The sequence below is a fragment of the Sphingomonas sp. genome (genome assembly GCF_035317925.1).
Taxonomy (GTDB): Bacteria; Pseudomonadota; Alphaproteobacteria; order Sphingomonadales; family Sphingomonadaceae; genus Sphingomonas_I.
Genome location: NZ_DATHFV010000088.1, coordinates 1 through 47,928 on the forward strand (window position 1 = coordinate 1; position 47,928 = coordinate 47,928).

The 47,928-nt window shown below is 65.3% G+C and carries 44 protein-coding genes and 1 tRNA gene; 20 read left to right on the plus strand and 25 right to left on the minus strand.

Annotated elements, in window-relative coordinates; genetic code table 11:
* Positions 1–498 (minus strand): VacJ family lipoprotein (locus VK533_RS06660; RefSeq protein ID WP_324376083.1); only part of this gene is annotated, 498 nt, incomplete at its 3' end.
* 96 nt (positions 499–594) lie between these two features.
* Here VK533_RS06660 and VK533_RS06665 point away from each other — a divergent pair.
* Both VK533_RS06665 and VK533_RS06670 read left to right on the plus strand, forming a co-directional pair.
* Positions 595–1,551, plus strand: coding sequence for a metalloregulator ArsR/SmtB family transcription factor (locus VK533_RS06665; RefSeq protein WP_324376084.1), 957 nt, complete (start codon positions 595–597; stop codon positions 1,549–1,551).
* Positions 1,551–3,566 (plus strand): protein-disulfide reductase DsbD family protein, encoded by a 2,016-nt coding sequence (locus tag VK533_RS06670; protein WP_324376085.1) that lies wholly within the window; start codon positions 1,551–1,553, stop codon positions 3,564–3,566. Before VK533_RS06665 ends, VK533_RS06670 begins: the two co-directional genes overlap by 1 nt.
* Before the next feature lie 3 nt (positions 3,567–3,569).
* Here the strand turns inward: VK533_RS06670 and VK533_RS06675 are convergent, their stop codons facing one another.
* From VK533_RS06675 to VK533_RS06685, 3 genes are all read right to left on the minus strand, one after another.
* Positions 3,570–4,319 (minus strand): glucose 1-dehydrogenase, encoded by a 750-nt coding sequence (locus tag VK533_RS06675; RefSeq protein ID WP_324376086.1) that lies wholly within the window; start codon positions 4,317–4,319, stop codon positions 3,570–3,572.
* A gap of 121 nt (positions 4,320–4,440) precedes the next feature.
* Positions 4,441–6,129, minus strand: coding sequence for an amidohydrolase (locus VK533_RS06680; RefSeq protein ID WP_324376087.1), 1,689 nt, complete (start codon positions 6,127–6,129; stop codon positions 4,441–4,443).
* The gene (locus VK533_RS06685; RefSeq protein ID WP_324376088.1) at positions 6,126–6,992 is read right to left on the minus strand and encodes an NAD(P)-dependent oxidoreductase; all 867 of its coding nucleotides are present in this window, start codon (positions 6,990–6,992) and stop codon (positions 6,126–6,128) included. The genes VK533_RS06680 and VK533_RS06685 overlap by 4 nt, the downstream gene beginning before the upstream one ends.
* Positions 6,993–7,077: 85 nt before the next feature.
* On the opposite strand from VK533_RS06685, the gene VK533_RS06690 reads away from it, so the two are divergent.
* The 5 genes from VK533_RS06690 (at position 7,078) to VK533_RS06710 (ending at position 13,020) form a co-directional block, all read left to right on the plus strand.
* A complete protein-coding gene (locus VK533_RS06690; RefSeq protein ID WP_324376089.1) occupies positions 7,078–8,322 on the plus strand; it encodes a threonine ammonia-lyase in 1,245 nt (414 codons plus the stop codon).
* Positions 8,323–8,454: 132 nt separating this feature from the next.
* On the plus strand, positions 8,455–9,246 hold the full coding sequence (locus VK533_RS06695; protein WP_324376090.1) for an arginyltransferase: 792 nt from the start codon (positions 8,455–8,457) through the stop codon (positions 9,244–9,246).
* 97 nt (positions 9,247–9,343) lie between these two features.
* Positions 9,344–10,585: an NF038122 family metalloprotease gene (locus VK533_RS06700; RefSeq protein WP_324376091.1), complete on the plus strand. Its 1,242-nt coding sequence runs from the start codon at positions 9,344–9,346 to the stop codon at positions 10,583–10,585.
* A 93-nt stretch (positions 10,586–10,678) separates the two neighbouring features.
* The gene (locus VK533_RS06705) at positions 10,679–12,280 is read left to right on the plus strand and encodes a sodium:solute symporter family transporter (RefSeq protein WP_324376092.1); all 1,602 of its coding nucleotides are present in this window, start codon (positions 10,679–10,681) and stop codon (positions 12,278–12,280) included.
* A 74-nt stretch (positions 12,281–12,354) separates the two neighbouring features.
* A complete protein-coding gene (locus tag VK533_RS06710) occupies positions 12,355–13,020 on the plus strand; it encodes a FadR/GntR family transcriptional regulator (protein ID WP_324376125.1) in 666 nt (221 codons plus the stop codon).
* Between the two features lie 3 nt (positions 13,021–13,023).
* On the opposite strand, the gene VK533_RS06715 is transcribed toward VK533_RS06710, so the two are convergent.
* Together VK533_RS06715 and VK533_RS06720 are read right to left on the minus strand one after the other, a co-directional pair.
* Positions 13,024–14,157 carry a cellulase family glycosylhydrolase gene (locus VK533_RS06715; protein WP_324376093.1) on the minus strand — a complete coding sequence of 378 codons (1,134 nt, stop codon included), beginning with the start codon at positions 14,155–14,157 and terminating at the stop codon, positions 13,024–13,026.
* Between the two features lie 8 nt (positions 14,158–14,165).
* Positions 14,166–15,281, minus strand: a complete 1,116-nt coding sequence (locus VK533_RS06720) for an aldose epimerase family protein (RefSeq protein WP_324376094.1) — start codon at positions 15,279–15,281, stop codon at positions 14,166–14,168.
* A gap of 105 nt (positions 15,282–15,386) precedes the next feature.
* Between VK533_RS06720 and VK533_RS06725 the strand changes: the two genes are divergently transcribed.
* The 3 genes from VK533_RS06725 to VK533_RS06735 all read left to right on the plus strand — a co-directional run bounded on the left by VK533_RS06725 (position 15,387) and on the right by VK533_RS06735 (position 18,123).
* Complete coding sequence (locus tag VK533_RS06725) at positions 15,387–16,028, plus strand: 2-dehydro-3-deoxy-6-phosphogalactonate aldolase (protein WP_324376095.1); 642 nt, start codon at positions 15,387–15,389, stop codon at positions 16,026–16,028.
* Positions 16,021–16,947 (plus strand): Gfo/Idh/MocA family oxidoreductase, encoded by a 927-nt coding sequence (locus VK533_RS06730; protein WP_324376096.1) that lies wholly within the window; start codon positions 16,021–16,023, stop codon positions 16,945–16,947. Before VK533_RS06725 ends, VK533_RS06730 begins: the two co-directional genes overlap by 8 nt.
* Positions 16,948–17,064: 117 nt before the next feature.
* Positions 17,065–18,123, plus strand: a complete 1,059-nt coding sequence (locus tag VK533_RS06735) for a sensor histidine kinase (RefSeq protein ID WP_324376097.1) — start codon at positions 17,065–17,067, stop codon at positions 18,121–18,123.
* A gap of 121 nt (positions 18,124–18,244) precedes the next feature.
* Here the strand turns inward: VK533_RS06735 and VK533_RS06740 are convergent.
* The 4 genes from VK533_RS06740 to VK533_RS06755 all read right to left on the minus strand — a co-directional run bounded on the left by VK533_RS06740 (position 18,245) and on the right by VK533_RS06755 (position 22,396).
* Positions 18,245–18,320: transfer RNA gene (locus tag VK533_RS06740), tRNA-Glu, on the minus strand.
* Between the two features lie 52 nt (positions 18,321–18,372).
* Positions 18,373–20,136 (minus strand): single-stranded-DNA-specific exonuclease RecJ, encoded by a 1,764-nt coding sequence (gene recJ, locus VK533_RS06745; RefSeq protein WP_324376098.1) that lies wholly within the window; start codon positions 20,134–20,136, stop codon positions 18,373–18,375.
* A 138-nt stretch (positions 20,137–20,274) separates the two neighbouring features.
* Positions 20,275–21,273, minus strand: a complete 999-nt coding sequence (locus tag VK533_RS06750) for an inorganic phosphate transporter (protein WP_324376099.1) — start codon at positions 21,271–21,273, stop codon at positions 20,275–20,277.
* A 10-nt stretch (positions 21,274–21,283) separates the two neighbouring features.
* The gene (locus tag VK533_RS06755; RefSeq protein ID WP_324376126.1) at positions 21,284–22,396 is read right to left on the minus strand and encodes a DUF47 family protein; all 1,113 of its coding nucleotides are present in this window, start codon (positions 22,394–22,396) and stop codon (positions 21,284–21,286) included.
* Between the two features lie 87 nt (positions 22,397–22,483).
* Here VK533_RS06755 and VK533_RS06760 point away from each other — a divergent pair, with 87 nt between their 5' ends.
* Positions 22,484–22,849 (plus strand): VOC family protein, encoded by a 366-nt coding sequence (locus VK533_RS06760; protein WP_324376100.1) that lies wholly within the window; start codon positions 22,484–22,486, stop codon positions 22,847–22,849.
* Here VK533_RS06760 and argE read toward each other — a convergent pair.
* The 5 genes from argE to VK533_RS06785 all read right to left on the minus strand — a co-directional run bounded on the left by argE (position 22,846) and on the right by VK533_RS06785 (position 28,013).
* A complete protein-coding gene (gene argE, locus VK533_RS06765; RefSeq protein ID WP_324376101.1) occupies positions 22,846–24,030 on the minus strand; it encodes an acetylornithine deacetylase in 1,185 nt (394 codons plus the stop codon). The genes VK533_RS06760 and argE overlap by 4 nt on opposite strands.
* Positions 24,031–24,048: 18 nt before the next feature.
* Complete coding sequence (locus VK533_RS06770) at positions 24,049–25,203, minus strand: glycosyltransferase (RefSeq protein WP_324376102.1); 1,155 nt, start codon at positions 25,201–25,203, stop codon at positions 24,049–24,051.
* Positions 25,204–26,139, minus strand: coding sequence for a hypothetical protein (locus VK533_RS06775; protein WP_324376103.1), 936 nt, complete (start codon positions 26,137–26,139; stop codon positions 25,204–25,206).
* Complete coding sequence (locus VK533_RS06780) at positions 26,136–26,894, minus strand: polysaccharide deacetylase family protein (RefSeq protein ID WP_324376104.1); 759 nt, start codon at positions 26,892–26,894, stop codon at positions 26,136–26,138. The genes VK533_RS06775 and VK533_RS06780 overlap by 4 nt, the downstream gene beginning before the upstream one ends.
* A 360-nt stretch (positions 26,895–27,254) precedes the next feature.
* Entirely contained in the window at positions 27,255–28,013 is a 759-nt protein-coding gene (locus VK533_RS06785) for an SDR family NAD(P)-dependent oxidoreductase (RefSeq protein WP_324376105.1), read from the minus strand.
* A gap of 87 nt (positions 28,014–28,100) precedes the next feature.
* Here VK533_RS06785 and pepN point away from each other — a divergent pair, with 87 nt between their 5' ends.
* Positions 28,101–30,701 carry an aminopeptidase N gene (pepN, locus tag VK533_RS06790; RefSeq protein WP_324376106.1) on the plus strand — a complete coding sequence of 867 codons (2,601 nt, stop codon included), beginning with the start codon at positions 28,101–28,103 and terminating at the stop codon, positions 30,699–30,701.
* Positions 30,702–30,804: 103 nt separating this feature from the next.
* On the opposite strand, the gene VK533_RS06795 is transcribed toward pepN, so the two are convergent.
* From VK533_RS06795 to VK533_RS06810, 4 genes are read right to left on the minus strand one after another with little or no spacing between them, the layout of a single operon-like run.
* Positions 30,805–31,398, minus strand: a complete 594-nt coding sequence (locus VK533_RS06795) for an ABC-type transport auxiliary lipoprotein family protein (RefSeq protein WP_324376107.1) — start codon at positions 31,396–31,398, stop codon at positions 30,805–30,807.
* Complete coding sequence (locus VK533_RS06800) at positions 31,398–32,333, minus strand: MlaD family protein (protein ID WP_324376108.1); 936 nt, start codon at positions 32,331–32,333, stop codon at positions 31,398–31,400. Before VK533_RS06800 ends, VK533_RS06795 begins: the two co-directional genes overlap by 1 nt.
* Positions 32,334–32,340: 7 nt before the next feature.
* On the minus strand, positions 32,341–33,240 hold the full coding sequence (locus VK533_RS06805) for an ABC transporter ATP-binding protein (protein ID WP_324376109.1): 900 nt from the start codon (positions 33,238–33,240) through the stop codon (positions 32,341–32,343).
* Positions 33,237–34,340, minus strand: a complete 1,104-nt coding sequence (locus VK533_RS06810) for an ABC transporter permease (RefSeq protein WP_324376110.1) — start codon at positions 34,338–34,340, stop codon at positions 33,237–33,239. The genes VK533_RS06805 and VK533_RS06810 overlap by 4 nt, the downstream gene beginning before the upstream one ends.
* A 197-nt stretch (positions 34,341–34,537) precedes the next feature.
* On the opposite strand from VK533_RS06810, the gene VK533_RS06815 reads away from it, so the two are divergent.
* Positions 34,538–35,212: an HAD-IB family hydrolase gene (locus VK533_RS06815; RefSeq protein ID WP_324376111.1), complete on the plus strand. Its 675-nt coding sequence runs from the start codon at positions 34,538–34,540 to the stop codon at positions 35,210–35,212.
* Here the strand turns inward: VK533_RS06815 and VK533_RS06820 are convergent.
* Entirely contained in the window at positions 35,209–35,544 is a 336-nt protein-coding gene (locus VK533_RS06820; RefSeq protein ID WP_324376112.1) for a DUF167 domain-containing protein, read from the minus strand. The two genes, VK533_RS06815 and VK533_RS06820, sit on opposite strands and share 4 nt — an antisense overlap.
* 39 nt (positions 35,545–35,583) lie before the next feature.
* A complete protein-coding gene (locus VK533_RS06825) occupies positions 35,584–36,801 on the minus strand; it encodes an argininosuccinate synthase (protein ID WP_324376113.1) in 1,218 nt (405 codons plus the stop codon).
* Positions 36,802–36,920: 119 nt separating this feature from the next.
* Here VK533_RS06825 and VK533_RS06830 point away from each other — a divergent pair, with 119 nt between their 5' ends.
* The gene (locus VK533_RS06830; protein ID WP_324376114.1) at positions 36,921–37,313 is read left to right on the plus strand and encodes an EF-hand domain-containing protein; all 393 of its coding nucleotides are present in this window, start codon (positions 36,921–36,923) and stop codon (positions 37,311–37,313) included.
* Between the two features lie 70 nt (positions 37,314–37,383).
* Complete coding sequence (locus VK533_RS06835; RefSeq protein ID WP_324376115.1) at positions 37,384–37,821, plus strand: GreA/GreB family elongation factor; 438 nt, start codon at positions 37,384–37,386, stop codon at positions 37,819–37,821.
* Between the two features lie 26 nt (positions 37,822–37,847).
* Here the strand turns inward: VK533_RS06835 and VK533_RS06840 are convergent, their stop codons facing one another.
* Both VK533_RS06840 and VK533_RS06845 read right to left on the minus strand, forming a co-directional pair.
* Positions 37,848–38,450 (minus strand): hypothetical protein, encoded by a 603-nt coding sequence (locus tag VK533_RS06840; RefSeq protein WP_324376116.1) that lies wholly within the window; start codon positions 38,448–38,450, stop codon positions 37,848–37,850.
* Positions 38,451–38,541: 91 nt separating this feature from the next.
* Positions 38,542–39,105 (minus strand): DNA-3-methyladenine glycosylase I, encoded by a 564-nt coding sequence (locus tag VK533_RS06845; RefSeq protein WP_324376117.1) that lies wholly within the window; start codon positions 39,103–39,105, stop codon positions 38,542–38,544.
* Between the two features lie 59 nt (positions 39,106–39,164).
* On the opposite strand from VK533_RS06845, the gene VK533_RS06850 reads away from it, so the two are divergent.
* The 4 genes from VK533_RS06850 (at position 39,165) to VK533_RS06865 (ending at position 42,117) form a co-directional block, all read left to right on the plus strand.
* Positions 39,165–40,076 (plus strand): PHB depolymerase family esterase, encoded by a 912-nt coding sequence (locus VK533_RS06850; RefSeq protein WP_324376118.1) that lies wholly within the window; start codon positions 39,165–39,167, stop codon positions 40,074–40,076.
* A gap of 85 nt (positions 40,077–40,161) precedes the next feature.
* Complete coding sequence (locus tag VK533_RS06855; RefSeq protein WP_324376119.1) at positions 40,162–40,380, plus strand: hypothetical protein; 219 nt, start codon at positions 40,162–40,164, stop codon at positions 40,378–40,380.
* 93 nt (positions 40,381–40,473) lie between these two features.
* Positions 40,474–41,427, plus strand: coding sequence for a bifunctional helix-turn-helix transcriptional regulator/GNAT family N-acetyltransferase (locus VK533_RS06860; protein ID WP_324376120.1), 954 nt, complete (start codon positions 40,474–40,476; stop codon positions 41,425–41,427).
* A 120-nt stretch (positions 41,428–41,547) separates the two neighbouring features.
* Positions 41,548–42,117, plus strand: a complete 570-nt coding sequence (locus tag VK533_RS06865) for a hypothetical protein (protein ID WP_324376121.1) — start codon at positions 41,548–41,550, stop codon at positions 42,115–42,117.
* Here VK533_RS06865 and VK533_RS06870 read toward each other — a convergent pair.
* Entirely contained in the window at positions 42,098–43,936 is a 1,839-nt protein-coding gene (locus VK533_RS06870; RefSeq protein WP_324376122.1) for a hypothetical protein, read from the minus strand. The genes VK533_RS06865 and VK533_RS06870 overlap by 20 nt on opposite strands.
* A 139-nt stretch (positions 43,937–44,075) precedes the next feature.
* The gene (locus VK533_RS06875; protein WP_324376123.1) at positions 44,076–44,633 is read right to left on the minus strand and encodes a GNAT family protein; all 558 of its coding nucleotides are present in this window, start codon (positions 44,631–44,633) and stop codon (positions 44,076–44,078) included.
* A gap of 774 nt (positions 44,634–45,407) precedes the next feature.
* On the opposite strand from VK533_RS06875, the gene VK533_RS06880 reads away from it, so the two are divergent.
* The coding region (locus VK533_RS06880; RefSeq protein WP_324376124.1) for an ATP-binding protein at positions 45,408–47,928 on the plus strand (2,521 nt) is incomplete at its 3' end.

Here is a 47,928-nt window from a genome sequence, read left to right on the forward strand (position 1 = left end):
ACCCGATCCGATGCCGTCTCGCAAGGTCGACGGACCGAGCAGAGGCAGAACCAGATAGGGCCCGCCGTTCACGCCCCAGACCGCCATCGTCTGGCCCAGATCCTCGGGCGCGGCGCGGAGGCCCATCTTGCTCGCCGGATCGAGCAGGCCGCCGATACCGAGCGTGCTATTGACCACGAACCGCCCGAAATTGCGCGCCGCGCGGTTGGGCTTGCCCTGCAGCACATTGTTGATGAACGACCAGGGCTCGGTCAGGTTGGCGAAGGCATTGCTCACGCCCTGTCGCACCGGGCGTGGCGCGACCGCGCGATAGACCTGCGTGACCGGCTTGATCACGACCTTGTCGGCTGCCTGGTTGACCCCCCACACGCCGCGATTGACCTTTTCCAGCGGGTCGCGCTCGGCCAGAGCATATTGGCCGGGGGTTGCGCAGGCGCTCAACAGGAGCGCGCCGGCGATGGGGGAGAGCAGCCGTGCTGCGATGCCGCGCGAAATCATGGCTTTCGCCTGCCATAGGGCGGCGTGTATCGCAACCATGCGCATCAAGGGGTTGCGCTTGACGGAGCGCCCGCGCGGCGAAAGGGTGCGCGCAAGATGACCACGCCGCTCGCCATCTTCCGCGCGCTCGCCGATCCGACCCGGCTGCGCATTCTCGCCTTGCTGCGGCGGATGGAATTGTCGGTCGGCGAGCTCGCGCAGGTGCTCGGCCAGAGCCAGCCGCGCGTCTCGCGCCACGTCCGCATTCTCGCCGATGCCGGCCTGTGCGATCGGCGGCGCGAGGGGAGCTGGGTGTTCCTCGGCCTCGGCCCGGCCGCGACCGCGCCCTTGCTCGCGACGATCGACGGCGCGCGCGACGAATCGGCCGAGCGCTGGGAAGTGGCCGACGCAGCCCGGCTCGACGCGGTCCATGCCGATCGTGCCGCCGCCGCCCAGGCGTATTTCGATGCGCATGCCGCCGAATGGGATGCGATCCGTTCGCTTCACGTCGCCGAGGATGAGGTCGAGGCCGCGATCCAGGCGGCCCTGGGCGATGCGCCGATCGGGCGGCTGGTCGATATCGGCACCGGCACCGGACGCATGATCGAATTGCTCGGGCCGGGCACGACCAGCGCAACCGGCATCGACCGCAGTCCGGAGATGCTGCGTTTCGCCCGCGCGCGCATGGGCCGCGCCGGCATCGAGCGCGTCGATCTGCGCCAGGGCGACATGTACGCCTTGCCACTCGACGACGGCGCCGCCGACACGGTCGTGCTCCATCAGGTGCTTCATTATGCGCAGGCCCCGGCGGCGGCGATCGCAGAGGCCGCGCGGCTGATCGGCCCCGACGGGCGATTGCTGATCGCGGATTTCGCCGCGCATGATCGCGAGGATCTGCGCGATCGCGAGGGCCATGCGCGGCTGGGCTTCGACGACGATCAGATGGCGCACTGGTTCGCGGCGGCGGGACTCGAGCCCGCGCGCACGATCGAGCTCGCCGGGGGCGAACTGACGGTCAAATTGTGGTTGGCGCGGCGGAGCGCCGAATCCCTTAGATTGCGGGCGGTACGCTGATGATCCGTTTGTTGTGGGCCGCCTTACTGGCGGTCTTGTTCGCCGCGCCTTTGGCAGCCGTGCCCAACCATATCACGCCGAGTCTGGTCGCTGAGAGCATGACGCCCGCTGCGGGCACCAAGGTCACGCTCGCTTTCGCGATGAAGCCCGCGCCCGAATGGCACGGCTATTGGCAGAATCCGGGCGACGCAGGGCTGGCGACGCGCGTCGCGTGGACCGCGCCCAAAGGGCTCGCGTTCGGGCCGATCCAATATCCGGTGCCGCAGCCGCTGCTGATCGCGGGGCTGATGAACTATGTCTATGAAAAGGATTATGCCGAACTGGTGAGCGTCGATGTGCCCAAGGGCCTCGCGCCCGGCACGGCGTTGCCGATCACCGCCAAGATCGACTGGCTCGCCTGCAATCCGCAGACCTGCGTGCCCGAGACCGCGACCTTGGCGATCACGCTCACCGTCGGTGATGGCGCGGTTGCCCCGGATGCGCGCACGCAGTTCGATCGCTGGCGCGCGGCCTTGCCCAGACCGCTGGGGGCGGACGCCCACTATCAGGTCGTAAACGGCCGTTTCCGGTTGGAATTGCCGCTGCCCGCCGCGATCGACGCGAGCAAAGCCTATTTCTTCTCGGGCACGGATGGTGCGATCGACTATGCCGCGCCGCAGACGGCGGTGCATGACGGCGACCGGCTTGTGATTGAGACCGCGGCCAAGCCGAATGCGCCCGCCAGGGTGGACGGATTGGTCAAGCTCGGTCCCGAAATGGGGCTGAGTTTCGCGGGGTCGCCCGGTACGGTCGCGCCAGCGAAGACCTCGGGCGCCAGCACCGTCAGTCAAAGTGGCGGTTTCTGGGTGGCGTTGGGCGGAGCGATCCTCGGTGGGCTTTTGCTCAACATCATGCCCTGCGTCTTCCCGATCCTCAGCCTGAAAGCGTTGAGTCTGGCACGTTCCGGTGGCGATGAGAAAACGGCACGCGGCGAGGCGCTGGCGTATACTGCGGGCGTGATTCTGGTTTGTGCCGCACTCGGCGCGACCGTGCTTGGCCTGCGCGCGGCCGGCGGGCTCGCAGGTTGGGCCTTCCAGCTTCAGGATCCGCGCGTGATCGCGGGGCTGCTGCTGCTCGTGTTCGCGATCGGGCTCAATCTGGCGGGGCTGTTCGAATTGCCGGTCTTGTCGGGCGGCGACGCGCTGGCGGGTGCTGGCGGCAAGGGCGGCGCTTTCTGGACAGGCGCGCTCGCGGCCTTCGTCGCGACGCCGTGCGCGGGCCCCTTCCTGGGTGTGGCGCTCGGCGCCGCCATTCTCCTGCCCGCCGCTGAGGGAATGGCGATCTTTGTCGGGCTTGGCCTCGGTCTGTCCTTGCCCTTCCTGCTGCTGGGCTTCGTCCCCGCCGTGCGCCGCTGGTTGCCCAGGCCCGGCTCGTGGATGGATCTGTTCCGCCGCATCCTTGCCGTGCCGATGCTCATCACCGCCCTGGGACTGGCCTGGGTTCTTGGTAAGCAGGCAGGCGTGAACGGAATGGCGATCGGATTGGCGGCCGCGTTGCTGATGAGCCTGGGCCTGTGGTGGTCGGGCCTGCGTCAGGCCGCGCTCAAAACGGGAGCCTGGTGGCCGGTGCTGGCGGCCTTGATCGCGGCGGCGGCGCTGATCGCGATCGTGCCGCGCGATGCGGCGGTAGCGGCAACGGTGAGCGCGGGAACCGAGCCGTTCAGCGAAACCAAGCTGGCCGAATTGCGCAGGCAAGGCCGGCCGGTCTTCCTCTATTTCACCGCCGACTGGTGCCTGACCTGCAAGGTCAACGAGAAAGCCGCGATCGAGCGCGGCGAGGTGACGAAGGCCTTCGCCGACAAGCATGTGGTGACGATGGTCGGCGACTGGACGCGGGGCGATCCCGCGATCAGCCGTTTCCTGGCGGTGCATGGCCGTTCGGGCGTCCCCTTCTACCTTTATTATCCGGCGGGCGGGGGCGAACCCCGCGAGCTGCCCCAGATATTGACGCCGGGACTGCTCGCGGGATTGGCTTGATGCTTACAGGAGGGAACCGCCGCTGACCTCGATCGAGCGGCCATCGACCCAGCGCGACTGATCCGAAGCGAGGAACAGCACCGCGTCGGCGATATCGTCGGGTTGGCCGATCCGCTGCAGCGCCTGAACGCTCTTGATGTAGGTACGGCCTTCCTCGGTGCCGAGGAAGTCTTGCGCCATATCAGTATCGATCGCGCCCGGTGCGATCGCGTTGACGCGAATGCCGCGCGGGCCGAGCTCCTTGGCGAAGTTGCGAGTCAGCACCTCGATCGCGCCCTTGGTCGCCGAATAAGCCGACGCGCCGTCGAACGCGGCACGTGCCACGACCGATGAGAGGAAGATCACGCTCGATCCGTCGCCGAGCAAGGGCAGGAGCTGCTGGGTGAGGAAGTAAGGCGCGCGCACATTGATGGCGAAGTGGCGATCGAAATCCTCGATCGTCTGTGCCTCGAGCGGCGCGAACTGGGCGACGCCGGCATTGTTGACGAGAATGTCGAGCTTGCTGATGCCGAGAGCCTTCACGGCTTCGGCCAGCTTGTGCGCGCCGTCGGCTGCGGCGAGGTCGCCGCCGACCGCATCGGCCTGACCACCCTTGGCGCGGATTTCAGACACGAGCGTATCGGCCGCATCCCGGCTGGCGGAATAATGGACGATCACGCGCGCGCCGGCTGCGGCGAGGCGGGCGGCGGTGGCGCGGCCGAGGCCACGCGAGGCGCCGGTGACGAGGGCAATCTTGTTGGTAAGGTCGGTCATTGGAAGTCTCCCTGAAGAAGGAGACAGCCAGATAAGCGCATCCCTGCCGAACCCCAGGCAGATAATCTATACCGATCGTTACAGAATGTTTAGGTGTTCATCATAATCGCGTCATGCCGGCTCATTTCCGCACCCACGCCCGGACGCCGCCGATCCAGGTCTCCAGCACCCTGGTCTCGCGCAGCGCATGACTGTCGACCTGGAACGGGTCGCGGTCGAGCAGGATGAAGTCGGCAAAGTGACCGGGCTCGAGGCTGCCGATCCGGTCTTCCGCCTTGGCGGCAAAGGCCGCGCCGGTGGTGAAGGCGGCGAGGGCTTCGGTCAGCGTGATCTTCTGGTCGGGCAGGAAGCCGCCGGGCGGATCGCCCGCCGCATCCTCGCGCGTGACCGCGTCGGCCATGCCGGGGAAGGGGTTGGGATCCTCGACCGGATAATCCGATCCGAAGGCGAGCGGGACATGATTGTCGAGCATCGTCCGCCAGGCATAGGCGCCCTTGAGCCGCTCGGGCCCGAGCCGCTTGATCGCCATCAGATGATCGGATGTGGCGTGGGTCGGCTGCATTGACGCCACGACATGATAGGTGGCGAAGCGCGGGAGGTCGGCCGGATCGACGATCTGGGCATGCTCGATCCGCCAGCGCCGATCGCCCTCATAGGTCGCCGACAATTCCTCGATCGCATCCAGCACCTGCGCGTTGGCGGCGTCGCCGATCGCGTGGACCGCGACCTGGAAACCGTCCATCGCCGCGCGGCTCATCAGATTCTTGAGCTTGGCGTCATCCATCCGCTGGAGGCCGCGGGTCGATGGCATATCGGTATAAGGCTGCTTGAGCCAGGCGCCGCGCGAGCCGAGCGCGCCGTCGGCGAAGAATTTGACGCCGATCATGCGCAGGCGGCCGCCATAGAGCCATCCGGTAGGCTGCGAGCCCGCGACCGTGAGCGCGGTATCGACGCCCAGTCCATAGCTGGTGATGCGCACGCGCAGACGATCATTGTCCCCCAGCCGGCGCAAGGATTCCCAATCCTCGACGCTGGTGCCCATGTCGCAGGTCGCGGTTACGCCGTCCGCGATCAATATCTCCTGCGCCTTGGCCATCGCGGCGTCGCGTTCGCGCGGCAGCGGGGCGGGCGCCGCCTTCTCGATCAGCCCCCGCGCCGCATCGACGAAGAGGCCGGTGGGATTGCCCTTGGCATCGCGCTCAATCCGTCCGCCGGCGGGGTCGGGCGTCCTCGCAGTGACTCCCGAGGCCTTCAGCGCCGCGCTGTTGGCAAGGACGGCGTGGCCGTCGACGCGCTCGAGCAGGGCCGGCCGATCGCCGGTGAAGGGATCGAGATCGGCGGCGGTCGGGAAGCGGCCGAGCTTCCACTTCTCCTGATTCCAGCCACCGCCGCGAATCCACGGCGTCTCATGGTCTGCCGCGTAACGCTGTAGCTTGTGCTGGGCGTCCTCGATACTGTTCGTGTCGGTGAGGTCGAGGCTCATCGCCTGGAAGCCGAGGCCTGAGACGTGGCCGTGTGCGTCGATCAGGCCCGGCAGCAGGGTGCGGTGCTGCCCGTCGAGCCGATATTCGGGCCGCTCGGGACGGAGGTCGCCCTCGTGCAGCAGCTTGGCGACGCGGCCGTCGCGGCCGATCAAGAGCCCGCTGAAATGTTCGAGCTTGCCCTGCGCGTCGATCGTGTAGCCGTTGACATTGTCGACCAGCCCCTCGGGCGTGATCGGTATTTCCGGCGCCGGCGGCGGTGCCTTGCGCGCGAAACCAGGCGTCGCGATCAGGGCGAGCGCCAGCGCGCCGCCCAGCATCGCTTTCATCGGCCGAGCCTCCGCACGATCGATGACGTGTCCTGTCGGCCACCGCCCATTTGCTGAACCTCGGCATAGAATTGATCGACCAAAGCCGCGACCGGCAAAGTTGCGCCGTTGCTGCGCGCCTCCTCCAGCGCAAGCCCGAGGTCCTTGCGCATCCAGTTCACCGCGAAGCCGAAATCGAACTGATCCTGTGCCATCGTCGCCCAGCGATTCTGCATCTGCCAGCTGCCCGCAGCGCCCGCCGAAATCGCCTCGAACACCTTGGCGGTGTCGAGCCCGGCGGCCTGCGCGAAGCGGAGCGATTCGGCGACACCCTGGATCACGCCCGCGATCGCGATCTGGTTGCACATCTTGGTCGTCTGGCCCGCGCCCGGTTCGCCGACATGGACGATGCGCGCGGCATAGGCCTGCATCAAAGGCTCGGCGCGGTCGAAGGCGGCATGCGTGCCGCCGCACATGATCGCAAGCTTGCCATTCTCGGCGCCAGCCTGGCCGCCCGAGACCGGCGCATCGACCACCAGCAGGCCGCGCTCCTGCCCCTCGTGCGCCAGCCGGCGAGCGATATGCGCGGACACGGTGGTGTGATCGACGAACAGGGCGCCCGGCTTCATCGCCGCGAAGGCGCCGTCCGGCCCGAGCGTGACCTCCTCCAGATCGTGATCCGCGCCGACGCAGGTGAAGACCGCGTCCGCGTCCTCTACCGCGAGCGCGGGCGTGACCGCGCTCTTGCCCTTATGCTTTGCCGCCCAGGCCTCGGCCTTGTCGGTGGTGCGATTATAGACGGTGACGTCGTGCCCGGCGGCGGCGAGGTGCCCCGCGATCGGTGCACCCATCACGCCCAGTCCGATGAAGCTCACTTTTGCCATGGCAGGGCCTTATCGCCACGGCTTTGCGTGCGCTAGCGCCCACGGGGTTCAAAAAGCGTTCGTAGAGGCCTAGGGCGAAACGATCATGGCCACGCTTACCAAGTCCGCCGCAGCCGATGCGCTGCCCATCTCGCTCGACGACGTCCGCGCTGCGCACGCGCGGGTCGCGCCGTTCATCGTGCGGACTCCGACGCTGATCAGCCGCACGCTCGGCCAGCTGACCGGCGCGACCGTCTATCTCAAGTTCGAGAATCTGCAGTTCACCGCCGCCTATAAGGAGCGCGGCGCGCTCAACAAATTGCTCCAGCTCGATGCGGGCGCGCAGGCGCGCGGCGTGATCGCGGCCTCGGCCGGCAATCATGCGCAGGGCGTCGCCTATCATGGTGCGCGGCTCGGCATCCCGGTTACGATCGTGATGCCGCGCAACACCCCCAACGTGAAGGTCAGCCAGACCGAGGGGCATGGCGCGACCGTGATCCTGCATGGCGAGAATGTTGACGAATCGCTCGCTTATGCGCGCCAGCTGGCGGCCGATCGCGGGCTGACGATCGTCCATCCGTTCAACGACGTGCAGGTCATCGCCGGCCAGGGCACGGTCGCGATCGAGATGTTCGAGGACGCGCCCGACATCGATACGCTGATCGTGCCGATCGGCGGCGGCGGTCTGATCTCGGGCTGCGCGACCGTTGCCAAGGCGCGCGAGGGCGTATCCGTGATCGGGGTCGAGGCCGAACTTTATCCGTCGATGTACAATCGCATCAAGGGCACCAGCCTGCCGTGCCATGGCGACACGCTCGCCGAGGGTATCGCGGTCAAGGAGCCCGGATCGATCACGTCGGGCATGATCGAGCATATCGTCGACGACATCATGCTCGTGTCCGAACGTCATCTCGAACAGGCGGTTTCGATGCTGCTCCAGATCGAGAAGACCGTGGTCGAGGGCGCCGGCGCCGCCGGCCTCGCCGCTTTGCTCGAAGAGCCCGGCCGCTTCGCCGGCAAGACCGTCGGCATCGTTTTGTGCGGCGGCAATATCGATCCGCGCCTACTCGCCAACGTGCTGCTGCGCGATCTCGCGCGCTCGGGCCGGCTCGCCCGCCTGCGGATCAAGCTGCAGGACCGGCCGGGCGCGCTCTACAATGTCGCGCGCATCTTCGACCAGGAACAGGTCAACATCATCGAAGTCTATCACCAGCGCGTCTTCTCAACCCTGCCGGCCAAGGGACTCATCACCGATATCGAGTGCGAGACGCGCGATGCGGCCCATCTGGCGCGACTGATGGCGGCGCTGGAAGAAGAGGGTTACGAGGCCAGTCCCGTAGAACTCGCTTAACGCCCGTAACGACTATTCGATGAATGGAGGGAGAGCTTAACCATCAAAGATGGTAAAGCATCTTTTCATCGCATCCCGTCAAAGGCATAGTCGTTGAACCGGGGCCAGTAAGGCGAGGGGCATCAGCCAGTCGTGAGTGCGCAGTTCAAATTTCCGAGGTTCTTCGTGACCTCACCTGCGCCATGCCCCTATTTGCCGGGGCGGACGGAGCGCAAGGTCTTCACCGAGCTTTCGGGAAACCATGCCGCCGAACTGAACGAGGCGCTGGGCCGGATCGGTTTCCGGCGCAGCCAGGGCGTCGCCTATCGGCCGAGCTGCACCGATTGCCAGGCTTGCGTATCGGTCCGCGTCGTGGCCAACGAATTCAAGCCCAACGCCACCCAGCGCAAGCTGATCCGCCGCAATGACGACCTGGTCGTCAATGCGTGCGAGCCGTGGACGACCGAAGAGCAGTTTACATTGTTGCGCCGCTATCTCGCCGCGCGCCACCCCGGTGGCGGCATGGCGGAGATGGACGAGCTCGATTTCGCGGACATGGTCGAACAGACGCCGGTCACGACCTTCATCGTCGAATATCGCGAGCCGTCGACCAACGGCCGGCCCGGCAAGCTGGTCGGCGCCTGCCTGACCGACCAGCAGTCGGACGGTCTGTCGATGGTCTACAGCTTCTTCGATCCGACGGTCGAGGATCGGCCCGGGCTCGGCACCTTCATCATCCTCGATCATATCCAGCGCGCGCGCGCCGCGCGCCTGCCGTTCGTCTATCTGGGCTATTGGGTGAAGGGCTCGTCGCGGATGCAATATAAGGTCCGCTTCCAGCCGATCGAGCGGCTGGGGCCCAATGGCTGGCGCCGCTTCGACGCGGCCGAGACCGAGCCGGGCCTGCCGCCCGCCACCGGTGGGATGAAATTCCCTAAGTTATAACCACTACGGATAAGTAACGGCATGACGGTTTGCGCTATTTCCTGTAATAGCGCGAGTTGCTCGCGGCACATCCGTGCCTGATCTCGAGGATTCGGTCATGTATCAGTTCCGCCGGTTTGTTACCGGCGCTGCTTTTGTCGCGTCGATGTTCGGTGCCCAGGAAGTCAGCGCCCTCACCATCAACCTGATCGACTACAACAATACCGTCACGGGCACCGCGGCAAAGCAGGACCTTGATATCGCGGCCTATTACTGGTCGTCACTGATTACGACCAACGCCACGGTCACTATTCAGGTGGGCTATGGTGCGCTCGGCACCAACGTGATCGCCTCGACGAGTTCTAACTCCACGTCGACGAGCGCTGCCGACGTCTATCTGCATCTTGCGGCGACCGGGAACAGCGCGCTCGACGCGGTCGCGATCACCCATTTGCAGCCGCTCGACGCGAGTGGCGGTCTGTCCTTCATTACCAACAGCAACGCCGGTAACGTCATCAGCAAGACCGCCCAGGTCTATGACAACGACGACAGCGCCAATAACCGGCAGCTCGACGTCAACACGTCGGTGATGAAGGCGCTCGGCTATACCGGCTACAACCAGGCGATCGACGCGCGGATCACCCTCAGCAGCGCCTTCGCCTTCGATCTCAATCCCAGCAACGGGATCGCGGCGGGCCACACAGATTTCATCGCCATTGCGATCCACGAAATGGGCCATGCGCTGGGCTTCACCAGCGGCGTTGATGATTATGATCTGTATGCGGCCGGGACGAAGTCGCCTTATACGGGCCTATCGGTCAACCTCAACGCGTCCGCCGAATTCTCGACGCTGGACCTGTTCCGCTACAGCAACGATCCCGGCAACCTGGCGCCGGGTGCGGGCCCAGCGCTCGATCTGTCGACCGGCGGCACGCCCTATTTCTCGATCGACGGCACGGCCGCGTTCAACGGCGCCTATTTTGCGACCGGCAAATATGCGGGCGATGGGCGCCAGGCTTCCCATTTCAAGGACAGCACCGGCTGCGGCGCGCAGATCGGGATCATGGATCCGACCTTCTGCAAGGGCCAGATGGGGGTCGTCACCGATAACGATATCGCGGCGATCGATGCGCTCGGCTGGAACATCAACGTCGATGCCCTCCAGAATTTTGGCTACAGCGTAAGCACCGCGCAAATCTATGCACAGTTCGTCACGCCGCCGCCATCGGGCATGCTGATGGCTGGGGCGGTGCCGGAACCGGCGAGCTGGGCGATGATGCTGGTTGGCTTCGGCCTGATCGGCGCGGTTGTTCGGCAGGGCCGTCGCGGCAAGCCGCTTTTCCTCGACAGCGGCAAATAATCATATAATTTGCCCTCCGGATCGGGCAACAGCCGGGTCTTGCCGATCGCGATGCCACGCAGCATCGTGATGGCCGCAGGAGGGGACTAGTCCATGCAGATGAGCGCGATCGATATCGCCGTCGTGGTTCTTTACGCGATCGCCATTTTCGGCCTCGCCCAGTGGGTGTCGCGCGACAAGGTTGGCGCCGGCCCCAAGAACACGACCGATTATTTCCTCGCGTCCAAGAATCTGCCCTGGTGGGCGATCGGCGCTTCCTTGATCGCAGCCAATATCTCGGCCGAACAGATCGTCGGCATGGCCGGATCGGGCTATGCGATCGGTCTCGCTATCGCGTCCTATGAATGGATGGCGGCGGCGACCTTGCTGCTCGTCGGCAAATATTTCCTGCCGATCTTCCTGCGCAACGAGATCTACACGATGCCGCAATTCCTCGAGCGGCGATATGGACGCAACATCCGCACGCTGATGGCGATCTTCTGGCTCGCGCTCTACGTGTTCGTGAACCTGACCTCGATCATCTGGCTCGGCTCGATCGCGGTCAGCAAGGTCGCCGGCGTTGACCAGAATATCGCGCTGATCGCGCTCGGCGCGTTCGCGCTTCTCTACCAGATCCGCGGCGGGCTGAAGGCGGTCGCGCTGACCGACATCGTTCAGGTGACCCTGCTCGTGCTCGGCGGTTTGGTGATCGTCGTGCTCACGCTCGGCAAATTGGGCGACGGTGCCGGAATCCTAGCCGGCTGGTACAAGGTCACCGCGACCATCCCCGATCATTTCCACATGATCCTGAAGAAGGGCGATCCCCATTATATGGATCTGCCCGGCCTATCGGTGTTGATTGGCGGGATGTGGATCGCCAACCTGAGCTACTGGGGCTTCAATCAATATATCATCCAGCGCGCGCTCGCGGCGAAGAACATCGCCGAGGCGCAAAAGGGCGTGATGTTCGCGGCGTTCCTCAAATTGCTGATGCCGTTGATCATCGTCGTGCCGGGCATCGCCGCGGTGCTGATCGCACCGGACCTCGCCAAGCCCGACGAAGCCTATCCGACAATGATGCGGCTGCTGCCGACCGGCTTGCTCGGCCTGGTGTTCGCGGCGCTGATCGCGGCGATCATCGCGTCGACCGCGTCCAAAATTAATTCGATCGCGACCATCTTCACGCTCGACGTCTATGCCAAGATGAAGAGCCAGCGCAGCGACGCGGAGGATGGCAGCGAAGCCCATGGCCTGCGCGAGCGCCACCTCGTGCTGGTCGGCCGTATCGCGGCGTCGGTCGCGATCCTGATCGCGATCGTCACGGCGCGGCCCTTGCTCGGCAAGTCGGACCAGGCGTTTCAGTTCATCCAGGAATTCACCGGCTTCTTCACGCCTGGTATCACCGTCATCTTCCTGCTCGGGCTATTCTGGAAGCGCGCCAACGAGGCCGGGGCGATCGCTGCGGCGGTGGCGTCGGTGGTGCTGTCCTGGCTGCTCAAGATCGTGTGGGTGAGCCTGCCCTTCATGGACCGGATGGGTGTGGTGTTCCTGATCGCCGCCGCGCTCGCGATCCTCGTCTCGCTGGCCACGCCGCAGCGGCCCGGCACCGATACGATCGAGACGGGAGACGTCGTCTATGCCACACGCACCAGCTTCAATGTCGGCGCGCTCGCGGTGGTGCTGATCCTGATCGCGCTCTACAGGACCTGGTGGTAGGAAAAAGTGTGGGAAGCGAAACCGGCAAGGCGGCGCGCGGCGCAAAGGCGGGCAGCCGCAACCTGACATTCGGCATGCTCGAGGCGCTCGGCCGCGCGATCGTCACCGGCCGCTATGACGCGGAGCGCTTTCCAACCGAGGATGAACTGACCGCGCGCTACGCCGTCAGCCGTACGGTGACGCGTGAGGCGGTGAAGATGCTCACCGCCAAGGGCCTGCTCAAGGCGAAGCCGCGGGCGGGGACGACCGTCCAGCCGCCTTCGGCGTGGAGCGTGTTCGATCCGGACGTGCTGCGCTGGATGATGGAGCGCAAATTCTCACTCGACCTGCTGCGCCATTTCAACGAACTCCGCGTCGCGATCGAGCCGCAGGCGGCCGCGCTCGCGGCGCTGGCCGCGCCGGGCCCCACACATGACGCGATCGAAGCCGGGCTGCAGCGGATGGAGGCGGCGGAACGCGGTGCGGACGACACGCTCGAGGCCGATATCGCCTTTCACATCGCGGTGCTGGAAGCCTCCGCCAACCCGTTCTTCCTGCAATTCCGCGATACGGTCGCGACCGCCTTGCGCACCTCGATTCGCTTCACCAACCGTTTCAAGGGCCGATCCGCCGACGTGCCCGCGCACCGCGCCGTGTTCACTGCGATTCAGGCGGGCGATGCCGCAGCCGCGCGCGCGGCGATGGCGGCGATCATCGGCGAAGTCATGGATTTCATCACCACCGCAGGCGATCGGCGCTAGGCCTCACCGCAGCGGCCGCGCGCGCAATGCGAGGAAGATGTCCGCTTCCCGCGCGCGATAAGGCGTGCCGTCGGGCTCGACCAGATCGTGGAACCACACCACCGGCGGATGCTGGACATAGGGATGGTCCCAGCTTTCCCACGGAAAGTTGGTCTGGGTCTTGCCGCGCACGAACCCCCAATTGATCATGCCGACATTCTCGCGCCGGCCGATCGGCAATATGGTGTCAACGGTCGATCCCGCGCTGCGCGCCATCCATTCGGTGCAAAGGATCGGCCGGCCATAAAGCTTGAGCTGCGCGACCCGGCCCGCGAAATCCTCGGGCCAGCCATAATTGTGGAAACTGATCACGTCCGATTGATCGAGCTGTATGCGCGGCACCGGATCGAGCTTGGCTTCGTTCGCGGGCGACCAGTCGCCGCCGGTCCACACGCCACTGGTCAAAGGCTGGATCGGATGCGCGGCGCGCGCCCAGGCGAAAACCCGCGGCAACAGTTCGGCCACACGTGCCTTGACGCGCGCATCCTCGCCTGTGTCGTAACTACCGCCGCCCGTATTGTCGGGCTCGTTCCACACGTCCCACGCCAGCAGGCGGGGATCGCGGCCGAAGCTGCCAACCATATCCGCGACATAAGCCTGCAGCCTTTTCTCCTGCGCCGGGTCCATCAGTGCCGCGCGGCCGGGGCTCTGCACCCAGCCCGAATTGTGGATGCCGGGCAGCGGCGCATGCTGGGGGCCGAGCTTCGGGTTCGGATCCCAGCAGCTGTCGAACAGTACGAAGACCGGCTTGATGCCGTGTCGCGCGGCGATCGCGAGGAAGGTGTTCACGCGCCGCCTGAACCCGGACGGATCCTGCTGCCACGCCAGATCGTGCAGGAAGACGCGCATCGTGTTCATGCCAAACCGATCGTGCGCCCAGCCGAGTTCGCGATCGATCTCGGTTGGATTCCAGCTGGCGGACTGCCACATTTCGAGCTGGTTGATCGCGTCGGCGGGGACGAAGTCGGCCCCGGTCAGCCAGGCCTGTTTCGCATACCAGGCCCTGGCCTGGCCCGTGCTCCAGCGCGTCTCCGCCGCCTGCGCGCCGGATGCGAACAAGGTGACGAAAGCGAGCGCGGCGGAGAGGCTGGCTTTCATCGCGGTTCTCAGTGCGCGGAGGTCGAAAAGCGCAGCAGGATCAGATTGTGATAGGTCTGACCGGGATCGAGCCGGGCCGATCCGAAGGCGGGCTGGTTGACCGTGTCGGGAAAACCCTGCGGCTCGAGCACGATCGCGTCGCCCTGGCGATAGAGCCTGCCGCTCTTGCCGATCGTGGTGCCGTCGAGGAAATTGCCCGAATAGAATTGCAGGCCGGGCTGGTTGGACAGCATCTCCATCACGCGGCCGCTGACCGGATCCTCGACGCGCACGAGCAGGCGCGGGCTCGGCGAAAGCGTGAGCGCGATCACCCAATTATGGTCATAGCCCTTGCCGAAGGCGATCTGCGAATCCGCAGCATCGCGCACGCGCGCGCCGATCGCGGTGGGGGTGCGGAAGTCGAACACGCTGCCCGCGACCGCGCGTATTTCCCCGGTCGGGATCAGGCCAGCATCAATCGGCGTGTAATGATCGGCGGGAATGGTCAGCACCTGGCCCATCGCCCCGCGCGGCGATCCCTCGCCCGCCAGGTTCCAGTAAGCATGGTTGGAGATGTTGACGACGGTCGGCCGGTCGGTCGTCGCCTTGTAGTCGATTGTGAACTGATTCTGCTCGTCGAGCGAATAGGTCGCGAGCACAGTCAGCGCGCCGGGATAGCCCATGTCGCCGTCCGGGCTGACGTGGCGCAAGGTGACGCTCGCGGACGGGCCGCTTGCGACCGACACCACCTCCCACACCGCCTTATCGAAGCCCTGGGGCCCGCCGTGGAGCGAATTGGCGCCGTCATTGATCGGCGTCTGATAGGCTTTGCCGTCGAGCGTGAAGCGCCCTTTGGCGATGCGGTTGGCGACGCGGCCGACGGTCGCGCCCATGAATTGCGGCTTGGCGAGATAGGTGTCGATCGTCGCCGGCCCGACGATCACGTCGTCGAAACGCCCGTCGCGATCGGCGACCGTCAGCGACTGCAGCGACGCGCCGTAAGTGATGATGCGCGCCTTCATGCCCGCCGCATTGCCAAGCGTGATCGCCTCCACCGTCTGGCCGTCGGCACTGCCGAACGGCGCGCGCGACACGGTGGCGGCGGGGCTTGCGGCGGCGGCGCCGGCGGCTACCAGAAGCGTCATCAACATTCTCCGGTGAAGCATCGCGCTCTCCCCTTTCGGCCGGCGTCCGGCTCGTATACCGCTTTAGCAACAAGCATTAGTCAGACAATATCGGAGATTGGACCGATGGCCCCGCTCGATCTGTTTCGCGACAAGCTGGCCGATTGCCCGCTGATCGCCATCCTGCGCGGGGTGAAGCCCGACGAGATCGTCGCGATCGGCGATGCGCTGGTCGAGGCCGGCGTCGGCATCATCGAAATCCCGCTCAATTCGCCCGATCCGCTACGCAGCATATCGACGCTGGCGAGGCATCTCGGCGACACCGCTCTGGTCGGCGCGGGCACCGTGCTGACGGTCGGGCAGGTCGGCGACGTCGCGGCGGCGGGCGGGCGCATCATCGTCTCGCCCTCGACCGATTATGACGTGATCGCGGCGACCGCGGCGGAGGGGCTGGTGTCCGCCCCGGGCTATTTCACGCCCAGCGAGGCCTTTCTCGCGCTCAAGGCAGGCGCGCATGCGCTCAAGTTGTTTCCGGCCGAGGCCGCGACGCCGGCCGTGGTCCGCGCGCAGCGCGCGGTGTTGCCGAAGGACGTGCCGCTGCTGATCGTCGGCGGGGTCAAGGCGGATGCCGTGGGAATATGGTTCGATGCGGGCGCCGACGGCTTCGGCCTGGGTTCCGCGCTCTACAGGCCCGGCCAATCGGCAGATCAGATCGGCGCCCAGGCGCGCGATTTCGTGGCGGCGGTGAGGGCGGCGCGGCATGGCTGAGATCCGGATCGGTATCATCGGCTTTGGCAAGATCGCGCAGGACCAGCACGCCCTCGCGCTCGCGGGCGATCCCGATTTCCGGCTGGCGGCGGTCGTCGCTCCCGAAGGCGCGCCCGATTCGGGGGTGCCGACCTTCGCCGACGCCGCAGCAATGCTGCGCAGCATCGAACTGGACGCGGTCGCGATCTGCACGCCGCCGGGGCCGCGCCACGGACTGGCGCGCGACTGTCTGGAGGCAGGGCTGCACGTCCTGCTCGAAAAGCCGCCCTGCGCGACTTTGGGCGAGGTCGCCGATCTCGCCGCGCTGGCCGAGCGCAAGCAGCGCAGCCTGTTCACCGCCTGGCATTCGCAGTTCAACGACACGGTCGCCAAGGCCGCGGGGATCACCCGGCGCGAGGGTATCGCGGGGATGGACATCCAATGGCTTGAAGATGTCGAGAAATGGCATCCCGGCCAGGACTGGATCTGGCAGCGCGGCGGCTTCGGCGTATTCGATCCGGGCATCAACGCGTTGTCGATCGCCTGTCTGCTCTGTCCGGAGCCTTTGCTGGTACGCGCGGCGCAACTGCACATGCACGAAGGTGGTCAGCAACCGGTGGCGGTCGATCTGGCGCTGGAGACGGGCGGCATGTGCGAACGGCTCGGTGCGCGCTTCGACTTCCGCCATACGCACGGCGAGCGCTGGACGATCGACCTTATAACCAATCGGGGAACGAGGATCGCGCTGAGCGAAGGTGGGGCGGTGCTGCGCGTGGACGATGGCGCGGCCGAACGGACGCGGGGCCGCGAATATCCCGACATCTACCGGCGCTTTGCCGCCCTGATCGGGTCGGGCGACAGCGAGGTCGATGCGGAGCCGTTGCGTATCGTCGCGGATGCCTTGCTCTCCGGCGTACGCCTGGACGTAACGCGCGGTTAGGACCAGCAACTAATCTATGATAAGGACGTAACGATCATCGAGCTATCGAACGGCTTGCCGATTCGCCGGGTATGGCTTTCGCTTCGCGAGTCTCCGGTCCCCTGAGAGGGGACAGACATGGACCATACGTCCACCGTTCATCCCGAAGTCGCTGGCAGCCTCATGCTGGCGATGATCGGTTCCTCCCATGCGCCCTTGTTGTTGCTCGACGGCGGCCTGAAGGTCGTCGCCGCAAGCGATTCCTTCTGCCACATCTTTCAGCTCGATCCGGCCGCCATGGCCGGCCAGGCGCTCGACACGCTGGGGTCGGGCGAATGGGGCGAGCCGCAACTCGCGGTTCGACTCCGCGCCACCGCGGCGGGCGGCGCGCCGCTCGTTTCCTACGAGTTCGGTCTGGATCGTCGCGGCGGGAAACCGCGCCAGCTCGTGCTCAACGCGCAAAAGCTCGATTATGCCGACAACGACAATGTCCGGCTGATGCTGGCCGCCGCCGACGTCACCGATGCGCGGCTCAGCGAAAAGCTCAAGGAAGACCTGCTGCGCGACAAGAATATCCTGCTCCAGGAATTGCAGCATCGCGTCGCCAACAGCCTCCAGATCATTGCTAGCGTGCTCATGCAGAGCGCACGCCGCGTCCAGTCCGAGGAAACCAGGGGGCATCTTCACGACGCGCATAATCGCGTGATGTCGATCGCCGCTTTGCAGCAGCAGCTTGCGACCTCGACGCTCGACCAGGTCGAGCTGCGCGCGTATTTCACCGATCTGTGCCGCAGCATCGGCACGTCGATGATCCGCGACCACAACCAGCTTTCGATCGAGGTCAGCACCGACGACGCCAGCGCCGCCGCGGACCTGTCCGTTAGCCTGGGGTTGATCGTGACCGAGCTTGTCATCAACGCGCTCAAACATGCTTTCCCGGAGCAGCGGCCGGGCATCATCAAGGTCGGCTACGCGTCGCAAGGGGACGATTGGTCACTGTCGGTGACGGATGACGGCATCGGCATGCCGGGGGTGGCCGCTCCGCCGTTGACCGGGCTCGGCACGAGCATCATCGAGGCGCTGGCGCGCAAGCTCAGCGCTACCGTCGTGATTTCGGATGCCGATCCGGGCACCAAGGTCACGATCGCCCATCAGGACGATGTCGCGCTGGAGTCCCCCGCGCCGCTGGCGGCCTGATCGCACTCGGAGCCCGATATCGGGCGGGGATGGTGACCCAGAAGGGAATCGAACCATGCCGGGTCGGCCGTTGCCGATCCGGCCAACGAAATGCACGGGTTCGCCGCGCAAGCTTGAGGGATGGTGACCCCTACGGGAATCGAACCCGTGTTTCAGCCGTGAAAGGGCCGCGTCCTAGAGCGCTAGACGAAGGGGCCATCCGGGCGCCCGCTTAGGGGGGCGAACCCAAGAGGTCAACCGCAGGCAGCGTCAATCCGCCCAGGCCGCATCGTCGATGTGGAGTTCGGCCTGCGTCCCGCCATTCCATGTGTCGATCCTGGCCCGGCCGGCGAGCCATAATCTGCGGTGTGGGCCGGCGCCGAGCAGCGCCTGACCCAGGGCGCTGTCGGCCTGACGGAAGGCGATCGTCTTGATCGAACGTCCGTCCTCGCCCGCCACCACCGCGCGGACATGGCCGTTGCCGACCACGTCGACCTTGATGATCCGCACCGGCCCGGCGGCGACACGGGGAGCGGGCCAGCCCGCGCCGTAGGGGCCGCCCGCTTCGAGCGCGTCGACCAAAGCAGGCGCGACGCCGCCTGCGCTCAGCACCGCGTCGAGCAGCAGCGCGCGGTCGTCGCGTGCGCGGGCGACGTCGGCGGCAAGGCGTTCGTCGAGGAATTCGATCAGCGCGTCGATCTTGTCGGCGGCGATCGTCAGGCCGGCCGCCATCGCATGGCCGCCGCCCGCGACCAGCAGCCCCATATCCTTGGCGGCGAGCACCGCCGCGCCGAGATCGACACCGCCGATCGACCGGCCCGAACCCTTGCCGACACCGTCCCCATCGACCGCGATCACGATCGCGGGACGGCCGAGTTTTTCCTTGAGGCGGCTCGCGACGATCCCGATCACGCCGGGATGCCAGCCTTCGCCCGAAATCACCGCGACTGCGCGATTGCCCTGCGCGGCGACCAGCAGCTCGGCAGCCTCGGTCACGAGCGACTCGATCGCACGGCGTTCCTCGTTGAGACGGTTAAGCTCGGCGGCGATCTGGTCCGCTTCGGCCTCGTCCTCGGTGGTGAGCAGACGCACGCCGAGATCGGCCTTGCCGACGCGGCCGCCGGCATTGATGCGCGGCCCAAGCGCGAAGCCGAGATCGGTGCAGGTCACCGCCTTGACCAGCCCAGCGGCGCGGGCGAGCGCGGTCAGGCCGATATTGCGGCCCTGCGCCATCACCTTTAGCCCCTGCGCGACGAAGGCACGGTTGAGCCCCTTGAGCTGAGCCACGTCGGCGACGGTGCCGAGCGCGACCAGGTCGAGCAGGTCGATCAGCTTCGGCTCAGGCCGGTCGGCGAACCAGCCGCGCGCGCGCAGATTGCGCAGCAACGCCGCGCCGAGCAGGAAGGCGACCCCGACCGCCGCGAGATGGCCGTGCGCCGCACCCTCGGTCTCATCGAGCCTATTAGGGTTCACCAAAGCGAACGCCTTGGGCAATTCGGTCGCGCATTTGTGATGATCGACCACGATCACGTCGACATTTTCGGCCGCTGCCATTTCCAGCGCCTCGAACGCCTGCGCGCCGCAATCGACCGTGACGATCAGCGTGGCGCCGCCGCGCGCGATCTTGACCAAGGCCTCGCCCGAGGGGCCATAGCCCTCCATCAGCCGGTCGGGGATATAGGCTTGTGGCGCGAGCCCGAGCCCGCGCAGCAGCCGGATCAGCAAAGCGGCCGAAGTCGCGCCGTCGACGTCGTAATCGCCGAACACGGTCACCGGCTCGCCCGCCAGCACCGCGGCGGCGAGGCGTTCGGCGGCGATATCCATGTCGCGGAAGATCGACGGGTCAGGCATGAAGCCGCGGATCGTGGGGACGCGATGCTGTTCCAGCGCGTCGCGCGATACGCCGCGCGCGAGCAACAATTGCGTGACCAGATCGTCGGGCGCGAAGCCTGCGTCGCGCTGGTCCGTCTCGAGCCCGCGCCAACGCCAGGGCTGGCCGAGGATCGAGCGGGTTACGGATAAAGCGGGGGTCACGCGGCCAGCCTACACCTGAAGTAGGGGGGCGTGAATCCACATAAGCCGTCACCCTGAACTTGTTTCAGGGTCCATCGAGCCCCGCGCGCAGTGGTGCGGATGATAGATGGATGCTGAAACAAGTTCAGCATGACGTCGCTAAAACAGTTTGGTCAGCTCGTAGAAGCCCGCACCGACCGCGGCGGCGGCAGGCAAGGTCACGAACCAGGCAACGACGATCGTCGAGGCCACGCTCCACCGTACCGCCGACATGCGCCGTGCCGCACCGACGCCGACGATCGCGCCGGTGATGGTGTGCGTGGTCGAGACCGGAATGCCGCCGAGCGTTGCGAGGAAGAGCGTGATCGCACCGCCCGTCTCGGCGCAGAAGCCCTGCCTCGGCGTCAGACGCGTGATCTTGGAGCCCATCGTGTGGACGATGCGCCATCCGCCGACCAGCGTACCGATGCCCATCGCCGCCTGGCACGAGAGAACCACCCACAAAGGAATGTGCCATCCGCCCGACAGCAGGCCCTGCGAGTAGAGCAGGACGGTGATGATCCCCATCGTCTTCTGCGCGTCATTGCCGCCGTGACCGAGCGAGTAAGCGGCCGCCGACAGCAATTGCAGCTTGCGGAACAGGCTGTCGGCCATGGCCGGCGTCCTGCGGGCGAACAGCCAGCTGGTGATCAGCACCATCACCAGCGCGAGGATCATTCCCAGCAGGGGCGACAGGAAGATCGCGGCCACCGTCTTGCCGACCCCCGACCAGACGATCGCGCCGATCCCGCCCTTGGCGGTGCCCGCACCGATCAGCCCGCCGATCAGCGCATGGCTCGACGACGACGGAATGCCGAGGCCCCACGTAATCAGATTCCAGCTGATCGCGCCCATCAGCGCGCCGAACACGACCTGTGCGTCGATCACATCCAGGGCGATGGTGCCCTTGCCGATCGTGTAGGCGACGCTGTGGCTGAAGAACAGGAAGGCGATGAAGTTGAAAAAGGCCGCCCAGAACACCGCGACCTGCGGTGAGAGCACGCGGGTCGAGACCACCGTCGCGATCGAATTGGCCGCGTCGTGCAGGCCGTTCAGCAGATCGAACAGCAGGGCGATGCCGATCAGGCCGAACAGCAATGGGAGGGCGAGATGAGTCAATTATTGTCGCTCAGGCGTGATCGAGCACAAGACCCTGGATCTCGTTGGCGACATCCTCGAATCGGTCGACCACGCGCTCCAGATGGCTGTAGATTTCGCGGCCGACGATGAACGCCATCGGGTTCGCATCGCCCGAGGCCGCCTTGTAGAGCGATTTCAGGCCGGCATCGTGGATTTCGTCGGCATGGCCTTCGAGCTGAACCAGTCGCGCGGTCAGTTCCAGAATGCGGGTCGCATTGTCGCCGATCGAGCGCAGTAGGGGCACGACTTCAGATGTGACGCGTGCCGCCTCGACGATGATGCCGCTCATATCGCGCATCTGCGGTTCGAAATCGGTCATTTCGAACAGGGTGATCGCCTTGGCGGTGCCGTTCATCTGGTCGATCGCATCATCCATCGCCGCGATCAGTCCGGTGATGGCGGTACGGTCGAATGGTGTAATCAGGATGCGGCGCACGTCCTGCAGCACGTCGCGGGTGATATCGTCCGCCTTATGCTCCTGATCGTAAATCTCTTGGACGTGCATCGCGATGTCGGGGCCGCCCTGTAGCAGGCGCGCGAGCGCGTCCGCGCCGGCGACCAAAGTCGCTGCGTGATCCTCGAACTGGTCGAAGAAGCGCCCCTGCTTGGGCATGAGCGCTTGGAACCAGCGCAGCATCGGTAAATCCTCCCCTTGTCTGCGCGCCCATGACAATAACCGCTCGCGCCGTCCAGTAGGGCGGGACACGCGGAAGCCGCCGATCAGGCGGCCGAGATCGGGCTCGTCGACCGCGGCGGCGGCTTGGGCGAGATCGAACCACTGGGTCTCGCGCTCGTCCTGCTCGGGCCATTCCTCGGCCTGTTCGGTCACCGCGAGCGGGAACAAGGCGACGGTGGCGTGCTTCAGCTGCCCGTTCCGGCGCTTCTTCCAGTAAACATATTGGCCGAGCGGGGTCGGGCAGGCGATACCGCTGACCCCGGCTTCCTCGAACGCCTCGTGCGCGGCCGCTTCGTGGCTCGCCAGCCCCCGGATCGGATTGCCCTTGGGCAGCACCCAGCGCCGCGTTTCGCGGCTGGTGATGAGCAATATGCTCACCTTGCCGCTGTCATCGGTTCGATAGGGTAAAGCTGCAACTTGGCGGATAGCGGGAGTCTCCTTTCGTTCCGCTATAGCCTATAGTGACAATCGTGTGAATCCCGTCAACGAATCGGCTTCGAAGAGGAAAACAGGATGGCCAACACGATCGCACCCTGGCTGACGATCGCGGATGGGGACGCGGCGCTTCGTTTCTATGGCGAGGCGTTCGGGGCACGCATCGTATACCGCCTTGAGGAGATCAGTCCGGATGTCGTCGCGCGGCTCGCGGTCGGCGACGCCGAATTCTGGGTCAGCAACGGCGAAAGCAGGGGCGCGCTCGGCGGCGGATCGGTGCGGATGATCCTGACCGTTGCCGATCCGGAGCCGTTCTTTGCCCGCGCGCTCGCCGCCGGCGCAACCGAAGTGTTTCCGGTCGGGGAGAGTCATGGCTGGAGATTGGGCCGTCTGACCGATCCGTTCGGCCTCGACTGGGAAATCGGGCACATGCTGGCGAGCTAGCCCGCCAGCATCTCCGCCAGCCGCAGCATGAAGGCTGCGCCGCGTTCCATTTGCGCGCGTTCGACATATTCGTCCGGCTGGTGCGCCTGCTCGATCGACCCGGGGCCGCAGATCACGGTCGAAAAGCCCGCTTCCTGGAATTGGCCGGCTTCGGCGGCATAAGCGACCACGCGCGGCGGGCCGTTGTCGCCCGTCAGGCTGCGCGCGACGCGTTCGGCCTCGCCGTCGGGCTCGGGCGCAAAGGCGGGGGTGAGCGAGCGGCGGACCACCACCACGCCGGTTTCGGGAAAGCGCGCCTTCATCTCGGTATCGAGCTTTTCGGCTTCGGTAAGGAAGGGGGCGAGGATATTCATCGGATCGACCCCGGGCGGGCAGCGCAGGTCGAACACGAACACGCATTCGCGCGCGAGAATGTTGACCGCGGTGCCGCCGTTGATCTGGCCGATCGTAAGCGTGGCGTGTTTGGGCGTGAACGGCGAAGCGGGATCGGCGTCGCGTTCCAGCTGCCCCGCGAGTTCGCTGAGGCGATTCATCAACCGTATCGCCATCATGTTCGCCGACAGGCCGAGATGGGTCAGGCTCGAATGCGCCTCGTGGCCGGTGACGGTGACGAAATAACTGGTGATGCCCTTGTGGCCGTGGACCACCTCCATATTGGTCGGCTCGCCAACGATCACGGCGGACGGCTTGGGCAGGTTGTTCGCGATCTCGGCAATCATCGACGGCGCGCCGAGGCAACCGACCTCCTCATCGTAGGAGAAGGCAAAATGGATCGGGCGCTTCAGCCGCCCGGGCTCGGCGAAGATCGGTGCGGAGGCGAGCGCGAGTGCGATGAAGCCCTTCATGTCGCACGTGCCGCGTCCATAGAGGCGGCCGTCGCGTTCGGTCAGCGTGAACGGATCGCTCGACCATTTCTGGCCGTCGACCGGCACGACATCGGTATGGCCGGACAGCACGATCCCGCCCTCCGTCCCCGGGCCGAGGGTCGCGTAGAGATTGGCCTTGCGCCCATCGGCATTGGGCACCCGCGTCGCGGTGACGCCAAGTCCACTGAGCAGGCCTTCGACATGTTCGATCAGCGCCAGGTTGGAATCGCGCGAGGTCGTGTCGAACGCCACCAGCCGCGCGAGCATCGCGATGGCGTCGGCGGCGAGGGTATCTATCGGGGGGAGGCCGGTCATTGCCTACCCTTACTGCGCTTAGGCGGCGCGCACAGCAGGCGTTTCGAGCCACCGATAAAGCGAGAACAGGTCGTCGAAATGCGCGTCCATCGTACGCACCGGGCCGGGCGGGCGGGCGAGCGGAGCATTGACGAAGCGGCCGATCGCCTGCGCCGCGCTCATGCTCGATCCCGAACGATAGGTCAGGCCGCCGCTCGCCTGCGCCTGATCGAACGCGCCGCCGCGATCGGGCGCGATCAAAGGCAGGCCCGAAGCCAGCGCTTCGGCCGCGACGATGCAGAAAGTCTCCGCCTCGCAGCCATGAATCAGCGCGTCCGCGCTCGCCATGGTGCGCGCCAGTGCCGCGCGCTCGCGGATCGGCGACAGCAATTTGATATGCGGGTTGTCGCCGATCTGGCGCGCGAGCTTGGCGCTGTCGCGGCCTTCGCCGATCAGCAGCAGGCCGACCGGGCGGTCCGCGCCCGCGGTGATCGCGGCATCGACCACCATCGGCCAGCGTTTCTCGGCGGCATGGCGTCCAACGCCGATCAGCAGGGTCGCCGACGGCGGCAGCGCGCAGCGTTCGAGCAGGCGCGCGCGCAATGCTTCGTCGCGCAGATTGGCATCGAAAATGCCGGGATCGACGCCCATCGGATTGGTCACGACATTGGCCAGCCCGCCTTCGCGCAGCCGCGCGGACAGGCTGGGCGATGCGCTCACCACAGCATCGAACGCGCGATCGAGCCGCTGCAGATGGCGCCAGAACCAGCCGAAGCCGCGATCGATCGTCTCACGTTCGGCGACCCGCCCGAACCAGCGATAGGCGTAAGCCGACAAGGGGTCGGCGTGCATCACCAGCGCGCGCGGCGCATCGCCGCGCCACTCCGCGACCATCGACGCGCTGCGCCAGGGCGACGACGCCTCGACCATGTCCGGCCGCAGCCGGTCGAGCGCGGCATGGACCTGCGCCTGGTCGGCGAAATAACCGTAGCGGCGGTCGAGCGGGAAACGCGGGGAGGCGAGCCATTCGATCCGCGCGCCGGGGCCGCGCTCCTCGACCCGGTTCTCGCGGCCGGGCGCGAGCACGATCATCTCGTGCCCCGCCGCCGGTGCCGCCTTCAGTTTGCGCTCGACATAAGTCCGCACCCCGCCGCCCGCGGGCGTGTAGAAAGCGCAGACGTCGACGATCCGCATCTATTCCGCGGCCTGCTGCGGAAAGGCGAATTCGGCGAGCACCAGCGCCGCGCCGACGATCAGGTGGGTGGCGAGGATGAGCGTCGCCATCATCGCCATCAGATCCCCGATCGCGACCGAACGGCCGATCAGCAGGACCGCGACGGCCGCGAATGCGAAATCCTTGTTTGGCAGCAAGGGCAGGCGCGACAGCAGCAGCCGCACCGCCGCGAGCAATATCCACCAGCCGATCGCGACCTGCGGCAAGGCAAGGTGCCACAGCAAAGCGGGCAGTAGCGCGGTCACGACGACGCGGCCCAGTTGCGCGGCGGCGACGAAGGCGAGATCGCGCTCGCCGAGCGTCAGCACGCGACCGCGCGCCAACAGCAGCACCAGCGACGAGCCGAGCGTGATGACGACCGCCGCCACCAAAGTCCTGGGTGCAACCCCGAGATGGAGCACGTGGAGAAACGGATACGCCGCCGCCAGCACCGCGAGCGTGACGACATTGCCCATCACCGCCGACAGGATCGCGACGTCCTTGACCGCGCCGAATGGGGCGGCGACCATCTTCAGCCGGCTGCGCGCCCAGCTGTAGAAATGGACCTCGCCGATATAGCCCATCAATATTTCGTTGCCGACGAACTTGCGCGTAAGCGCGCCCAAGCCGGCGACGAACGGGAGGTGCCACAGCCGGCGGAAGATCAGCAGATCGAACAAGGGCGCGGCGAGATAATAAGCCGCGAACGCCAGCCAGAAGAGCGGCGAGCGCGGCAGCATCGCCGCCACGCCGCCGATCTGGAGACCGCGCAATTGATAAAGGACCGCGCCGAATATCCCGAGCGAAATGACGGGCCCAAGCCAACGCAGCGCGGCATTGCCGGCCTCCAGCAACGGAGGATCGAACGATTTCTCGTCCCAGGTGACCGCGTTGGCGTCGCTTACAAGCTTACTCAAACAACTTCCCCTCGAACGGGTCCGCCGCGTGCGGTCCCATGCAAATCGGCATAATGCGCGGCCTTTCGACCGCTGAAGGCGGCGAAGGTGGCGTCGATGCTCCGGAGCAGGGCCGGAACATGGGCATCCCCCGGATGAACCGCAATCCTGATCGTTCGCAAAGGCTTAAGCGCCGTCCGCGCCAAGGCCGCAAACGCCAGCGAACTGACGGTGCGTCCCCTGCTTCTGCTTGCCCAGGTAATGACCGGCCCACGTGCCAAGACGGCACCGCTGATAGGATCCCACACCCGCATATGATCCTCGGCGAGCGGGAACCGTTCAGCCGCGATCGCCGCGCGCGCGCCCGGCCCGTACAGCCAAGCCGGCGCGATGAAGCCCGCCACCGGCCGACCGATCGCATTCTCCACCACCGCGCGTCCGGCGCGCAGCCGCCGCGTCGCCTCCGCCTGATCGAGGCCGAGAAACTCGCCCTCGCCCGCGGTCATATGCTTCGCCTTCCACGCGGCGGTGCCGTCATGCGCGCTGTCGTCGCGGTGCGACCAGCCATGGAGGAACATCTCGACGCCATTGTCCGCCCAGTGGCGCAGTTTCGCGGCGAAGGCGGGCGCGGCGGAAAGCGGCGCCTCGCCCCAATGGTCAGGCACGACCAGCATCGCGAAACGGCCGGACCCGACATGCGCCTCGAGCCGGCCGGCCAGCCGATCCACCTCGCTTTCGAAGCGGGGACCGACATCATGAATGGACGCGAGCAACATCGGCTCAGCCGCCTCTTCGTCCGATCTTCACGTCACGCATCACGCAGTCCCCTTTGGCCACCGCACATGAACGTCCAATGTCTCTTTATTATGACCCTTCGGCCAGCCGGCGCCAAATTGTGCTTGCATGAGTCATTTATCGGAGTTCCGAATCGATCGGCGACCAGACTGGCCGAGTCGCGTCACGGGTCTTGACGCGTACGACAAAGGCATGATGCCCCGACAAGGCGCTCGGCTGAAACGAGCAACGGCTTGGCGCGCCGACCCCGTTCCTGACTCGACCATCGGCCTGCCAAGCCTAGGATGGCGGGTGCGGACGCCGGCCATCGCAGACTCCCTGGCCGGCGTCCGCTTCCTTTATCAGACGAGCGCGGCCAGCCCTTCGCGATAGGAAGGGTAAAGCGGCCGCCAGCCGAGCAGCCGCTTCGCCTTCTCGTTCGCGACCCGCCGATTCTCGCTGTAGAAAGCCCGCGCCTGCGGCGAGAGGTCGAGCTGGTCGAGCGTGCGCAATGGCGGCACGGCCAGACCAAGCAGGCCGCAGCCATATTCCACCAGGTCATTCTGCGGCGCAGGCCTATCGTCGGCGAGATTATACACGCCCGCCGGGCCGCGTTCGATCGCCGCGCGCACGCCGCCGATTATGTCGTCGACATGGATACGGCAAAAGACCTGGCCAGGCAGGTCGATGCGATGCGCCTGGCCCGCCTTCAGCCGTTCGAGCATCGCCCGGCCCGGCCCGTAGATTCCCGGCAGGCGGAAGACGCGCGCGCCGATCGCAGCCCAGGCTTGATCGGCGGCGATGCGCCCGTCGCGGCGGCCGCCCAGCGCGGCGCTTTCGTCGACCCACGCGCCTTTCGTGTCGCCATAGACGCCGGTCGAGGACAGATAGCCGATCCACGGCGCTTTGCGGAGCGCATCACCGTAAGCGGGAAGGATCGGATCGCCGTTGTCGCCGGGGGGCACGGTCGAGAGGACGTGCGTCGCCTGCCCGAGCGCGGCGCGTGCAATATCGTTGGGTGTGTGGCGGCTGATTGCATCCACTTGCCATCCGTCGCGTTGCAGCGACGATGCGAGACGCGATCCCGTATAACCGGGGCCGAACAGGACGAGGCGAGCCATGCCGCGCGCTAAGCCGATTCGCTTGCTTCTGGCCAGTACTGTGGTCGGGCTGGCATCCTGACGCGGACCGCCATAAGGGCAGTTGCCATGGTTGATGCGTTGAATGTTGCGATAGCTCCCCACGCCCCGATCCTGCGGGAGGATTATCGGCCGCCCGACTGGCTGGTGCCGGAGGTCGCGCTCGATTTCCGGCTCGATCCGGCGGAGACGATCGTCACCGCACGGCTGACCGTTCGCCGCAACGGCACGCATGCCCATCCGCTGCGCCTGAACGGCGACGGCCTCCAGCCCTCCCGCGTCGCGGTCGACGGCGAGGAATTGCACGATGCGTGGCGGATGGATGGTTCCGATCTGGTGATCGATCTCCCCGGCAGCGACCATCTGATCGAGACCGATGTCGCGATTTCGCCGTCGGCCAACACCAAATTGATGGGCCTCTACGAATCGGGCGGCCTGCTCTGTACGCAATGCGAAGCGGAAGGCTTTCGCCGCATCACCTTCTTCCCCGACCGGCCCGACGTTCTCAGCCGCTATTCGGTGCGGATGGAGGCCGACAAGGATCGTTTCCCGATCCTGCTCGCCAATGGCGACCCGGTCGACAGCGGCGATTGCAAGGGTGGGCGCCACTATGCGCTGTGGCGCGACCCCTTTCCCAAGCCCTGCTATCTGTTCGCCTTGGTGGCGGGCGATCTCGTCGCCAACCGCGACACGTTCACGACCCGATCGGGCCGCGACATCGATCTCGGCATCTGGGTGCGCGCGGAGGATCTGGCCAAGACCGGGCATGCGATGGACGCGCTCAAGGCGTCGATGGCGTGGGACGAGCGCGTTTATGGTCGCGAATATGATCTCGCGATCTTCAACATCGTCGCGGTCGCCGATTTCAACTTCGGCGCGATGGAGAACAAAGGCCTCAACATCTTCAACTCGCGCTACATCCTCGCGGACGCGGACACCGCGACCGACGCGGATTTCGACGCGATCGCCGGCGTCGTCGCGCACGAATATTTCCACAATTGGTCGGGCAATCGCGTCACCTGCCGCGACTGGTTCCAACTCTCTTTGAAGGAAGGCTTCACCGTCTTCCGCGACCAGCAATTCTCGGCCGATCAGGGTTCGCCCGCGGTCAAGCGGATCGAGGATGTGCGCGCCTTGCGTGCCACCCAATTCCCCGAGGATGCGGGCCCGCTCGCGCACCCGATCCGGCCGGAATCCTATATCGAGATTGCGAACTTCTACACCGCGACCGTCTATAACAAGGGCGCGGAAGTGATCCGGATGCTGCGCAGCATCCTGGGCGAGGAAGGCTTCCGCGCGGGCACCGATCTCTATTTCGAACGCCATGACGGCCACGCCGCGACGTGCGAGGATTTCGTCGTCGCGATGGAGGATGCGACCGGCGCCGACCTCGGCCAATTCCGCCTGTGGTACGCGCAGGCGGGCACGCCGCGGGTCAAGGTCAGCCTCGAATATGACGCGCCCGGTGGCCGTGCGCGCCTCAAGCTCGATCAGACGATGCTGCCCACGCCGGGTCAGCCCGACAAGGAGCCGATGGTGATCCCGTTGCGCGTCGCCTTGCTCGGCGAGCGCAGCGGCAAACCGATGGGCGGCGAGAAACTGATCACGCTCGACGCCGCCAAGTCCGAAATCCTGTTCGACGGTCTGAACGAGAAGCCCGTCCTATCGATCAACCGCGGTTTCTCCGCGCCGATCGTGCTCGAAAGCGACCGCGGCCCGGCCGAGCTCGCTTTCCTGTCGGCGCACGACGGCGATCCGTTCGCGCGCTACGAGGCGATGCAGCAATTGATGCTCGACACGCTGATCGCGGGCGTGACACTCGGCAAGACCGATCATGGCCCGGTGCTGGAGGCGGTGCGCAACACGCTGACCGATCCGGCGCTCGACGCGGCATTCAAGGCGGAAGCGGTGCTGCTGCCGGCCGAGGCTTTGATCGGCGATCAATTGGCCGAGGTCGATCCCGACAAGATCGCGGCGGTGCGCGAGGCGCTGCGTGCCGATATCGGCCGGACGATGGAGGACGGCTGGCGCGACGCTTATGCCGCGCATCATGCCAACCGCTTCGAATATACGCCGACCGCCAAGGGCGCGCGGCGGCTGCGCAACGTAGCGCTCGGCTATATCGCTGCCTCGGGAACGGCAGATGCGGCGCGGCTGGCGTTCGAGCAGTTTTCCGATGCGGACAATATGACCGACCGCCAGGGCGCGCTCGGCGTGCTCTCAAACGGCGACGCGCCCGAGCGTGAGGCCGCCTTGAGCGCCTTTTACAAGCGCTTCCACGACGACGCCCTGGTGCTCGACAAATGGTTCAGCGTGCAGGCTCTGTCGATGCGGGCGGATACGCCGGCGGCGGTGCAGGCGCTCGCTAAACATCGCGATTTCACGATCGCCAATCCCAACCGGATGCGTTCCCTGGCGGGTGCGTTCGCGGTCAATCAGCGCGCGTTTCACGATCTGACCGGCGGCGGCTACCGCTTCCTTTCCGACATGATCCTCGCAGTCGATCCGCTCAACCCGCAGAGCGCGGCGCGGCTCGTGCCGGCACTCGGCCGCTGGCGCCGCTTCGAGCCCAAGCGCGCGGCGGCGATGAGCGAGGAACTGGAGCGGATATTGAAAACGCCCGGTTTGTCCAAGGACGTGACCGAGCAGGTGTCGAAGAGTTTGAGCTAAGCTCCGACGTCACCCCGAACCTGTTTCGGCCTCCACCGCGCAACAGGCGCGGACAGTGCGGAGAATAGGTGGATGCCGGAACAAGTCCGGCATGAGGCGTGGGTTAGCGTCCGATCCAGTCCGCTACTTCGCCCGCGACCTGGTTCGCCGCCTGATTGAGCGCGGCCGCAACCACCTCGGGCTGCTGCGACGACACCGGCAGGCGCGCCGAGAAGCGGCGGCTCTGGATCTGATCGCTGCCGGTATGCGAGAGCGTCGCGTCGAACGTCACCGTCACCGCATTGCCCGGGCCGTCCAGTCCGAACGCGGAGATCTGGCCGGCCAGCCGCGTGTTCGGCTGGATCTGGAGCATGCGCGGATCGGTGACGACGCGGCCGGTCTTGACCGTGATCGTCTCCGACAGCAGCCCACGGAACAGCTCGGTCGGCGTCGCCGCCCACAATCCGCCCTTGAGATAGGCGATCGCGGTCGCGCCGTCGGTCACCAGCACGCGTTGCGTGCCGAGCGCGGGAATCGCGCTCAGCCGCGCGATCGAGATCGCGCTCTTGTCGCCGGCGGTGATCGCGGTCCCGGGCGCGAGCGGCGTCGTCGCCGACAGCGCCATCAGCCGGGGCGGCGGCTTGGGGCTGAAGCTGATGCAGCCGAAAAGTGGCAGCGCGGCGGCTGCGACGAGCAAAGCGAGAGCAGGTTTCTTCATCACTTCCTCGGCTTGTAATCGGGCAATTTCGGTCCGCCGATCAGACCGCCCGCGCCGCCCTGGTTGAGCTTGCCCGAGATGGCCGAGAGCGACGATGCGGTGTCGCCCAGATCGCGGACGAGCTGGTTGATCGCGGGCACGGTCTGGGTCGACAGCGCCTTGAGGCCTGGCTTGGCGTCGTCGACGGCTTCGTCGAGATTGGCCATGCTGTGTTTGGCGGACGCTACCGCGTCGTTGAGATTGGCGAGCAAAGGCTTGATGTTCGCGTTGGTCGTATCGGCGAGCACGCCGAACTTCTGCGCCGCCTCGCCCGCCTGCTGGATCGCGACGTGGGCATCGGCGAGCGTCGCCGCGATATCGCTGCTGCGATTGGCGAGCGCGCCCGAAATCGTATCGAGGTGCGCGAGGATGTTGCTGATCGAACGCTGATTCTGCGGATTGAGCAGATCGCTCAGCCGCTCGGTCAGATTGGTCAGGCGATCGAGCAAAGCCGGCGCATTGTTGAGGATCGCGCCGAGCCCGCCCGCCTTGGGCGGGATCAGGGGCAGGCCGAACGGCCCGGGCTGGTCGATCGCGGGCGCGCCGGTGACGGCGCCGTCGAGGTTGATCTGGCTGACACCGGTGAAGCCGACGCCGGCGATGGTCGCGGTCGTGCCCTGCAGCACCGGCGTGTCCGCCTTGACCGCGATCCGCACGCGGATCAGCTCGGGCTGGTCGGGCATGACGACGACGTCATCGACCTTGCCGACCGGCACGCCCGAGAAAGTCACGGCCGAGCCTTTGGCGAGGCCGTCGACCGAGGTCTTGAACAGGATATCGAATTTCTTTTCGTGAGAGCCACCGAAGCCTGCCAGCCACACGGTGAAGGCAAGCGTGATCGCGATCAGGACCAAGACGACCCCGCCGACCAGCACGTTGTTCGATCGCGTTTCCATCAGTGCGTCACGCCCCCGAATCGCTCACTGCGGAATCGCCGCCTGCGGATTCCATCGCTGCCCGCCGCCGTTTCAAATTCTCGGCGGAATCCTGTTTGTCTTCCCGATCGGCCGCATCCTGCGCCGCGCGGCCGCGCGGACCGTTGAAATATTCCTGAATCCACGGATGGTCCAACGCCAATAGTTCCGGGATCGTTCCGACCGCAACCACGTGCCGATCCGCGAGCACCGCGACACGGTCGCAGATGGCGTGGAGCGTGTCGAGATCGTGCGTGATCAGGAAAACGGTCAGGCCCAAAGTCTCCTTCAGGCTCTTGATCAGATCGTCGAACGCGGCCGCGCTGATCGGATCGAGCCCGGCGGTGGGTTCGTCGAGGAACAGCAATTCGGGATCGAGCGCGAGGCTGCGCGCAAGGCCCGCGCGCTTCTTCATGCCGCCCGACAATTCCGACGGATATTTGGGCCCGGCCTCGGCCGGAAGCCCGGTCATCGTCACCTTGTAGGCGGCGATCTCGTCCATCAATTGCGGCTCGAGATGCGGGAAATATTCGCGCAGCGGCACCTGCACATTCTCGGCCACGGTCAGCGTCGAGAAGAGCGCACCGCCCTGGAACAGCACGCCCCAGCGGCGGCGGATGTTGCGGGCATCGGTATCCGCGCGCCCTTCCATCGATTCGCCGAACACGGTGACATCGCCCGATTCGGGTTCCTGCAGGCCGATGATGGACCGCATCAGCACCGATTTGCCCGTGCCCGATCCGCCGACCACGCCCAATATCTCACCACGATGCACGTCGAGGTCGAGATTCTCGTGCACCAGCTGATCGCCGAAACGGTTGTTCAGTCCGCGCACGCAGATGAGATCGTCGCTGTCGGGCGCGGTGTTGGGTTTGGGCGCGACGCTCATATCCACCCAACCGATGCGAAGAAGACCGCGAAGAAGGCGTCGAGCACGATCACCAGGAAGATCGACTGCACGACCGCTGCGGTGGTGCGCAGGCCGACCGCCTCGGCATTGCCCTCGACCTGCATGCCCTGGAAGCAGCCGGCGATGGCGATGATCAGGCCGAACACCGGCGCCTTGATCAAGCCCTGTAGCAGATCGGTGATCGGCACGACCTCGCGGATGCGCGCGACGAAAGTGACCGGCGGGATATCGAGACTCAACCAGCAGAACAGCCCGCCGCCGAGCAGCCCGACCATGGCCGCGTAAAAGGCGAGCAGCGGCATCATCGCGACGGCCGCGACGATGCGGGGAATGACCAAAGCCTCCATCGGCGCGACGCCGATCGTGCGCATCGCATCGACTTCCTCGGCGAGCTTCATCGACCCGATCTGCGCGGCGAAGGCGGATCCCGATCGGCCCGCGACCATGATCGCGGTCATCAGCACGCCCAGTTCGCGCAGGTCGAGACGGCCGACCAGGTTGATCGTGAACACCTCGGCCCCGAATTGGCGCAGCTGGATCGCGCCCTGCTGGGCAATGACGATGCCGATCAGGAAGCTCATCAGGCCGATGATGCCGAGCGCATCGACGCCGACCACCTCGAACTGGCGGACGACGGCAGTCCAGCGGATGCGGCGCGGATGGCGAACAAGCGTGGCGAGCGTGATCAGGACGGCGCCGAAGAAACCGAGCATCCCGACCAGGTTGGTGCCGGCGCGCACCGTCGCCTCACCCATCTTGCCCAGAACGCGCTGTAGCGAGGATGCGTGATCCGGCCGGATCTTGAGCGGCTGGTCGGCCGCCGCAACCTGTGACAGCAGATGCGCCTGATCCTCACTCGCGCCGACGACCGGAATGTCGTGATCGCGCGCGATGCGGTGGACCAGCCACGCGCCGACCGTGTCCATCCGCTCGACCGGTGCCAAGTCGATCCGGTCGGGCGAGGCTTCGAGTTCGTCGAGTTGCTGTGGCAGCTGGCCGAGTTGCGCGAGCGTCATCGAGCCCGAGAAGCGCAACGTCTTGGCATTGTCCGCCAGTTCGAAATCGGCCGGGGCGCTCATACGGTCAGACTATTGGACGCGCGCGAAAGCGCAATGGCGACGAGCGATCATCGCAACCGAGACGCTTACGGGTGCGTAATGTTCCCTGCGGAACCGCTTGTTCAGAGGCGTCTTTCATGGTCAGCGCGTTTTGAAAGACGCGTGCAACATATGCTTCACAGTCTTTCGCTTCCCAAGGCCCACAAGAGGAAGAGCGTTTGGCCGATCTTGCCATCTACGACATGGACCGCACGATCACGCGGACGGGCACCTACACGCCCTTCCTGATCCATGCCGCGAAGGCGCTCAATCCGTGGCGACTGGCGCTGGCGGCGTTCGTGCCGTTCACGATGGCGGCCTACGGCCTGAAGCTGATCGACCGGCGCCGGCTGAAGGAGTTGAACCAGCGGCTTTTGATCGGCGGCGGCGTGTCGCGCGCGAAGCTCAGGCCCGCAGTCGAGACGTTCGCGGACTTCATCTGCAAGACCAACATCCATCCCGGTGCGTGGCGCCAGATCGCGGAAGATCGCGCGGCGGGGCGGCGGCTGGTGCTGGCGACCGCATCCTACCGTTTCTATGTCGAGGCGATCGCGAAGCGGCTCGATTTCGACGACGTGATCGCGACCGGCAGCATCACCGGGCTCGACGACATCATCCGCGCCAAGATCGACGGCGAGAATAATTACGGGCCGGCCAAATTGCGGCTGATCCAGGCGTGGATGGAGCAGCACAAGATCGCGCGCGACGTGGTGAAGGTTCGTTTCTATTCGGACCATGTATCGGACGAACCGGTCCTGGCGTGGGCCGACACCGCGATCGCGGTCAACCCGAGCCGGGGTCTGCGGGCACTGGCCGCGAAGCGCGGCTGGGAGATCGTCGACTGGGGTTTCTAGACGCCGACCAAGGCCGCCAGCCGCGCCGCCAGCGCGGGCCCATCGCCCGAAACCCGTACCAGCTTCAGCCGCGCGCTCGTTCCCGCGCGCAGGTTGATCGCCGAGCGCGCGATGCCGAGCGTGTCGGCGAGGAAATCGATCAAGGCGGCATTGGCCTTGCCTTCGGCCGGCGGCGACGCGACGCGGACGGCGAGCGCGAGGCGCCCGTCGGTCATGTCGCGCACGCCGACGATCTCGGTCCGCGACGCACGCGGCGTGACCCGCACCGCGAGCGTCACGCCGTCCGCGTCGGCCGCGAACGGCAGGCCGCCATTGTTGTTGCTCTGATTCACGTCCGCACTGGAGGCGCTAAGCGCCCCACATGCAAACGATCAGCGTCCGTCGCGGCGTCCGAGCAGGCGCAAGCGGAGCGCGTTCAATTTGATGAAGCCGGCGGCGTCACGTTGATCGTAGGCGCCCTGATCGTCCTCGAACGTCACGACCTTCTCCGAATAGAGCGAGAAGGGCGATTTGCGGCCGGTGACGATCACGCTGCCCTTGTAGAGCTTCAATCGGACGGTGCCGGTCACCTTGTCCTGGCTGTGATCGATCGCGGCCTGCAGCATCTCGCGCTCAGGCGAGAACCAGAAGCCGTTGTAGATCAATTCGGCATAACGCGGCGCGAGCTCGTCCTTAAGGTGGGCGGCGCCGCGATCGAGCGTGATCTGCTCGATACCGCGATGGGCGAGGTGGTAAATGGTGCCGCCCGGCGTCTCGTACATGCCGCGCGACTTCATGCCGACGAAGCGATTCTCGACGAGGTCGAGCCGGCCGATGCCGTGCGTCTTGCCGAGCGCGTTCAATTTGGCGAGCAGATCGGCCGGGCCATAGCCGACGCCGTCGATCGCGACCGCATCGCCATGCTCGAAATCGATCGTGATGACCTGCGGCGTGTTGGGCGCATCCTCGGGATTGTCGGTGCGCGAATAGACATAGTCGGGCACCTCGTCCCACGGATCCTCGAGCACTTTGCCCTCGGACGAGGTGTGGAGCAGGTTCGCGTCGGTCGAGAAGGGCGATTCGCCGCGCTTGTCCTTGGGCACCGGGATCTGGTGCTGTTCGGCATATTCGATCAGGCGGGTGCGGCTGGTCAGATCCCATTCGCGCCACGGCGCGATCACGCGGATGTCGGGCGCGAGCGCATAATAACCAAGCTCGAAGCGGACCTGATCATTGCCCTTGCCGGTCGCGCCATGGCTGACCGCGTCGGCGCCGACCTGCTTCGCGATTTCGATCTGGCGCTTGGCGATCAGCGGCCGCGCGATCGAGGTGCCGAGCAGATAGAGGCCTTCATAGAGCGCGTTGGCGCGCATCATCGGCATGACGTAATCGCGCACGAATTCGTCGCGCAGATCGTCGACGAAGATATGCTCGTCCCGGACGCCCATCAGCTTGGCCTTGGCCCGCGCCGGCTCCAGTTCCTCGCCCTGGCCGAGATCGGCGGTGAAGGTCACGACCTCGCACTGATAGGTCTCCTTCAGCCACTTCAGGATCACGCTCGTGTCGAGGCCGCCCGAATAGGCCAGCACCACGCGCTTGACGTCGCTCATCTTCACACTCCTTGGGATTCGCGCGCCTTTCGCATGAGGGGTGCTGCGGTGCAACGCTATGCGACACGTCTGCCGCGCAGTAGAGCCGGAAAGCGCGCTTCCGCGCCGAGAGGATTTGCATGAAAAAGACGATGATCGCGGCCACGCTGACGCTCGGCCTGGCCACGCAGGCCTGGGCGCAAGCGCAACCGATCCCGCGCGCCGAGTTCCTCTCGCATTCGAAGGAGCAGTTCGCAGCCGCGGATGCGGATCATGACGGCGCGCTCACCAAGGTCGAGCTGGCTGCCGCGATCGCCAGGGCGATGGGCAGCGCGCCGCCGCCGGAGATCCTCGACCGGATCTTCGCGGGCATGGATACGAATGGCGACGGCAAGGCCACCGCCGCCGAGATCGAGGCGCACGACACGGCGCGCTTCGATCTGTGGGATACCAACCATGACGGCATCCTGACGCCGGACGAGATCATGGCTGGCCGCGCCGCCATGCAGAATGCCGCGCCGAAACCGCAATGACGGTGCCGGGGCGGAGCGAACCGTTCCGCCCCCGGGACGTTGAACCTCCCATGAGAAGGAGAATGATCAGGTGAGCGTGGCCTTCCGTCGCGAGAGCGACGAGGAACATCTGGAACCGAAGTTCGAACTGCCGGTCCCGCCCGGTCCTAATCTGGTGACCGAACGCGGCCTGGCGCTGATCGAGGCCAAGGTCGCCGAGATGGAGGCGATCGACGCGCCCAGCGACGACCAGAAGCGCACGTTGCGCTATTGGCGCCGCCGACTTGCGTCGGCTCAGGTCCAGCCCGCGCCGACGGCGGACGAGGTCGGCTTCGGCAGCCACGTGACCTTCACGCTCAACAAGGCGAAGCGCGAAATCCAGATCGTCGGCGAGGACGAGGCCGATCCGGCGGCGGGGCTGCTCGGGCTGCAGGCGCCGCTCGCCCAGGCGCTGATCGGCGCCACCGAGGGCGAGCTGGTGCCGTTCGCCGGCAAGGACGATGCGATCGAGGTGATCGCTATTCGGTGACTAATCGGCCGTCGGGAATGACGGGCTTAGATTATCGGGCCCTTGGCGGCCGGTGCCTTGGGCTTTTCGAGGCTGGCCGGTGTCAGCGTCGGCGCGCCGGGCTTGGCCTGCTGCACCGCGGGCGTCGCCTGACGGCTGTTCATCGCGGTGCAGTCGCCCTGGCTTTGCCGCTCGACCTTGGGCGCCTGATTTGCGCCAAGCGACGTCACCTGCACGCTCTGGCTGCAGCTCGCGCCATTGCCGCTCGAATAAGAGGTAAAGCTGTAGCTGACCGTGCCCGCGGGCAGCGTCTTGAGCGCGGCTTCGCTAAGCTGGCCGTTTGCGGCGGGCGCGGCATTGGCCATTAGCGACGCCTGCTGCAGCATCGCGTCCATCTGGCGGTCCATCGCCAGAGAGATACGGTCCATCATCGCGAACGGATCGGCCGCCACGAACGCGACCGGCATCGCTTCGTCGGGCGCGACCACGACTTTGGGCGCGACGTCGCCGACATAATGGATCTGCGCGACGCTGCCGTCGGGCAGGGCGACGTTCATCACATGGTTGGGGCTGGAGGCCGCGATGGCGACACCGCCCACGGCAAGCGCGCCGGCCCCGGCGATCAGGAGTTTGGAGAGAGTACGCATCATATCCTCTTCCGCTTTTCGACAGCGCGGCAAGTCTGCCATTCCAGCCTGAACGCCCGATGAAAGCGGCGCCGGCTTTGCGACGAAATGCGCCTCAGACCTGATCGCGGCGGAAGCAGTGGGGCGCGTGATCGTTGACCATGCCGACCGCTTCCATCCAGGCATAGGCGATCGTCGCGCCGACGAACTTGAAGCCCTTGGCCTTGAGCGCCTTCGACAAGGCTTCGGACACAGGCGTCCTGGCGGGGACATGCACGCCGTCATTCTTGCGCACCGCCCCGCCGACCTGCGCCCATGCCCAGTCTGCGAAGTCCTCGCCGCCGGCCTGCATGGCAAGATAGGCTTTGGCGTTGCCGATGGTCGCCTCGATCTTGGCGCGGGCGCGGATGATGCCGGGGTCGGCCATCAGTGTCTCGACCTTGGCCGCGTCATAGCGCGCGACCTTTAAGGGATCGAACTGGTCGAAGGCGGCGCGGAAGCCTTCGCGCCGGTGCAGGATCGTCCGCCACGACAGGCCGGCCTGGAAGCCCTCGAGGATCAGCATCTCCCACAACATGCGGGAATCGCGCACCGGCACGCCCCATTCGGCGTCGTGATAGGCTTCCATCACAGGATCGCCGACGCACCAGGCGCAGCGGACGGGGGCGGGATCGGTCATGGGCGCGCTCTAGCCTGTGTTCCGGCCCGGGAGTAGGTTGCGCGTTCCAGGGGGAGGCCATGATGCGCACGCTGCTGCCACTTTTGCGGATATTGCCCTTGCTGCTGCTGGCGTGGATGCCGGCGGCATATGCGGCGAGCGACTGCGGGGCGCCGGGCCAGACCCAGCGTGTCGCGATTCCTGATACCGGCCGCGCGATGTTGATCCATCTGCCCGCGGGTTTCGATCCGGCGCGGCCCGCGCCCTTGCTGTTCGCCTTCCACGGCAGCGGCGAGGATGGCGCGGCGGTGCTGCGCAAATCGCATCTGGAGGCGACGTCCGACCGGCACGGCTTCATCCTCGCCGCGCCCGATGGCGGTATCCCCGCCAATGGCGGCTTCGTCTGGAACATCCCCGGCGTGCCGTCGGTCACCGGGCGGATGCCCGATCCGAGCGACGCGAACGATGTCGCCTTCGTCGAACGGGCGATCGGCTGGCTGGCGGCGCAGCATTGCGTCGATCGCACTCGCGTCTATGCGACCGGCATTTCGGGCGGCGGGCGGATGAGCAGCCTGCTCGGCTGCATCGCCGCCGACCGCTTCGCCGCGATCGCGCCGGTGGTCGGCTTGCGCGCGGGCATTCCGTTGAAGAGCGATCCGCAGCGCCCCGATCCGGCGACCTGCCGCCCGTCCCGGCCGGTGCCGGTGATCGCGTTCGCCGGGGACAAGGATACGACCAACCCGATCGAGGGCGGCGGCGCGCCTTACTGGCAATATTCGATGCATGCGGCCGAGGCGCGCTGGGCCGCGCTCGACGGCTGCGCCTCTGCGCTCGCCCGGCGCCAGGTGACGGCGCAGGTTTATGAGGAGGGCTTCGCCGGCTGCAGGGCGGGCTCGGCGGTGGTCGCGCGGATCACGATCGGCGGCACGCATAACTGGGTGGCCGACAACGAGGCGATGTGGGCGTTCCTCGCGCGCTACCGGTTGCGGTAACAAAGGGCGACAGGAGGGCGGGGCTGTGCTATCCCTACAGGGCCTATTCCGGCAGGCGCGGTCCGACCGCGCGGGAGAATCCCTGATGTCACGCGCGCTGAACCTCGACGCTCCGCTGGAGCATGTGCGCGACACGTGCGCCAAGCACAACGCCCCCATCACCCAGATCGAGACCCTGCTCTCGGGTGGCAGCCGCGTCGTGTTGAAGAACGCCGACGATGCCGCGACGATCAGCAAGATCTACAAGAACAAGGTCATCAACGGCCGGATCACGCGCACCCCGTCGCGGCTGCAGCACAACTAAAAAACACCGATTCCGAACTGATAGAATCGGCGTCTTGACGCGCGGCATTTGCTTGCGATAACGGGATATATAACCTGTTATGGAGTTGTGCGGATGAGCACGGACGTCATCGCGGATCTGGGCGAAATCTTCCTCGGCAGCCGGCTGAAACGGCTCGCCGAACGCATGCAATCGGGCGCGGCCAAGGTCGTTTCGGCGGCCGGAATGGCGGTCCAGCCGACGCATATGGGGCTGCTGGCGGCGCTGGATCGGGCGCCGATGACGGTCGGACAGCTGGTCGAAGCGGTCGGAATCAGCCAGCCAGGGATCACCAGAGGGGTCGGCCAATTGGTCGAAATGGGGCTGGTAGAGGTCATCAGAGGGGCCGATCTGCGCGAACGAACCGCCCGTTTGACCCCCGAAGGCGTGGCCGCAATGGCCAAGATCAAGCGCCTTGTCTGGCCGAAACTGCATTTGGCGGTGCAGGATATGTGCGCCGGATTGTCCGGATCCTTCCTCGATCAGATCGCCGGACTGGAAGCCGCGCTGGCCGAAAAGCCGCTGGAGGTGCGCGCGGCGGGGGTTCCCGCGGCGGGTTTGATCGTCCGCGAATATAGCGCCGACCTCGCGCCGCTGTTCCACGACATCAATGCCGAGTGGATCAGCACGATGTTCAGGCTCGAACAGTCCGACCGCGAGGTGCTCGAGGACCCGCGGACGCACATATTGGACGGCGGCGGCGCGATATTGTTCGTCGAGGCGCCGGGGCTGGGCATCATCGGCACCTGCGCGATCCGCAGGACCGGATCCGGCAGCGCCGAACTGACCAAGATGGGCGTCCGGGAAAGCGCGCGCGGGATGAAGGCGGGCGAGTTCCTGCTCGCGGCGACGATCGCGCGGGCGAAGGCGATGGGGATCGAGACGCTCTACCTGCTCACCAATTCGAAGTGCGTGCAGGCGATCCACCTCTATGAAAAACTGGGCTTCCGCCACGATGCCGAGATCATGGCGACGTATGGCGCGCGCTACGAGCGGTGCGACGTGGCGATGCGCTATGTCCCCGAATAGCAGCCGGGCGGCCTGACGCGGGCGGGACAAGGCTGCGTCATCTATGTTCAAGCATCGCCCGCCGAAACGGGTCAATCAGCCTGCTTGCGGGCCTTCCCCCAAGGCCAGAGAGGACCACCCATGCCACGCGTTTTCCGCTTCTGTATTCTTGCCTTTAGCCTGCTGATCGCGGCCGCGCCCGCCACCGCCCAGGCCCCTGCCGCCGTGGCGACGGCGACCGACCATCAGCACGATTTCGATTTCGAATTCGGCGCGTGGAAGGCGCATCTGCGCCGGCTGGTGAAGCCGCTGTCGGGATCGACCGAGTGGGTCGCGCTGGACGGGCTGTCGACCGTGCGCAAGGTGTGGGACGGCAATGCCAATCTCGGCGAACTCTCGGTTTCCAACGCCACCAGCCATATCCAGGGCCTGAGCCTGCGCACCTATAATCCGGCGACGCAGCAGTGGAGCGTCTATTGGGCCAACCGCAAGGACGGCGCGGTGGGGACGCCGCCGATGGTGGGCCGGTTCGAGGGCAATCGCGGTGAATTCCAAGCCGACGACACGTATGACGGGAAGCCGATCCGCGTGCGCTTCATCTTCACCCGCCACAGCGCGTGGGCGTTTCAGCTGGAGCAGGCTTTTTCGGCGGACGCGGGGAAGACGTGGGAAGCGAACTGGGTCGCGGATTTCACGCTGATCGGGGCGTGAGCGGCGGGCTCAGCGCCACCATCTGCGCCTCGAGCGTATCGAGCCGTTTCACGAGCGCGGCTTTATCGGCGGCGCGCAGCCGGGCGATAGTGAGCGCGCGGGCGATCGGATCGGCGATCTCGCGCAACGTTTCCCGCTCGTCGCGGCCATAAAGGCTGCCGTCCGGGCGCGGGCCCAGCAGCAGCCAGCCGATCTCGGTTTCATGCTCCGCCGTCAGCGGCATGCGCAGCGGGAAGAGGGCGGCGTGGCGCTCGATTTCCAGCGTTGCCGGTTCAGGCCTGGGCCATGCGGATAGCCAGCGCCGCGCCTCGGCGCCGTCCACGCCATAATGCGCCGTGATCCGGCCGTGCAGCACGATCGCCCCGCGTGTCGCGTTTAGCGCGTGGTGGCAGCGGTCGAGCGCGGCCTGGGCGATGCGCGGCGGCGGCGCCGTCTCGCGCAGATCGTTCATCAGCAAGGGCACGCCGTGGCGCAGGTGGACCAGCCCTTTGCGGAAGCGATGCTCTGCCCAGTGCATGATGCGATGATGGAGCGGGGCGATCATCACCGCCGCCACCGCCGCGCCGAGGCCGCCCGCGAGCGCGCCGAGGCTATGGCCGAAATGCTCCTCGCCCAGTACCTCGATCACCTTTTCGGTGCAGGCGAAGATCGCGACCAGAGCGGCGGTGAGCAATGTGTAGCCCGCGGACCGCGTGATCACGAGGTCGGCATCGTACAAGCGGAAGCGGAGGACCGAAACGAGCAAGCCGACCGGGAATGCAAAGGTGATCAGCGTATCATGGAGATAGTGGATCGCGATCCCGGCGGCCGGACCCAGCACGACGGCAGTGGCCGGATCGGCATTGATCAGGCCTAACAATGTGCCCAGGATCATCACCGCAGCGCCCAGCGCTGCCCATTTGATCTGCTGGCGTTCTATCCCAGGCGGCGAGTGGCGATACCGCAGCACCACCGATCCCGCACACAGGCTCAATATCGGCACGTCGATCGCCATCGAGGCCAGCGACGTTTGCCAGGCCGAGAAATTAGTGACGAGTTCGGCCGTCACATAAAAGGTCGGCGCCAGTATGGCGATGCGCGACCATAAAGTGACGAAGCGGCCGTCGGGAAAACCGCACAGCCCGATCAGCAGCGCATACCAGCCGAACAGGCTGATATAAGCCTGGCCGTAATCGAGCAGCCAGGGCGCGACCCCATAGTCCAACAGCCATGTATCGAAGGAAAAATTGTCCATCAGCAGTAGGAAGCTGAAGGCGAGCAGCACCGCTTCCGGATCGCGCGGACGTTCGCGGAACAGTAAAAGCGACATGATCAGGAACAAGCAGCCCGCCAACGCCTGCCGCATCAACGCTGCCACACCATGGACGATGGGGTTCATGCCGGTCGAAACATCCCGCACCGCTACGGAATCCGGCAGCCGCGCTATGCTGTGGCGGGATAGGTGGCCGGCCTTGTCGGCGAGATCGAGCACGAGCGGACCAACCGCCTTGCGCACCCTGAACGCCGCATCGAACTCGGACGCATGCAGCGGCAAGGCCGATCCCTGAATTGCGAGGATGCGGCTGCCGGGCACGACACCGGCCGCGCGTGCTGGACCGCTGACCGCGCGAATTGCGGGCTGATCGTCCGCATTGGCGCCTATAGAAATGCTGTAATGCGCGACGGTGGGCAGGTCGCGCAATTGCTCCAGCCCGTTTGCCAAGAGGCTCGCCAGCTCCAGCAGCGTCATCGCGACCGCCAGCAGGATATAGAGCACGCGCACGACATCGGCGCGGCGGCCGCGCAGCGACGGCAATTGTGTCGGCAGACCTATCCCCACGCGGCTGAGCCTAGAGCGGCGGCGCGCGGGTGCAAGGGATGAGGCGTTCCCCTCCCGCTTGCGGGAGAGGTTGGGAGTGGGCTCCGCCCCTTCGGGATTGCCCACCCCTCAATCCCTCCCGCAAGCGGGAGGGGAGGAGTCAGCTGACTGCGTGCAATGCGCTCTCCCGCCGCCGTGATACCACCCGCTCCGGATGGTGCAGCGCCATCGCGATGACGTCGATCCATTCGCCGCCGATGAACAAGGCGTCGCGGAAGCGGCCTTCCTGCTGGAAGCCGGCTTTGCCGTAGAGCGCGATCGCGCGTTCGTTGCCGGCGAACGCATTGAGCGTGAGGCGGGTGAGGTTGAGGTGGTTCCAGCAATAATCGATCGCCAGGCCCAATGCCTCACGGCCATGGCCCCGGCCCCTGTGCGCTTTGTCGATCTGGATGCCGATCATCGCGGACCGGTGGATCGGATCGATCCGGCTGATCTGGACGAAGCCGATAATCTCCGGCCCCTCGCGCGATCGGATCGCGAAGAAGCAGCGGCTGTGATCGTTGTCCGCGTTCAGCCAGAAGCTCTCCTGACGATGCCAGTTGAGCGGGCGATAGGGTTCGTTGAGGCGGACCTCGTCGACATCGTCGAACCATTGGAACAGGCGCGGTATGTCGATCGGCAGGATCGGCCCGATCGCGATCTGATCCCCGAAGATCACGTCTGACTCCCGATTTCGTTGGCGTAACCGACTGAAGCGACGAAGCTTTCTGGGGGCTGAACCGGGGGCGGAGAGGTTCTCCCCTCCCGCTTGCGGGAGGGGTGGGGGTGGGGCTAACCTCAGCGTTCGTGCCCGCTCGCGATCAGGAATTGGGTGGCGATGGTTGTCTTGCCGGTGCCCAGGCTCCCCCAGCAAAAACAACCGCCCGCGGGCGAGACCGCCGGCGGTGATATCATCGAGGTCCTCGATCCCGAACCGGGCCTTTTCCGTCAAATCCATATGCGAGTCTCTCGTGCGAACGGGAGGGTAACTCGTTACGGGGCCGGAGGCTCCCTTGGTGTTGATTTGGGTTGAGAGTGGGATTTCGAAAGATGGGCGGCGGGCACTGTACCGGAAAACCCTCCGTTCTGGTTTTAACCATGACCTATTCCCGCGACTAATGACGCGCTACGTCTATCCACCAAAAGACTGAACAAGATCTGGTTATCGGGGGAGGTTGTTCTGGGGCGCCTAACAAAGTCAGAAATTGACGAGAAGCTTCTCTCCGGGCAAAAAATCTCTTGGACCGATCCCGCCGGTAAGGCGCAACATCTGGCCTTAAGCGATGCAAAAGAGCGACGCCTTTTTGCCTTCTTACTCTCAACGAACGTCCGCACACCGACTCAACTGCCTGAGGCCTTCGTCGAAGGACTGGCAACAGCATTTGATGCGGCTTCTGATCCGGCCAGCAATGGCCAAGGCAGTATAAGCCACGCTGCCGGTGGGCCATGGCGATTGCAATCGATCGAAACGGTTGGCTTTGGCGGGCTTAACGTTTGGGGTGGCCCACCACTTAAATTCAACCTCGATGGCGAAAGCGTGCTCTTAGAGGGGCCAAACGGAAGTGGAAAATCCTCATTCGTCGCCGCAATCGTCTGGGCGTTATCCGGAGAACGGCCTCGGGATCAGGCAAAAAGCGATGCTCACGAACGAAAGCCGGTATTGAATGACCTAAATGTTTCCATAGGGGACTGGCCGCCGATCGCCTGTTATCCGGCTACTGAGGAAGATTTAAAGGGCGCCCCCTCGGTCCGAGTTAAATTAACATTTTGCGATCACGGTGGCGCGCAAGCATCGGTCGAGAGGTCGCTATCCTCAGGCGTAGTTAGTTACGCAAAGGACCCAGCCCTTGATATTCCACCTGCTCTTTTGGAGTCAGGTATCCTAATGCCTTCACGCTTGGCTGCGTTGAGATTCGATGACGGGCGAGGGCGGCTAACCGAGGCGGTAGAGAAACTCACCGGCCTTGATGACCTCATTGCGATCGGCCTTCTCGTGGAAGGCCTATGTCACAAGTCCAGAGAATTTCAGTCGCATAAACGCAAAGAATACGACACTGAAAAGCAAAAATTTGACTATGCCATGGGTCTCGCCCGAAACGCACTCTCTAAAATTGAAGTGAGTATTCCGGAATTCACGTGCCTAGATACCGATGATACAAATGGTAATCTGGCGAAGTTGGGCCAAGAGCTCAATAGAAAGGCCGCCGAATTTACGGAGGTTATTTCTGAAGATATATCTAGCGATCTCGATATTAATAAATCTGCGACGCAGCACGATATTATCACGGCAATTACGACTGCCAAAACGGAGGCGTCAGGTGGCATCGAAACGCTTCAAAGCTGGAGAACAATAAGCGCTGTCGCCTCAGCGCTTCAAGGAGGCGCCAAGGCTAGCCTACAGCAGGCGATCGTAAGTGCGCGGATCGAACTTCAAGAAGCAATCGAACTGCAGCGGCGTAGCGATGAGGATACCAAATTTCAGCTCAAGGCGGTCGCAGCTCGGTGGTGTGAACAGCACGGTCTAGAAAAAATAGAAGATTGTCCTTTGTGCACCAAGGCGCTGGATACAGACGATGCGCTTATTGCGGAGTTGAATGCACTGCGGGCTGCCGGGGCCGCCGCCACGAGAGCGTTCGACGACAACATCAACACGTCCACCGCAAAATTGCGTGCAGCCGTCCCTCCATCCCTACAGCGTTATGGAGAAGATATTCTCGCCCTCGATCCGCCAGAGGCCATCGCGGCTGACATTCGTTCGACCTTCGTATTAAAGCCCCTGTATGCGGCTACGCTGACAACCTTCTGTAGCCAAATTGATGCGGCGTTGTCGAAAGCGCCGACGGCCGCGCTCCCGCCCACACAAGCGGACCCCGCAAACTCCCTCCAACAAGCGATCTCAATTGCCGAAAGGCTGGTCGGTGTAGCCGATTGGCTGAGCCTTCACGGTTCGGATTGGCTAACGTGGTGGGTCGAGCTCTACGACGGGGACGTTAGTCACGATAATAGCGGCAGCCTAGATACGCCGGGTTTGGCTGACGCGGGAGCTTCCACTAGTAAGCGTATCGAACCATTAATCCGACACCTCGCGCGCCTTTCCACGGCCATTGCGAAAGCTGAGCCCTATCGCGAGGCTGCAGATCAACTGCGGTCTGCATGGAAAGCGGGGGTCGAGGCTTCCAAGCTCCAGAAAATCATAGAGAAGCGAGAGAAAATAGGGGCCAGCCTAGCAGAGCTTAAGTCACTGGGATCTCTCTCCGAGTCGGTCGCGAGGGAGGCAATCGAAGGCCTGTCAGGTCGCATGAGCGACCTCTTGAAAAAAACCCTTCTCACCGAAGCTCTAAAATTCAAAGAAGCCGCACTCCTGCGAAAGGAAGGATTAATCGTACGCGGCAGCTTTGATAGGGGTCTCCAAATCGATGCCACATTGGTCGCCAATACATCGTGGCTTAGGGCGGTACTATGGGCATTTTTGTTCTCGCTACGTGCAGAAGCCATAGAACAGGCCGGGATAGATCAATTTCCGTTGCTGGTATTCGATGATCCGCAACTTACATTTGATTCCACGCATCGTCTGCGTTGGGCACAAGTTGTCGCCGATCTTCAACAGCCTCCCAATTCAAACCAAATCGTGCTCACTACGCACGATGAGGTTTTCCTCGATCTGATAAAAATTTCCGGAGTGAAGGGGCGCCAGATTCTACTAGCCGCCGCCAGCAAGGATATAGGACACGTCGGTATATTTGAAGGCGACCTATTAGACCGAAAGTGGCGTGAAACGATCGCAGCGAACACACCGAAGGCTGGTCAGGATTTCCTCGAGGAGGTTCGCAGATATGTCGAAGGCATGCTTCGCCACATGCTAAGACATGAGGGCTCTACGGTGCTTTCCGTTGTCACCGGATTTGTAGTTGGCGACTCGCGAGCAAAAATAGAAGAGCTCAATAAAAAGGGAATTGCTCCATGGGATCGTGCGG

Coding starts and splice junctions, on each gene's coding strand:
- VK533_RS06665 (WP_324376084.1), top strand. CDS start 595: ATGACCACGCCGCTCGCCATCTTCCGCGCGCTCGCCGATCCGACCCGG.
- VK533_RS06670 (WP_324376085.1), top strand. CDS start 1,551: ATGATCCGTTTGTTGTGGGCCGCCTTACTGGCGGTCTTGTTCGCCGCG.
- VK533_RS06675 (WP_324376086.1), bottom strand. CDS start 4,319: ATGACCGACCTTACCAACAAGATTGCCCTCGTCACCGGCGCCTCGCGT.
- VK533_RS06680 (WP_324376087.1), bottom strand. CDS start 6,129: ATGAAAGCGATGCTGGGCGGCGCGCTGGCGCTCGCCCTGATCGCGACG.
- VK533_RS06685 (WP_324376088.1), bottom strand. CDS start 6,992: ATGGCAAAAGTGAGCTTCATCGGACTGGGCGTGATGGGTGCACCGATC.
- VK533_RS06690 (WP_324376089.1), top strand. CDS start 7,078: ATGGCCACGCTTACCAAGTCCGCCGCAGCCGATGCGCTGCCCATCTCG.
- VK533_RS06700 (WP_324376091.1), top strand. CDS start 9,344: ATGTATCAGTTCCGCCGGTTTGTTACCGGCGCTGCTTTTGTCGCGTCG.
- VK533_RS06705 (WP_324376092.1), top strand. CDS start 10,679: ATGCAGATGAGCGCGATCGATATCGCCGTCGTGGTTCTTTACGCGATC.
- VK533_RS06710 (WP_324376125.1), top strand. CDS start 12,355: ATGCTCGAGGCGCTCGGCCGCGCGATCGTCACCGGCCGCTATGACGCG.
- VK533_RS06715 (WP_324376093.1), bottom strand. CDS start 14,157: ATGAAAGCCAGCCTCTCCGCCGCGCTCGCTTTCGTCACCTTGTTCGCA.
- VK533_RS06720 (WP_324376094.1), bottom strand. CDS start 15,281: ATGACGCTTCTGGTAGCCGCCGGCGCCGCCGCCGCAAGCCCCGCCGCC.
- VK533_RS06725 (WP_324376095.1), top strand. CDS start 15,387: ATGGCCCCGCTCGATCTGTTTCGCGACAAGCTGGCCGATTGCCCGCTG.
- VK533_RS06730 (WP_324376096.1), top strand. CDS start 16,021: ATGGCTGAGATCCGGATCGGTATCATCGGCTTTGGCAAGATCGCGCAG.
- VK533_RS06735 (WP_324376097.1), top strand. CDS start 17,065: ATGGACCATACGTCCACCGTTCATCCCGAAGTCGCTGGCAGCCTCATG.
- VK533_RS06760 (WP_324376100.1), top strand. CDS start 22,484: ATGGCCAACACGATCGCACCCTGGCTGACGATCGCGGATGGGGACGCG.
- argE (WP_324376101.1), bottom strand. CDS start 24,030: ATGACCGGCCTCCCCCCGATAGATACCCTCGCCGCCGACGCCATCGCG.
- VK533_RS06770 (WP_324376102.1), bottom strand. CDS start 25,203: ATGCGGATCGTCGACGTCTGCGCTTTCTACACGCCCGCGGGCGGCGGG.
- VK533_RS06780 (WP_324376104.1), bottom strand. CDS start 26,894: ATGTTGCTCGCGTCCATTCATGATGTCGGTCCCCGCTTCGAAAGCGAG.
- VK533_RS06785 (WP_324376105.1), bottom strand. CDS start 28,013: ATGGCTCGCCTCGTCCTGTTCGGCCCCGGTTATACGGGATCGCGTCTC.
- pepN (WP_324376106.1), top strand. CDS start 28,101: ATGGTTGATGCGTTGAATGTTGCGATAGCTCCCCACGCCCCGATCCTG.
- VK533_RS06795 (WP_324376107.1), bottom strand. CDS start 31,398: ATGAAGAAACCTGCTCTCGCTTTGCTCGTCGCAGCCGCCGCGCTGCCA.
- VK533_RS06800 (WP_324376108.1), bottom strand. CDS start 32,333: ATGGAAACGCGATCGAACAACGTGCTGGTCGGCGGGGTCGTCTTGGTC.
- VK533_RS06805 (WP_324376109.1), bottom strand. CDS start 33,240: ATGAGCGTCGCGCCCAAACCCAACACCGCGCCCGACAGCGACGATCTC.
- VK533_RS06810 (WP_324376110.1), bottom strand. CDS start 34,340: ATGAGCGCCCCGGCCGATTTCGAACTGGCGGACAATGCCAAGACGTTG.
- VK533_RS06825 (WP_324376113.1), bottom strand. CDS start 36,801: ATGAGCGACGTCAAGCGCGTGGTGCTGGCCTATTCGGGCGGCCTCGAC.
- VK533_RS06830 (WP_324376114.1), top strand. CDS start 36,921: ATGAAAAAGACGATGATCGCGGCCACGCTGACGCTCGGCCTGGCCACG.
- VK533_RS06840 (WP_324376116.1), bottom strand. CDS start 38,450: ATGATGCGTACTCTCTCCAAACTCCTGATCGCCGGGGCCGGCGCGCTT.
- VK533_RS06845 (WP_324376117.1), bottom strand. CDS start 39,105: ATGACCGATCCCGCCCCCGTCCGCTGCGCCTGGTGCGTCGGCGATCCT.
- VK533_RS06850 (WP_324376118.1), top strand. CDS start 39,165: ATGATGCGCACGCTGCTGCCACTTTTGCGGATATTGCCCTTGCTGCTG.
- VK533_RS06855 (WP_324376119.1), top strand. CDS start 40,162: ATGTCACGCGCGCTGAACCTCGACGCTCCGCTGGAGCATGTGCGCGAC.
- VK533_RS06860 (WP_324376120.1), top strand. CDS start 40,474: ATGAGCACGGACGTCATCGCGGATCTGGGCGAAATCTTCCTCGGCAGC.
- VK533_RS06865 (WP_324376121.1), top strand. CDS start 41,548: ATGCCACGCGTTTTCCGCTTCTGTATTCTTGCCTTTAGCCTGCTGATC.